Genomic DNA, 55,080 nt, shown 5'->3' with positions numbered 1-55,080 from the left:
CCGATTACGACAAGCCGCCCTACAACCGCTACACCATCATCCGCGCCCAGTTCGACAAGTGGTTCAGCGCCAAGGTGCGCGAAGCCGGCGCCCTGCTGATCTGCGAAACCACGGTCAACCACCTGATCATGGACGGCGACCAGGTGGTGGGCGTGCAGTGCGACCGCGAGCAGGGCGACGTCTATGCCGACGTGGTGGTGCTGGCCGATGGCGTCAACTCCACCCTGGCGCGCAAAGCCGGCTTTCACGGCGAGATCAAGGCACAGAACGTGGCCCTGGCGGTGAAGGAAATCCTGTTTCTGCCCGAAGACACCATCCGCCAGCGCTTCAACGTCGGCGAAGAGTCGGGCGTGGTGATAGAGATGGTGGGGCGCATCACCGACGGCATGATGGGCACGGGCTTTCTCTACACCAACAAGGAGTCGCTGACCATAGGCGTGGGCTGCATGCTGTCCGACTTCAAGAGCAATCCCAACCGCACCAGCCCCTACGTGCTGCTCGAAAACATGAAGCGCCACCCGGCCATCGCGCCGCTGATCGAGGGCGGCGAAATGAAGGAATACTGCGCCCACCTGATCCCCGAAGGCGGCTTCAACGCCATCCCGCAGGTGTACGGCAACGGCTGGCTGATCGTGGGCGACTCGGGCGGCTTCGTCAACGCGGCGCACCGCGAGGGCTCCAACCTGGCCATGACCACGGGGCGGCTTGCGGCCGAGACGGTGATCGCCGCCAAAGCATCCGGCAAGGGCTTTCACGCCAATGCGCTCAAGCCCTACAAGGCCGCGCTCGACGACAGCTTCGTCATGAAGGACTTGCGCAAATACCGCGACCTGCCCACCGTGATGCACAAGAACCCGCAGTTCTTCACCACCTACCCCGACCTGGTCGCGCAGGCGGCGCGCACCATGATCACGGTCGATGGCGTGGACAAGAAGAGCAAGGAGCGCGAAGTCTTCGCGCATTTCCGCAAAACCCGCAAACTCACCGGGCTCGTGGGCGATGCGTACAAACTCTGGAAGGCCATACGATGAACACGCTCACCGTCAATGTGGAAGAAAAGCTCTTCCAGAACCGCTACCGCGTCGATGCAGGGCGGCCGCACATCAAGATCAAGGATGCCGACGTGTGCACCAACGTCTGCGAAGCCAAGAGCTGCACCTTCATCTGCCCGGCCTCCTGCTACAAAAGCGAGGGCAACGGCAACGTCACGCTGATCACCGACGGCTGCCTCGAATGCGGCAGCTGCCGCATCATCTGCAGCGAACACCTGAACGTCGAATGGGAGTACCCGCGCGGCGGGCACGGCATCCTGTTCAAGTTCGGCTGACCACAGGGAGCGCCGCATGCCCAAACCCGAACGCCACGTCTTCGTCTGCACGCAAAACCGCCCGCCGCAGCACCCGCGCGGCTCCTGCGCCAGCAAGGGCAGCATGGCCGTGCTGCAGGCCTTCTGGGCCGAACAGCAAAAGCGCCAGGCCTACGAAAAATGCGCGGTCACCTATTCAGGCTGCCTCGGGCCCTGCGACCAGGGCGTGAACGTGCTGGTCTATCCCGAGGCCGTGCTCTACCGCGGCGTGACCGAAGCCGACGTGGCCGAAATCTTCACGAGCCACCTCGAGGGCGGCGTGCCCGTCGCACGGCTGGTCGCGCCCGGGGCCGTCTGGTGAACATTCTCACCGGCGTCGAATCGACGGAGCTGTTCGGCGGCGCGGTGGCGCCCGCCGTGGCGCACTGGGTCGAGCAGGCGCGCAAAGTACCGCGCGAGCATGCCGCGGCCATGCTCTGGGCCGCCTCGCTGAGCTCGCCGCAGAGCCTGCCCATTCATTACCTGCTCTACAAACTGCACGCCGGCCTGGGCGAGCTCGACCAGGCGCAGCAAGCCGCGCGCCGCGGCCTCGAGGCCGCCGCCCAAGCCGCCGGACTGCCCGCCGACTGGCGCAGCGTGACACCAGGCGCCGCCGACTTCGCCGCGCCGGGCGCGGCGCGCTTTTGGCTCTTCACCCTCAAGGCCCTGGCCTTCATCCACCTGCGCCGCGGCGAACGCGCACTCGCGCAGGCGCTGGTGGCGCAGCTCGACCGCCTGGACCCCACCGACCAGATCGGCGCCGGCGTGGTGCGGGCACTTTTGCGCCAGTCCGAAGGCGCGCCGTAGCGTGGCAGCTACCGAAGCAAAAGAGATCGTCTGGACACCACTGCCTTTCAACTTCGGGCGAGATCGGTCTGGTGTATGGATATGGGAATTTGTGCCGCAACCTTCTTTGGTAGAAATCTACGACGCGATGGATTTAATGGCCGTTGATGCGTTCGATGAATAAACGCGGGCACGCTTGCGAATCGAGGCTGTTGAGTTTGGCAGAGCCTGTCAGGCGATTGATGGCGGTAAACAGAAAACTCGTCCTTCACCCAAAGGCGCTCTTTCCGGCTCAGCAAGAACAACGAGTATTGAGAAAAAACCGTTCACTGCTTCCACGCAAGGGCATCGCCAGCCTCATCTGAAACCGAACTGCGATCAACTGCACTCGGCATCGGCCACACACGGCTATCGACAAGCGTCGGCGTGCGCTCCAGGGCCCCAAGCGGCTCGATGCCCATTGCATGTAGCCGTGCCTTGAGTTCGGTTAGCACCTCGTCCTTACGCAGCGACCACGTCGATGCGAAGCACCGCCAGAAGACCCAACCGGCGCGCTCGAGTATGCGCTGGCGCTGCATGTCTGCCGGCCAGCGGTCCGGGCCATGAAACTCGTCGCCGTCACATTCGATAGCAAGGCGAGTGTCGTTCGCGCCCTCTACGACAAAGTCGATACGGTAGGCGCCCACCTTGACTTGGGGCGTGACTCGGTAACCAAGATCGACGAGTGACGAATAGACATCGCGCTCGAACCCAGACTCACACATGTCGATGAGGCTTCTTTCCTCCTCACCGCCATCCAGCGGCATACTGAAGTGTTCGACGAGCGTGCGTCGAACGTCTGTCATCGACAACTCACCGAGCTTGACTGAGCGCACGAGGTACATACGGTCGCGGGCACGGCTGGCGGCGACGTTGAATCGCTGCTCGAAGAGCTGACCAGAGAGTGCATGGTGGCGGGTGGCGTCGGCCACCATGCTCAGGAACATGATGTCGCGCTCGCTGCCTTGGAACACGTAGGCGTCGCCGCAGGCGAACTTGCGCCGCTCGAGTTCGGTCAGGTCCAATCGGCTGACCACCAAGTTGTGGATGAACTTGGCCTGCTCGGGCCCCAAGAGGGACACAGCCCCGATCGTGCGATTGCGCAGCTTGGGGTTGCGCAGGATCGCCTCGATTTCGGCCGCGATGAACTCGGCCTCCATCCGGTTGACGTCCCGGCGGTCTCGTACACCCTGTTCAATGAACACGTCCACGAGCGGCGGGTCGATGCGTTCAGAGGCCTTGGGTACGCGAAGGGGTCGAATCTGGTTTTTATAGAAGGTCTTGTTACTGTAGGCGATGATGGGCTGCACACATCGGAAGTGCTCCGCGAGCATTACGCGCTCGGCCGCAAACACAGCAGACGCTATGTCGTACAAAGACTTTTCAGGAGTCAAGTCCCGCCCATAGGGTTGGTCAGAGAGGAAGCGCTCACGGAGCGCCGCGATCTTGGCCGCCGAGATGAAGCCACCGCTGGGTGAGACCTGCTTGTCGTCGCCCACGACCAGAATCTTTTTGCCCCGTAGCACCGCTGGCAATGCCCAGAGGTCCGACTGGCTGGCCTCGTCCACTATGACCAAGTCGAAGACGCCGAGCTGGGCTGGCATGCTCTCGGAGACCTTGGCGTGACTCATGATCCAGCAGGGAATCGCACCCTGGGCATCGAGCATTGCCGTTTGCGCGTCGCGGCGGTAACGGGTGGCGTTGGGCCCGGTGCCTTGGCCAATCCTCCGGATGGCCACGCGGTAGCTCTCCAGGGCCGAGAGCACCTTGGCCGACGCCTGATCCTTTGTCTTGAGCCACGCCGACTTGGCCACCAGTTGCTCATACTGCTGTGCGAGCACCCTCTCGAGGTCGTGGCGGCGTTGTGCGAGCTCCAGAAGCTCCTCGCGGGCTTCGATGGCTGCGAGGTGGTTCTTGATGCGCGCCCAGTTCCAAGCGCCGCGCCATAACACAGGCATCACCTCGTCGTCGCCGGTCGACGGAAGTACTTGAGAACGCAGGCGCGCTGCCCACTTCACTGCCCCGGCACGCGCGATGCGTGCACATAGGTCGTGGACAGTTGCCAGGCTCGACGACAGCGATTCGATGCGCTTGAGCTCACCGATGAGCTCCGCGTACTGGGTCACGATGCGCTCGGTGGCGACTTCGGGGCTGCCGAGCTGCGTGTCGATAAACGCACGCATCCGCTCAACCACCGCCCCCGAAGTGCCGGCGAGCTTCTCCTGGATGAGGGCGAGATGCGCTGCGGCAGTCGCGAGCTCGGCGCGCGTGAGGTGCCGGCGCAGCTGTTCGCGCACCGTCTGCAGTTGCGCCGAACCACACCGAAGCTCGTCTTTCGGCGGATCGCGAAACACCCGCTCTGCCATACGGGACAGGTTGACGTCGTGCAAGGTTGCAAGCTCGTGCGCCCACTTGGCGGCGAGTGCAATCTGCTCGGTCGAGCGCAACGCCTCCACGTCAGACTTCACCTCAGGCACCGCGAGTTCCCGCGCGAACTGGTTCCATCGCACGGAGAATGAAAGTACCCTCTCATGCAGCTGCACGTAGCGATGCACATGTGCCCAGTCCTCGATTGCTTGCGGCGGAAGTCCGGACACGCGGATGGCACCAACGTGCTCCTTCGCGTCACCGTTGCCAAAGCTCATCAAGCCGAAGGGCTTGCCCGTCTCGCACGCCCTCCCGATAGCTTGGACTACCTTCGGATTGCTCAATGCATCGGCGGGCAACGCCACAGGCCGCTGCAGGAATGCCGCGCGAGCCTTCACCAGCTCGTCGACCTCGGCCAGCAATGCCTTCAATGCCTCCTGTTCGCTGGCGAAGTCCGGCCGAAGGCACTTGGCCCGCAGCTCGAAGACCCAGGGGCTCTGCATTTCTTCCAGGTGCTGCACAATCTTGAGCATGTGCTCCACGGCCGTGAGCATGCGGCGGGCTTCATCGAGCACCTCGGGCGTCAAGGCGCGCAGCGCCAACAATTCGCCATCAGCTTCAGCGCTATCGATTTCGCGGATACCCACGAGCGCGTCATGCAGCTTGGCCATCTCCTCGGTAGGCAAGAGATCGAAGCTCGAGGGCAGCCGTGAAGATGCGTAGACGAGGTCAGCACCCAGTCGCCGGCGGGCATCCTTGAGCCTCTGCGCCTCGGTGTCGCTCAGGGGCGGAGCGTGCTCCGGCAATAGCGTCAGCTCGTCGTCAAACCAGCCGTGCTGTTCCTGGCCGGAGACGACCAGCTCGGCCATCTTCTGCGCGCGCATCTGAACGCCATCGACCTCGATGCCCGCCAACTGCTGCGCGGCAATCTGATCAACACGTTTGTCGATGCTGGCGACCTCGGAGTGTGCAGTGTCGATCAGCTGCTTGCAGCGCTCAATCTCGTCTTGCGTGGCGCGAGTGTTGAACTGCGACAGATTATGGGTGATGGCCTCAATGGAGGCCTGAAACTGCCGCATCCCCTCCTTGTCGCCTGACAGCAGCGCCACAGTCAGCGGTCGCACGTTCTCCGGGATTTTCTCCTGCAGTACGGACAACGCATGCTCCCCCTTGGAGGTCACCAGTACCTTGCGCCCGGTGGCAAGGTAATGACAGATGATGTTGGCAATCGTGTGCGTTTTACCAGTGCCCGGCGGCCCTTGGACACAGACGCCAGGTGCGCGCTCGAGCATTTCGACGATGGTCTCCTGCTCCTGGTTATAGGGCAACGGGAAGTAGAGTTCTCGTGGCTCACCCTTGGCCCTGCTGCCACTGCACAGACCTCGAAACGAGATGGCCTCGTACTTGACGACCTCATCAGAGGGCGGCGTCACCAGACAAACGGGGCCGGCAGGAATCGCATCGCCTGCTTGCAGACGTGCCTTCAGCCGACGAATGTCCTCGACCAGGAAGTTGGCCGAGCGCGGACGAACGAACAACACCCAGCCTGCAGTAGCGAGAAATTGTTCGGAGGGAGTGGGCAGCCCCTGATAGGCTGGGTCGTAGCGCCCCTCCTTGTTCAGGCTTCCCGCGGCGAGCTTCAAGATGGGCTCGAAGCTTCCAATGTCGAACGGCGTGAGCGCGCGCTCCGAGTCGCTCTCCAGGAGCGCCTTAGCCTGCTTCTCGACTTCCGCAGCTCCCATGACTTGCCAAGCGCCAAAGACGTCGAACTCCAAGCGCGGGGCCACGGCCCTGGGGCGCACCGATATCGTGTGCGTCTGAGGGTCGAGGTCGATTTCGACGGCTTGTGTCAGCAGCGGGTACTGGTAGTCGACGCTGACGCCCTTGCCGTTTCCGTCCTCCGTGCGCATGCCAGTGAATTTCCAGGCCGCCACGCCCATGCCCCAAACCAGCTCCGATGGGTTTGCAGTCTCCTCGGCTTCGAGCAGACCCTTGAACATGAAGAGATCGCCATAGAGTGCGATGGTGCGGCGCCGGAGTTTCTCCCCTTCGGCCCAGGCCTGCCAAAGCGGTATGTAGTCCGTCAAGGCGCTGGCAACGCGCTCGCGGAGATGCTCGTCACGAGTGGCTGCGTCCTCCTCACCGATCGAGCGTCGGTCAGCAACGAATCGATGTTGCAGCGCCTGCTCGTTGAGAGCCGGCACGGGCCCGCTCGGGTCGTCGGAAAAGGTGATGTAGGGCCGCGCCTCCTCGCAAAGAACAGGCGGTAACGTGGACGCAAGGCGCGCGACCTGCAGCCAGATGTGGTCTCCTTCGACCTTGCGGTCGAGTTCGACGCCAGGTAGCCCGACCATGTCCTTCGGGAAGCGCATAAAGCCAGAGCGGCCTGTAAGCACGTAGGCCCTGGGGTCGATTTCCTTACATTGCTCAACAACATAATCGAGCAAACGTGCGAGCAATCCATGTTGCGGGGTCGTTGACATCAGTCTTCCACGGGAAATTTTGCTTTGTCGGCAGCAGGCACGGTTATCTGGTGACGCTTTACAGCCTTGAGGATGGCGACCACGAACACACTGTCCAACGCGCGGTGCTCAGCCTCAACCCTGACCGCCCATGGACGCCTGACTTCAAGCATCGGTTTGAGGGTCGCGACTTCGGTATCGCGTCTGATTCGCAGCATCGCTTCAGCCTGTTGTTGTCTCGGCAGCTGCGAACTTATTGCTCCCGCCCTCTGAAATTTGAACGTTTTCCCTAACCGCCCAAATGAGGGTGAAGTGGAAAAATTGCAACTTCAAACGGCCGAATTTATAAAAAGCACCGCTCGAGCAATGGCAATCGAACCTCTTCTGCAAGCTCGCGATAAACAAGTCGAGTTAATTCCAGATTATTCATGAGGACGGGGGATGCTACCGAGGCAGAATGGATGCTGTAGGGAGTCCCCTGTGGTGCCACTGGCGATAAACAGGCAGCCAAAAGTCCGCCAGCCCCCTGCCAGCACCCGCGTAGATGCAAAGCACCGCTTCATGGACAATTTGGGTAGATTGTGGCCGAACCAATAAAAGCAAATATTGTAAGGATATTGACGTAAACCTACCCGGAAGCCGACGGTCTCAAATCCCCTTCTTGCCCTGCAGCAGCTTGGCCTTATCGGATGGGCTGTAGTGGTCAAAAAGCCCTTGCGCTGCGGCGGCGCGGCGGTTGGACATGCGCATGGCTTCGATCCTGCCCGCGGGGGCGATCGCCGACACGCACTTTTCCAGGGCACTGCTGCCGCAGTTTGGACAGACGGGTGTGCTGCCGGCGCGCACCAGGGCTTCGAAGCCGTGGCCGCAGGCCTGGCAGCGGTAGTCATACATGGGCATGTCGATCTCCTGTAGCAGACAAAGCAGAGCAAGGCTGACCCGCGGCGGCAGCGCAGCCTTCGAGGGGTTTGTCTGAAGCAGCGGGTGCAGCGTCGCCCAGCCCCACCCAGACATGCACGCGCGCCGCATCAAAGCCCACCATGCGCTGCACTCCATGCTCGTTCCTCACCTCCATCAAGGGGCGGCGGATGAGCAAGGGATCGTCCAGCAGCAGGGCCAGGGCGGCGGCGCCGTCGAGCGCCTCGGGCTGCACTTCGCCCGACTTGATGCGCGGCGCAGCGCGGTTGAACCATTGGGCCACGGGCAGCGGCGCCAGAAAGGCCAGCAGCGCCTCGGCCGTCCACGGCCAGCGCAGCAGGTCGCGCAGCTCCAGGCTGTGGCCGGCGGCGCGCAGCAAGGCTTTTTGGCGCGCGTTGCCGCCGCAGCCGGGCTTTTCATAAAAGACGATGTGGGCCATGGAAGCCTCGCGGGGGTGGTGCGGCATTGGCGCGCAGGGCGGTGGTGTCAATGGGGGTCGGTCGGTATCCACGGGGTGCGCAGCGGTGATGCGGGCTCCAAGCGGGCCGCGGCCCAGGCGGCATGGCCGCCGATCAGGTCCCAGACCTCGGTGAAGCCGAAGTCGGCAAACATCTGCGCCCACTCCTGGCTCGCGATCCCGTGGTAGCAGTAAATCAGGAGGGGGCGGCGGCGCTCGGTCTGCAGCAGCAGCGCGTCCTGGTTGTGCCGCGCGAGGAGTACCGCGCCCGGCCAGCCGTCGCGGGCATGACTGGCCGCGTCGCGCGCGTCGAGCACGAGGGCGCCGGGGCGCGCCTGCAGCCAGGCCCCGAGCTCGGGCGCGGTGAGGCGGCGGAACGTGCGTTGGCCAGACATGGGACTGTGGTGTCTCAGACCGGGCGGTTCTCGTTCGGGTTGCGCACCGGCCCCATCAACTCCAGCCCTTCGCTGTAGGTGATGGTGTCGAAGGTGACGTCGAACTTGAGCGCGGCGTCGGCAATGGCGTCGAGCTTGCCCGCGGTGTCTTTTTTCTTGAGATCGCCTTTGTCGATGTAGAAAAGCTCGAGCAACTCGTTATAGACCGTGGCCTCGTCTATGGGCAGCACGTAAAACATGGCGCCCTTGTAGGGCACCTGGTACTTTTTCGACAGGTCGATGTTGTTGCAATACAAGAAATACTTGCCCCCGGCGCTGAGCGCATCGCCCAGCACTTCGGCCACGTCCTTGAGGTGCTCGAAGCTCAGCAGGTAGCCAGCAAAAAACGGCAGATGCTTTTCGCCCACGTTGGCAATGGCCAGCACCTGGGTGCACATCAATTCAGGCGGGCGGGCCTCGTCGGCCAGCTTGGGCGCAAAGCGCAGCGCCAGCTCGCCGCGAAAGCCGACGCGGCCGAACTTGTTGGTCGGCCCCTTGAGCAGGGGGTTGAGCAGGCGCCCCTCGGCTTCGAGCCGGGCAAATGCGGTGTCGTCGAGTTCCGGGCGGGCAAGCGTGGCGGTCATGGGTGTTCCTTGGGTGGGGTGTGAGAGGGGCATGCAAGCCGGGCGCGGGCACTGCCATGCACTGCAAGCCGCGCCACAAAGATTGCATGGGCATTGATCCAGCAATCGCCGTACCAGGCACGCCTGCCTTGGCGCCCCCCGAGGCCGCCGCGTGCAAATGCGACACAAAGCCGGGGGCGGAGCGCCCTCCCCCCGTTTTTTGCGACGCGATTCGCAGTTTTGTCGGGAAGCGGACAAACGCCCTCCCGCCTGGAAAACCGGCCCCGCACCCCGGCGCAAACGCCCTTTTCCCTAGGAAACACGCCACGGCGCGCCACTGCGTGCAGGCGGCACGAAGGGCTTGGCACGGAAGCTGCAGAGCAAGGCTGCGCGAACACCAGTTCCGCCAAACGTGAACCTACAGAAGAAGAGCAGCAGGCACGAAAGGCTGACCTCCTCGCGGCTTTGGAACCTTTGGCTTTTTCACTTTTTCTCAACGGAGTACTGACATGGCTTCCCTTCGACAAATCGCCTTCTACGGCAAAGGTGGCATCGGCAAGTCCACCACTTCGCAAAACACCCTGGCCTCCCTCGCCGAGATGGGCCAGAAAATCCTCATCGTCGGCTGCGACCCCAAGGCCGACTCCACGCGCCTGATCCTGCACGCCAAGGCCCAGGACACCATCCTGTCGCTCGCGGCCGAAGCCGGCTCGGTGGAGGACCTCGAACTCGAGGACGTGATGAAGATCGGCTACCGCGACATCCGCTGCGTGGAGTCCGGCGGCCCCGAGCCCGGCGTGGGCTGCGCCGGCCGCGGTGTGATCACCTCGATCAACTTCCTCGAAGAAAACGGCGCTTACGACGGCGTGGACTATGTGTCCTACGACGTGCTCGGTGACGTGGTGTGCGGCGGCTTTGCCATGCCCATCCGCGAGAACAAGGCGCAGGAGATCTACATCGTGATGTCGGGCGAGATGATGGCCATGTACGCGGCCAACAACATCTCCAAGGGCATTCTGAAGTACGCCAACTCGGGCGGCGTGCGCCTGGGCGGCCTGGTGTGCAACGAGCGCCAGACCGACAAGGAGCTGGAGCTGGCCGAGTCGCTGGCCAAAATGCTGGGCAGCAGACTGATCCACTTCGTGCCGCGCGACAACATCGTGCAGCACGCCGAACTGCGCCGCATGACCGTGCTCGAGTACGCGCCCGACAGCAAGCAGGCCGGCGAGTACCGCACCCTGGCGCAGAAGGTTCACGCCAACGCCGGCAACGGCACCATCCCCACCCCCATCACCATGGACCAGCTGGAAGACCTGCTGATGGAGCACGGGATCATGAAGACCATCGACGAGTCGCAAGTCGGCAAGACCGCCGCCGAGCTGGCCGTCGCCTGAAGAAGCGCGCAGCCCGGATCGTCGCTGCGCAAGAGCGCGATCCGGGCGGCCGCCCGACCACAACCCCCACTGACTGGAGTCCCCCATGACCGCCACCGTTGAAGAGCGCAAGGCCGCCAACAAGGCCTTGATCGATGAAGTGCTGAAGGCCTATCCCGAAAAAATGGCCAAGCGGCGCGCCAAACACCTGGGCACGTTCGAAGACGGCAAGCCCGATTGCGGCGTGAAGTCCAACATCAAGTCCCTGCCCGGCGTGATGACCATCCGCGGCTGTGCGTATGCAGGCTCCAAGGGGGTCGTGTGGGGCCCGATCAAGGACATGATCCACATCAGCCACGGCCCCGTGGGCTGCGGCCAGTATTCGTGGGCCGCGCGCCGCAACTACTACATCGGCACGACCGGCGTGGACACCTTCGTGACCATGCAGTTCACCTCCGATTTCCAGGAAAAGGACATCGTCTTCGGCGGCGACAAGAAGCTCGACAAGATCATCGACGAGATCCAGGACCTGTTCCCGCTGAACAAGGGCATCTCGATCCAGAGCGAGTGCCCGATCGGCCTGATCGGCGACGACATCGAGGCCGTCTCGAAGAAGAAAAGCAAGGAATACGAGGGCAAGACCATCGTGCCGGTGCGCTGCGAGGGCTTTCGCGGCGTGAGCCAGTCGCTGGGCCACCACATTGCCAACGACGCCATCCGCGACTGGGTGTTCGACAAGACCGACCCGAACAAGCGCCCCGAATTTGTCAGCACGCCCTACGACGTGGCCATCATCGGCGACTACAACATCGGCGGCGACGCCTGGTCCAGCCGCATCCTGCTCGAAGAGATGGGCCTGCGCGTGATCGCCCAATGGTCGGGCGACGGCACGATCGCCGAGCTCGAAAACACGCCCAAGGCCAAGCTCAATGTGCTGCACTGCTACCGCTCGATGAACTACATCAGCCGGCACATGGAAGAAAAGTACGGCATTCCCTGGGTCGAATACAACTTCTTCGGCCCGACCATGATCGAAAAGAGCCTGCGCGAGATCGCCAGCCACTTCGACGACACCATCAAGGCCAACGCCGAAAAGGTCATCGCCAAGTACCGCCCGCTGATGGACGCGGTGATTGCCAAATACAAGCCGCGCCTGCAGGGCAAGAAGGTGATGCTGTTCGTCGGCGGCCTGCGCCCGCGCCACGTCATCGGCGCCTATGAAGACCTGGGCATGGACGTGGTCGGCACGGGCTACGAGTTCGGCCACAACGACGACTACCAGCGCACCACGCACTACATCAAGGACGGCACGCTGATCTACGACGACGTGACCGGCTACGAGTTCGAGAAGTTTGTCGAACAGGTCCAGCCCGATCTGGTCGGCTCGGGCATCAAGGAAAAGTACGTGTTCCAGAAGATGGGTGTGCCCTTCCGCCAGATGCACAGCTGGGACTACTCCGGCCCCTACCACGGCTACGACGGCTTTGCCATCTTCGCCCGTGACATGGACATGGCGATCTCCAGCCCGATCTGGGGCCTGACCAAGGCCCCCTGGAAGAAAGCCGCCTGAACGCCGCCTGAACGCCGCTGTACCGCCGCCTGAACAGCGCGCAGGGAGTCTGGCACCGCGCCGCCCTCCCTGCTGCGTTCAGGCCCGGCACCGCACCGGCCCCACGCCCACCCGTTACCTTTTTGGAGTCCCACCATGCCGCAATCCGCCGACAAAATCCTGGACCACGAACTGCTGTTCCGTGAACCCGAATACCAGGAGATCTTTCGCAGCAAGAAAGAGAACTTCGAGTTCAACCATTCAGACGAGAGCATCAAGCAGATCGTCGAATGGACCAAGACCGAAGACTACAAGCAGAAGAATTTCGCCCGCGAGGCCCTTACGGTGAACCCCGCCAAGGCCTGCCAGCCGCTGGGCGCCGTTTATGTGGCCAACGGCTTTGCCAAGACGCTGAGCTTCGTGCACGGCAGCCAGGGCTGCGTGGCCTACTACCGCTCGCACTTCTCGCGCCACTTCAAGGAGCCGACCTCGTGCGTCAGCTCCTCGATGACCGAAGACGCGGCCGTGTTCGGCGGCCTCAACAACATGATCGACGGCCTGGCCAACGCCTACAACCTCTACAAGCCCGAGATGATCGCCGTCTCCACCACCTGCATGGCCGAGGTGATCGGCGACGACCTCGACGCCTTCATCAAAAACGCCAAGCAAAAGGGCTCGGTGCCGGACGCATTCGACGTGCCGTTCGCGCACACGCCGGCCTTCGTGGGCAGCCACATCACGGGCTATGACAACGCGCTCTTGGGCGTGCTCAAGCACTTCTGGGACGGCAAGTCGAAAACGGCCGAACCGCTGGTGCGCGTGCCCAACGACAGCATCAACTTCATCGGTGGCTTCGACGGCTTCGTGGTCGGCAACATGAAGGAAATCCGCCGCATCTTCGACCTCTTCGGCGTCAAGGTGAACATCCTTTGCGACCCCTCGGGCAACTGGGACACGCCCACCGACGGCGAATTCCGCATGTACGACGGCGGCACCACCAAGGAAGAAGTCGAGGCCGCGCTGCACGCCAAGGCGACCATCGTCTTCCAGGAATACTGCTGCGAGAAAACCACCAAGTTCATCGCCGAGCACGGCCAGGAAGTCGTGGTGCTCAATGCCCCCGTGGGCGTGGCCGGCACCGACCGCTTCCTGATGGCCATTGCGCGCCTGACGGGCAAGCCGATTCCGGCAGAGCTCGAAAAAGAGCGCGGCCAGCTGATCGACGCCATGGCCGACAGCCAGGCCCACCTGCACGGCAAGCGCTACGCGCTGTACGGCGACCCCGACCAGCTGCTGGGCTACACCGAGTTTCTGCTGGAGCTGGGCGCCGAGCCGGCGCACGTGCTGGCCACCAACGGCAACGAAACCTGGGCGGGCAAGGTGCGCGCACTGTTCGAGTCTTCGCCGTATGGCGCGGGCTGCAAGGTGTACCCGACGCGCGACCTCTGGCACATGCGCTCGCTGCTGTTCACCGAGCCCGTGGACTTCCTGATCGGCAACACCTACGGCAAATACCTGGAGCGCGACACCGGCACACCGCTGATCCGCCTGGTGTTCCCGATCTTCGACCGCCACCACTACCACCGCTTCCCCACCTGGGGCTACGCCGGCGGCCTGCGCCTGCTCGTGACCTTGCTCGACGAGTTCTTCGAAACCCTGGATGCCAACACCATCATCCCGGGCAAGACCGACTACAGCTACGACATCATCCGCTGACAACCCCGGCAGGCCCGACCATGGAAACCACCTACATCAAGACCACGCAAGACGGTCGCGCAGTAGAAGTCATCGATGGCTGGGTCTGCCTGGCGGGGGTGCGCGAAGCGAGCAGCCTGGTGCCGCTCGACGAGCACCCGAACCGGCAGGCGATCGCGCGCGCCGTGCCCGGCGCCACCCATGTCGCAGGCCGCCTGCCCCTCACGCTGGAGCAGGCCGCCATCGCGCAAGGGGCGCTGAGCGCGGCGCAGCGCATTTTCGATGCCAGCCCCGCCGGCATCACCCAGCGCATCCGCAAGGCCGTGTGGGACAAGACGGCGGCCGAAGGCGTCGAATGAGACGGCGCGGCGCAGCGCGCAGATAAGAACAAGAACCGGGGAGTCTGGCCATGATTTACGTGCTGGAAGTGCCCACGCAAGGGCTGCCCAAAGCCTGGTTTGCCTACGACGACGCGGACTTCTCGCGCAAGGTGGCTGCCAGCGACCCGCTGCAGCCCTGGGAAATTTACGACGAAGTCACGCCCCGCGGCCTGCTCGACGCCCTGGGCCACGACGACGCCACGAGCGCTCAGGCGCGCGCGCACTACCCCGCCCTCTGTGCCTTGGGCGATGAACACGGCTTTGACACGCCGCTGTACCGTGCCGACCACCTGCTCGGGCGCGGCGTCCTGCGCGCCGAGCCCGTCAGCGCGCGCGCCGCCCTGGCCGCGGCCCTGAACGCGCGCACGGGGCTGCATTGCATCTACTGGGACGAGCGTGCGGCAGTCGGCGCCTTCGAAGGTGCCGACCCGCGCATTGCCGGGCCGGCCCACTGGCACGCGCGCCGGGCGCTGTACGAGCAACTTGTCGCGCTCGAAGTGCTGGCGGACGACAACTAAAAGGCTGAGCCTGCAAGCCCCCCCCGCCCAGCATGTGCCCTGCGGCGGGCCGGCGCTTTGTCCACCCGCCCGGCTGCAAGGCCCGGCATCCTCCGAGGCCCACACCATGCTGCCCCGCATCCAATACGAAATTCTGCAAAGCCGCGGCCAGGCGCTGCGTGCGCTGCTCGCGCCCATGGAAAGCGAGCAAGAGCTGTTCGCGAGCGCCAACACCCTGGCGCGCGTCGAAGCCCATCTGCTGGAAATGGCCCAGACCCTCGCGCACCTGCCCGAGCCGCTGCGTCTGCGCCTGACCAAGCTGGACTGGCACGGCTGGGCGCGGCTGCAGCAGTTGCTGGAACAAAACGCGCAGCCCCGGCAGGAAGAAGTCTGGTACGGCCTGCGCGCCCTGGTGCCCGCCACGCTGGAACTCATGGCCCAGCTGCGCCGGCAGGAGCCCGTGTGGTTCGAGCCGGGTTTCTGACCCTGCTTCGTCGCGTGTCGCAGGCAGCTTGTCGCAATTGCTTCAAAACGGCCAGAACGCCGGCCCACTGCGCAGCAGCAACCCGACAAAACGGCGCAAAAAACCCCTTTTGAAAGGGGCCGCGCCCTGGCACCAAAAATGCGTTGAGGTGTGCAAGCTGTCTCAGGAGTACCTTCCATGTCCGCCTCGCTCAAAGCCAAAATCGCGCAAGTTTTCGATGAACCTGGCTGCGAAAAAAACCAGGGCAAAAGCGAAAAAGAGCGCAAAAAGGGCTGCACCAAGCAGCTCTCGCCCGGCGCCGCGGCCGGCGGCTGCGCCTTTGACGGCGCCAAGATCGCGCTGCAGCCTGTGGTCGACGTGGCTCACCTCGTGCACGGGCCCATCGCCTGCGAGGGCAACTCGTGGGACAACCGGCACAGCGCCTCTTCGGGCTCGCAGCTCTACCGCACCGCCTTCACCACCGACATCAACGAGCTCGACGTGATCTACGGCGGCGAAAAGCGCCTGTTCAAGTCCATCCGTGAAGTCATCGAAAAGTACGATCCGCCCGCGGTCTTCGTCTACCAGACCTGCGTCACGGCCCTGATCGGCGACGACCTCGAGGCCGTGTGCCAGCGCGCCAGCGAAAAGTTCGGCAAGCCCGTGATCCCGGTCAACTCGCCCGGCTTCGCCGGCCCCAAGAACCTGGGCAACAAGCTCGGTGGCGAGGCGCTGCTCGACTACGTGATCGGCACGCGCGAGCCCGCGTTCACCACGCCCTGCGACATCAACATCATCGGCGAATACAACCTGGTCGGCGAGCTGTGGCAGGTCAAGCCGCTGCTCGATGCGCTCGGCGTGCGCGTGCTCTCGTGCATATCGGGCGACGGGCGCTACCAGGAGGTGGCCAGCGCGCACCGCGCCAAGGTGAACATGATGGTCTGCTCCAAGTCCATGATCAACATCGCCACGAAGATGGAGCAGCGCTGGGGCATCCCGTACTTCGAAGGCTCGTTTTACGGCATTGGCGACATGAGCGACACCTTGCGCCAGATCGCGCAGTTGCTGGTGCGCCAGGGGGCGCCCGCCGACCTGCTGGAGCGCACCGAGCGCCTCATCGAGGTCGAAGAGGCACGCGCCTACCAGCGCATCGAGCAATACCGCGCGCGCCTGGCCGGCAAGCGCGTGCTGCTCATCACGGGCGGCGTCAAGTCCTGGTCGGTGGTGGCCGCGCTGCAGGAGGCCGGCCTCGAGATCGTCGGCACCAGCATCAAGAAAAGCACGCGCGAAGACAAGGAAAAAATCAAGGAAATCATGGGCGACGACGCGCACATGATCGACGACATGACGCCGCGCCAGATGTACCAGCTGCTCAAGGACGCCAAGGCCGACATCATGCTCTCGGGCGGGCGCTCGCAGTTCGTGGCGCTGAAGGCACGCATGCCCTGGCTGGACATCAACCAGGAGCGCCACCACCCCTACGCGGGCTACGAAGGCATGGTCGAACTCGTGCATGAAATCGACCGCGCGCTCGCCAACCCCGTGTGGCAGCAGGTGCGCATTGCGGCGCCCTGGGGCGACGACGGCGAGACGCTGGGCGCCGTCAACGCCACCGCTGCGCCCAGCGCCCTTGCCCCGTCGCCCGCAGCAATTCCTGCCTGAACCGCCCCACCCCAGGAGCCCGCCATGGCCCGCGTCGTCGAATCGAAAAAAGCCTGCGCCGTCAACCCGCTCAAGATGAGCCAGCCGCTCGGGGCCTGCCTGGCCTTCATGGGGCTGGACGCCTGCATGCCGGTGATGCACGGCTCGCAGGGCTGCACCTCGTTCGGCCTGGTGCTGCTGGTGCGCCACTTCAAGGAAGCCATCCCCTTGCAGACCACGGCAATGAACGAGGTCACCTCCATCCTGGGCGGCTACGACAACATCGAGGCGGCGCTGCTCAACATCCGCCAGCGCGCCGCGCCCAAGATCGTCGCCATCTGCTCCACCGGCCTGACCGAAACCAAGGGCGACGACGTGGCCGGCTACATCGCCACCGTGCGCAAGCGCAAGCCCGAGCTCGACGACACCGAAATCATCTACGTCTCCACGCCCGACTACGTGGGCGGCTTCGAGGACGGCTACAAGCACGCGCTCACGGCCATCGTGCAGGCGCTGGTGCAGCCGCTGCCGCCACGCGCGAACCAGGTCACGCTGCTGCCGGGCAGCCACCTGTCGCCGGCGGACATCGACGAGCTGCGCGAAATCATCGAATCCTTTGGCCTCACGGCCGTCGTGCTGCCGGACCTCTCGGGCTCGCTCGACGGCCACATCGCGCCCGACTGGCGTGGCACCACGCTGGGCGGCAGCACGCTGGATGACATCCGCGCTGCCGGCGCCTCGGCCCTGACCCTGGGCGTGGGCGAGCAGACGCGCGAGGCCGCGCAGGCGCTGCAGGCGCGCACGGGCGCACCGTTCGAAATCTTCGCGCGCCTCACGGGGCTGGAAGACAACGACCGCCTGCTGCTGCGCCTGGCGCAGCTCTCGGGCCGGCCAGTGCCGGCCAAGTACCGGCGCCAGCGCAGCCAGCTGCTCGACGCCATGCTCGACGGCCATTTCTACACCGGCGGCATCAAGGTGGCCATAGCCGCAGAGCCCGACCTGCTGCTGGCCGTGGGCGGCCTGCTGCACGACATGGGCGCCGAGCTGCGCTGCTGCGTGAGCACCACCCCGTCGCCCGCGCACGCGCTCTTGCCTGCCGAGCAGGTGCTGCTGGGCGACCTCGAAGACTTCGAAGCCGGCGCCGCCGACTGCGACCTGCTGCTCACGCACGCCCATGGCCGCCAGGCCGCCGCGCGCCTGCAAAAGCCGCTGCTGCGCATCGGCTTTCCGGTGTTCGACCGCATCGGCAATGCGCACCGCGTGCAAGTGGGCTACCGCGGCAGCATGGCGCTGATCTTTGAAATTGCCAACCTCATGATCGAACAGATTCCGCACCACCAGCCCGGCGACTGGCCCCTGAGCCCCACCGCGCAGCGCGCCGCACAGACGGCCACGGGCTGCGAGGCCACCGGCGCCAGCGCAGGATGTGCCTCCTGCAGCGACACCCCGGCCAGCGCCGGCCTGGAACAAAGCGCCTTGACCGAGGCCAGCGCCTGACGACAGCGCAATCACCCTGAAAGGAAAAACCATGAAAGTCGCCTTTGCCACCCAGGACAAACAGCATGTGGACGCGCACTTTGGCTGGGCCAAGAGCATCGTCGTGTACGAGGTCGGCCCGCAGGGCCACCACTTCGTCGAGAGCTTCGACTTCGGCGGCAAGCTCGAGGAAGACGGCGACGAAGACAAGCTCGCGCCCAAGCTCGCGGCCATCCACGATGCAGCCATCCTGTACGTGGCCGCCATCGGCGGCTCCGGCGCCGCGCGCGTCGTGGCCATGAAGATCCACCCCATCAAAGTGCCCCAGCCCGAGCCCATTGCCGAGATTTTGGACAAGCTGCAGGCCGTGCTGCAGGGCACACCGCCGCCCTGGCTGCGCAAGGCCATGGCCAAAAGCGGCGAGAGAACTTTCGATTTTGAAGACGACGAGGTCACCCCATGAACGCCACCGACACCCTGTCCCCCCCTGCAGCGGCAGACACGGACCAAGCCCTGCTGGCCACGCCCTTCGTGCAGCAGCTCATCAAACAACTGCGCGCGCAAGACACCCACGGCGCCTGGGAGGGCAAGAGCGACCTGCAACTGCTCAAGCCCTACCTTCTCAGCGCCGAAGAGCGCCGCGCCCTGCCCATCATGGGCGACCCGGACCCGGAAACGCTGTGGCGCCTGGAAATTTTTTACAGCGCCATCGCCGTGGCCATCGAACGCGCCACCGGGCAGATGGTGTCGCCGATGATGAAGATGAGCCACGAGGGCTTTGGCCGCATGGTGCTGATCGCCGGGCGGCTCGTGGTGGTCAACAAGCAGCTGCGCGACGTGCACCGTTTCGGCTTCCCCTCGCTGGCCAAGCTGGCCGAAGCAGGCAACAAGTTTCTCGACGAAGCCATCGCCATGATCCGCGACTACCCTGCCGTGGCGCAGTACGGAGCCTGAACATGAGCACCGACACCGAAGACCGCAAAGCCCAGCTGAAAAAGCTGAACGCCCGCGCCACCCAGGCCAAGATGGACCTGCACGACCTGTCCGAAGAGCTGCCCCAGAACTGGGAAAGCATCCTCGCCGTGGCCCAGCGCTGCCACGACGCGCACGCCGAACTCATGCAGGCCCGCCAGGAACAGGCCGCCGCAGGCGGATAAGCCCACGCCAGCACGCCACCCTGCCACCCCACACCGGAGCCCCTCATGAGCACCACCTTCAGCGTCACCCTGCCCAGCGGCGCCACCTGGACCCCGACCTTCGTGGCTGCGCTCAACGAAGAAAAATGCATAGGCTGCGGCCGCTGCTTCAAGGTCTGCCCGCGCGGCGTGCTGGAACTCGTCGGCCTCACCGAGGATGGCGAACGCATCCACGTGGACCTCGACGATGACGATGACGAGGACGCCGAATACGAAAAAAAGGTCATGACCATCGCGCACCAGGAGCTGTGCATAGGCTGCACCGCCTGCGCCAAGATCTGCCCGAAAAAGTGCTACACCCACGCCCCCGCAGCCGTCTGATTTTGAGAAACCCACCATGGCTGCGCTCGCACCTGCCCCTTGCGTCATTCCCGCCCCCGACTGGGCGGCGCTGGCCACACGCATGGCCAGCCGCCACGACGAGGTGACGGACCTGCTGAACCTGCTGCGCGAGCATGCCGACCCCAGCGCCGGCTCCGCCGCCGACATGGAGGCCGTGGCCTGGGCGCTGGCCTGCGCGAGCCTGGGCGACCAGCACCTGTGGCAAGACCTGCGCCTGCCCTCGCGCGCCGAGCTCACGCAGCTGATCGCGCACTGGTTCCCGCTGCTGGCCGCACGCAACACCGGCAACATGAAGTGGAAGAAGTTCTTCTACAAGCAGCTGTGCCTGCGCGAAGGCCTGACCCTGTGCAAGGCGCCGACCTGCGGCGTCTGCTCGGATTACGCGCTGTGTTTCGGGACGGAAGAACTCTGAACCCCCAGGCGGACGCTGGATACCCGCTGACGAAGCCAACGACCCGAAACCAACTCTCAAGTGGCAGCAAAAAGGCAGCGCAAAAAGCACTTAGCCCGCCAAAAGGCGGGCTAAGTGCTTGACTTGTATGGCTCCTCGACCTGGGCTCGAACCAGGGACCTACGGATTAACAGTCCGGCGCTCTACCGACTGAGCTATCGAGGAATAAGCCCACGATTATATACGTAAAAAATCGGCGACCTCAACGGTTTCGACATTTTTTGCCATGGAACGCGCTGCTGCGCCTTGATTGTGCTGCCTCGTCAGGGGCTCCCGGCTCACGGCAGCAGCTCGAGCGCTTCGAGGTAGGCGCCGTGGAACATCAGTTCGTCCCAGGGCAAAGGCGCCGTCTGCGGCAGCAGGGCCAGGCGGCGGGCTTCGCTCGCGCTGCTGGCTTGCCAGCGGCCGGCGGCCAGCGCCGACTCCAGCCCTTCCAGCAAGGCATCCACGGGGTGGCCGTCGCCCAGGCTCTGGTTGCACAGCAGCACCAAATCGCAGCCGGCCTGCAAAGCGGCCACGGCGGCGTCGGTGTAGCTGACGATCTGCCCGTCGAGCCGGCGTGCGCCCTCCATGCTGAGATCGTCGCTGAACACCGCGCCCTGAAAGCGCAGCTGGTTGCGCAGGATCTCTTGCAGCCAGCGCGCCGAAAAGCCCGCGGGGCGGCGATCGACCTTGGGGTAGATCACGTGCGCGGGCATGACGCTGCTGAGCGTGCTGCTGAGCCAGCCGTAGGGTGCGGCGTCGTCGGCGAGGATGGCGCGCAGGCTGCGTTCATCGACGGGCACGTCGGTGTGCGAATCGGCCGAGGCCCAGCCGTGGCCCGGAAAATGTTTGCCGCAGTTCGCCATGCCGGCTTGCAACAGGCCGTGCATCAGGCTTTTGGCGAGCAAGGTGACCACGCGCGCGTCGCTGTGAAAGGCGCGGTCGCCGATCACGCCGCTGCGGCTCCAGTCCAGGTCCAGCACGGGCGTGAAGCTGAAATCGACGCCGCAGGCGCGCAGCTCGGCGCCGAGCACGTAGCCGGCCGCGGTTGCGGCGTTGGTGGCGCGCAGCGCGCCGCTGCCGGGGCGGGCCGCGGCGCCGCGGCCGTCGTCCATCCACATGCGGCCAAACGCGGCCATGGCCGGCAGCTGCGTGAAACCGTCGCTGCGAAAGCGCTGCACGCGCCCGCCCTCGTGATCGACGCAGATCAGCAGATCGTCGCGCTGGGCCTTGATGGCGCTCGTGAGTTCGAGCAGCTGCGCGCGGTTTTGCCAGTTGCGCGTGAACAGGATCACTCCGCCCGTGAGCGGGTGCGCGAGGCGGCGGCGGTCGGCAGCGCTGAGCGTGGTGCCGGCGATGTCGAGGATCAAAGGGGCGTGTTGCATGGCGGGTTTACTCTGATAAAAATAGCTGCTTGCGCTGGATATACCTGCATTGAAAGGCGATTTGGCTCTTATTTTTCGACGACGCAAAAGCTCGCTGCATAGTCGCTCTCGTCGGTCACGCTCAGGTGTGCGCGCAGGCCGCGGGACTCGAACCATTCTTTGAGCGCGCCGTGCAGCACGATCACCGGCTGCCCCGTGGGGAGCTTGGCGACTTCGCAAAGGCGCCAGGTCATGGGCATGCGCATGCCCAGACCTATGGCCTTGCTGAAGGCCTCCTTGGCGGAAAAGCGCGTGGCCAGGTAGCGCACGCCGCGCTCGGGCCAACGCTCGGTGCGTGCGCGCCAGGTGGCGAGTTCGCCTTCGGCCAGCACTTTGTACGCGAACCGATCGCCGTGGCGTTCGAGGCTCGCGCGGATGCGGCGGATGTCGCAGATGTCGGTGCCTATGCCGTAGATCATGGGTGGGTACCTGTTGGACTGGGCACGCCGCGCGCAGTGCTGCAGGGCGTGGTGCGCTTTGCGCCAAGAAAAAAGAATCCAGCGGCAGGCCAGGGGCAATCCACTGCGATTTTCAGCTTTCGCGGCGCACGCGCGGATCGTACTGCCAGCGCCGCAGCTTGCGCGCACGCAGCGCGCCGGCCTGCGGGTGCAGCGGGTTGATGAGCAGGTTGCTTTCTTCGGGCACGATGGCCGACGGCACCTGCGCGAGCAGGCTCGTGCCCGCGTGCGCCCAGGCGCTGCCCCAGGCCAGGCTCACGCGCCCTGCGGGTATGGCGTCCCAGCCCACGTTTTGCGCCGCGTCGAACACCGTGCGCGCGGCCCAGAGCGCGGGTGGGATGTCTATGCGCACCAAATAGCGGTTCAGCGGCAGGTGCAGCCCGCCCGAGAGATGTACCACCGTCTCGAGGCAGGCCAGCGCGCACGAGCTGCTCGCATACACCAGCGGCGTGCCGCGCTCGTTCCAGCGCCCGCCACTGCGCTCTGCGCCCTGCCCGCTCAGGTCATCGGCCGTGTAGTGCGGCGTGTCGGTGGCGATGCACCAGACGCTCACTGCGCGATCGGCGGCTGCCGTGCTTGCTTCGTTCACTATTATTTACGTAGCTTGTCTATCAAGCGTAAGCGCCCGATTGGATCTGCAAAAGCAAGGTGCTCACCGCCTCGCGGCCGTCGGCCGTGTCGAGCAAGTCTTGCGGCGCCATGCCGCCGAGCGCCGCGACGGGCTCGGCCATCCAGCGCGCAAACCAGCGCGCGGCGTCGAAGTCCGCAGCACCATTGGCCGCATCATCGGCCGCGCTTTCGCGCACCATGGCATCGACCTGGCCGATCAGGCGCTCCAGGCCGATGAGCCTTTCGCCCTCGGGCTGCGAGAGCGTGCCGCGCTGGGCGATCTTGCGCTCCACCGTGGAGCGCGCAAGCCCCAGCGCGCGCATGAGCTGCTCGCGCGGCAGGCCCATGGCCTGGCTCATGGCGACCAGCTCGCGCGCCGGCACGCCCTGCTTGACGCGCTGCGCACGCTCCACCGGCGACAGCAGGTAGGTCTGCGCGCCGAGCGCACGCGGCGACAGCAGGTCGCTCGCCGTGCGGTCTTGCGCCACCGACGCCGTGGCAGGCGGCACCTGGGCGTACACGAAATCGGCTGCCATGGCGCACCTCCAAAAAGTCTTTAATGAGACTTTATCCTATCTCAAAAAAGATGTAGAAGCAAATTTCAGCGGAACTGCTGGTTCAGCTTTTCGAGCGCTGCGGCGCCGGGGCACAGGTCGGCCTTGCCCAGGCTGTTGAGCGGGCGGCGGCTCGTGTGCTGGGCCATGTGCAGGTCGTCCGCGCCGGATTCGACGTAGAGCAGGCCGGTCACGAGCTCGCCCTCGGCGGCGCGCTCGTGCATGTAGCTCATAGCGGCGACGCGGTCGGTCGGGTCGTAGTCGGTGTGCAGCTTGCGCAGGCGCAGGATGCTGCCGTCGTGCTGCGGCACATCGACCACCTCGCCCGGCGCGATGCTTGCGGTGATCGGGTCGCGCGGAGTGATGAAGTCGATGCGGTTCACGGCCTCGTTGTGCTCGCGCACCCAGTCGTAGCTGCGTGTGGAGCCGGCGTGGTTGTTGAAGGTCACGCAGGGGCTGATGATGTCGATGAAGGCCGCGCCGCCGTGCTCCATCGCGGCCTTGATGAGCGGCACCATCTGCGCCTTGTCGCCCGAAAAGCTGCGCGCGACGAAGCTCGCACCCAGCTGCATGGCCAGCCCCACCAGGTCCACCGGGCTGTCGGCGTTCACCACGCCCTTCTTGCTCTTGCTGCCCTTGTCGGCCGTGGCCGAGAACTGGCCTTTGGTGAGGCCATAGACGCCGTTGTTTTCGACGATGTAGACCATGTCGACGTTGCGCCGCATGGCGTGCGCGAACTGCCCCAGGCCGATCGAGGCCGAGTCGCCGTCGCCCGACACGCCCAGGTACAGCAGGTCGCGGTTGGCGAGGTTGGCGCCCGTGAGCACGCTGGGCATGCGCCCGTGCACGGTATTGAAGCCGTGGCTCGCACCAAGGAAGTAGTCGGGCGTCTTGGACGAGCAGCCTATGCCCGAGAGCTTGGCCACGCGGTGCGGCTCGATGTTCATCTCCCAGCAGGCTTCGATGATGGCCGCCGAGATCGAGTCGTGGCCGCAGCCCGCGCACAGCGTGGAGACTTTGCCTTCATAGTCGCGCCGCGTGTAGCCGACCTTGTTGCGCGCGAGCGCGGGATGGTGCAGTGGCGGTTTGGCGATGTAGGTCATGGCGTGCTGGTCTCCTGGATGGCGGCTTGGGCGGCGGCCTGGGCGTCCCCTTGCGCAATGGCGGGTGTCGCAGCCGCAGCGGCGCCGTGCGGCGCATGTGCGGCCAGACTTGCGGCGAGACTTGCGGCGAGTTGGGTGATGGCTTGCGTGATGAAGCGCGCGGTGATCGGCGTGCCGTCGTAGTGCAGCACGGGGCGCAGGCGCGCCGGGTCGATCTCGAGCTCGTTGACGAGCAGCGAGCGCATTTGCGCGTCGCGGTTTTGCTCGACCACGAAGACCTGGTCGTGCGCGGCGATGAAGTCGCGCACGCTCGCGGGGAACGGGAACGCGCGCAGGCGCAGCGCATCGACGTGGATGCCCGCCGCCGCAAGCGCATCGAGCGCCTCGGCCATGGCGCAGCTCGTGGAGCCGAAATAGATCACCCCCAGCTGCGTGGGCGTGGCCGCGGGCTGCAGCACGGGCTGCGGCACCAGCGTCGCCGCGGTGGCGAACTTGCGCTGCAGGCGCTCCATGTTGTAGAGGTAATCAGGCCCGCGCTCGGAATAGCGCGCGTAGGGGTCGCGCGTGGTGCCGCGCGTGAAATAGCTGCCCAGCTTGGGGTGCGTGCCCGGCAGCGTGCGCCAGGGGATGCCGTCGCCATCGACATCCTTGTAGCGGCCAAATTCGCGCTGCTCCAGGTCTTGCGCGCCCATGACCTTGCCGCGGTCGTAGTCGCGGCGGTCGTCCCAGGCCAGCGGCGCGCACAGGCGCTGGTTCATGCCGATGTCGAGGTCGCTCATCACGAACACCGGCGTTTGCAGGCGGTCGGCCAGGTCGAGCGCGGTGGCTGTGAATTCGAAGCATTCGCGCGGGTCTTCGGGCAGCAGCAGCACGTGCTTGGTGTCGCCGTGCGAGGCGTAGGCGCAGGCCAGCAGGTCGGCCTGCTGCGTGCGCGTGGGCATGCCGGTGGAGGGGCCGCCGCGCTGCACGTTGATGAGCGTCGCGGGAATCTCGGCAAAGTAGGCCAGGCCGAGAAATTCGGTCATGAGCGAAATGCCCGGCCCCGAGGTGGCCGTGAACGCGCGCGCGCCGTTCCAGCCGGCGCCCACAACCATGCCGATCGAGGCAAGCTCGTCTTCGGCCTGCACGATGGCGTAGTTGTGACGCCCTTCGGCGTCCTTGCGAAACGCCGCGCAATACTGCATGAAGGCTTCGGCCACCGAGGTCGAGGGCGTGATCGGGTACCACGCGCACACCGTGGCGCCGCCATAGACCGCCCCCAGCCCCGCGGCCGTGTTGCCGTCGATGAAGATGCGCTGGCCCACGCGGTCGGCGCGCCGCACGCGGATCGGCAGCGGGTGCGCAAGGTGCTCGCGCGCAAAGTCGCGCCCCAGCTGCAGCGCCTGCACGTTCGAGGCGAGCAGCTTTTCCTTGCCCTTGTACTGCTCGCCGAGCAGGGTTTCGATGGCCACGGCGTCCATGTCCAGCAGCACCGAGAGCGCGCCCAGATAGACGATGTTCTTGAACAGCTGGCGCTGGCGCGGGTCGGCGAACACGGCGTTGCAGATTTCGGTCAGCGGCATGCCGATGACGATGATGTCTGCGCGCAGCTCCTCGGGCGCGCGCGGGCGCGTGCTGTCGTAAAACAGGTAGCCGCCGGGCTCGATCTCGGCCAGGTCGGCGGCCCAGGTCTGCGGATTCAGCGCCACCATCATGTCGGTGCCGCCGCGCCGGCCCAGGTAGCCCTGTTCGCTCACGCGCACCTCGTACCAGGTCGGCAGACCCTGGATGTTGCTCGGGAAGATGTTGCGCGGGCTCACGGGCACACCCATGCGCAAAATGGCCTTGGCAAAGAGCTCGTTCGCGCTGGCCGAGCCCGAGCCGTTCACGTTGGCAAACTTGATGACAAAGTCGTTGATGGCTTCAATCGGCTTCATACGCCCGTCCTTTCTGCGCTCATAGCTATGTCTTTGAAAGCATCGCCGGCCTTGGCGGTGAGCAGCAGGAACTTCTGCATGTCCCACGCACCGGTCGGGCAGCGCTCGGCGCACAGGCCGCAGTGCAGGCACACGTCCTCGTCCTTGACGAGCACGCGGCCGGTCTTGAGCGCGGGCGAGACGAACAGCGGCTCCTCGGGGTGCAGTGCGGGCGCGTGCAGGCGCTGGCGCAGCTCGGCCTCCTCGCCGTTGGTGGTGAAGGTGATGCAATCGGTGGGGCAGATGTCCACGCAACTGTCGCATTCGATGCACAGATTGGGCGTGAACACGGTCTGCACGTCGCAGTTCAGGCAGCGGTGCGCTTCCTTGGCGGCGGTGGCCGGGTCAAAGCCCAGCTCGACCTCGACGGCGATGCTCGCAAGCGCTTTTTCGGCCTGCGCCCAGGGCACCTTGTAGCGCGGGTCGTTGCTCGGGTCGTTGTCGTAGCTCCACTCGTGGATGCCCATTTTTTGCGACACCAGGTTCACGTGCGGCGGCGGGCGCTGCGCCACGTCCTGCCCGCGCAGGAACAGGTCGATCGACACGGCGGCCTCGTGCCCGTGCGCCACCGCGGTGATGATGTTCTTGGGGCCGTAGGCCGCGTCGCCGCCGAAGAACACCTGCGGCAGGCTGGACTGGAAGGTGCCCTTGCCCAGCTCTGGCAGGCCCCAGCGGTCGAACGCGATGCCAACGTCGCGCTCTATCCACGGAAAGGCGTTTTCCTGCCCGACCGCGATCAGCACCTCGTCGCAGGCAAAGAACGCCTCGGGCTCGCCCGTGGGCACGAGCTGGCGCCGGCCCTGCGCGTCGTACTCGGCGCGCACGACCTCAAACAGCATCCCCGTGAGCTTGCCGCCCTCGTGCACGAACGCCTTGGGCACGTGCATGTTGATGATGGGGATGCCCTCGTGCTGCGCGTCCTCTTTCTCCCACGGCGAGGCTTTCATCTCGTCGTAGCCCGAACGCACGATGACCTTCACGTCCTCGCCGCCCAGGCGCCGCGCCGAGCGGCAGCAGTCCATGGCCGTGTTGCCGCCGCCAAGCACGATCACGCGCCTGGCGACCGACGTCACGTGCCCAAACGACACCGAGGCCAGCCAGTCGATGCCGATGTGGATGTGCGCGGCCGCCTCCTTGCGCCCGGGCAGGTCGAGGTCGCGCCCGCGCGGCGCACCGCTGCCGACGAAGACGGCGTCGTAGCCCTGGCCAAGCAGCGCGCGCATGGAATCGATGCGCGTGCCGGGGCGGAATTGGGCGCCGAGCGCGAAAACGTAACCCGTCTCCTCGTCGATCACGTGCTCTGGCAGGCGAAAGCGCGGAATCTGCTGGTGCATGAAGCCGCCCGCGCGCGCCTCGGCGTCGAACACCGTGACCTCGTAGCCCAGCGGCGCAAGATCGCGCGCCACCGTGAGCGAAGCCGGCCCCGCGCCCACGCAGGCCACGCGCTTGCCGTTGGGCGGCAGCGGGCGCGGCATGCGCGCGCGCACGTCGGTCTTGAAGTCGGCGGCCACGCGCTTCAGGCGGCAGATGGCCACGGGCTCGGGCTTGGGCAGGTTGTGGTCTTCGACGCGGCCACGCCGGCACGCGGGCTCGCACGGCCGGTCGCAGGTGCGCCCGAGGATGCCCGGAAAGACGTTGGACACCCAGTTGACCATGTACGCATCGTCGTAGCGGCGCTGCGCGATCAGGCGGATGTATTCGGGAACGGGCGTGTGTGCGGGACACGCCCACTGACAATCGACGACCTGGTGGAAGTAGGCCGGGTCTTGCGTGTTGGTTGGCTGCAAGCTTTGTCTCCTGGTGCTCGAGGGGGCTCTACGCTGGCCGCCTGCTGCGTTGTTGTCTGTCTTGGCGCTCAGCGTCGCACAGTGTACGACGTTCACTGCGGCTGCACCACGCTGGTGCAGCTGCCTTCTCAACAGTCCACGCGCCCGGCCACGCCCGCGGCTTCGAAGCTCGCCATGTCGCACAAGATGGTGCAGGCCGAGGCAAGCAGCGGCCACGCCAGCGCCGCGCCCGAGCCCTCGCCCAGGCGCAGCCCCCAGTCGAGCAGCGGCTCGGCCTGCATCTGCGCGAGCATCAGCGCGTGGCCGGGTTCGCCCGAGCGGTGCGCGAACACGCAGCGCTGCAGCACGGCGGGCTGCAGGCGGCTGGCCACGAACACGGCGGCGCTGCTGATGAAGCCATCGACGACGATCACGCGGCGCTCCGCCGCAGCCTGCAGCACGGCGCCCGTGAGCGTGGCGACCTCAAAGCCGCCGAGCGCCGCCAGGGCCTGCAGCGGGCTCGTGGCCTGCGCGTTGGCCTGCAGCGCCTGCTGCAGCACGGCGCGCTTGCGCGCGATGCCCTCCGCATCCAACCCCGTGCCCGCACCGGTGCACGCCGCCAGATCGACCCCGCCCAGGCGCGCGAGCAGCAGCGAAGCCACCGAGGTGTTGCCTATGCCCATCTCGCCCAGCAGCAGCACATTGCCAGGCAGGCCGCGCACGATCTCCTGCCCGTTGGCGAGCGCCTGCGCGCATTGCTCGGGCGTCATCGCCGGGCCGCAAGAAGCGTCTTGCGTGCCCGCGGCCACGCGGCGCTGCAGCAGGCGCGGCGGGCTCGCAGTCCCGTTTTGAGCCGCTGCTGTCGAAGCTGCCGTGGGCGGCTCGACCGCGCGCGCCACGCCGCAATCGACCACCGTGAGCGCCAGGCCATGCTGGCGCGCAAGCACGCTCACAGCCGCGCCGCCGGCGAGAAAGTTGTGCACCATCTGCCAGGTGACGTCCGCCGGAAAGGCCGACACCCCGCGCGCAGCCAGACCATGGTCGCCCGCGCACACCAGCATTTGCGGCTGCTGCAGCGCCGGCGCCGTGCTGCCCAGAATGTGCCCCAGGCGCAAGGCCAGCGCCTCGAGCCGGCCGAGCGAGCCCAGCGGCTTGGTTTTCTGGTCGAGCGTGTGCTGCAGCCGTGCTGTGAGGGCGGGGTCGGTGATGTCTGGGATTTGGGGGGTGGTGAAGTGGGCGATGGATTGCATGGGGGAGCTTGGATGGAGGGGAAATTCGGGTCAGAAATTGGGGGCAGATTCCAATTATTTGCGGGGTGATGAAGCAAAGGCGGAAATGGGGTTCAGATTTCGATTATCGAGCGCAGGTGCTGGAGCACGGGACGGGTGCCGGGAGTTGCGCCCGGCGGCGCACCTTCTTTTCTTGTCTCGCCAAGAAAAGAAGGCAAAAGAAGGCGACCCTGCTGCCTGCGTCCCTGCCCGCCTCACGGCGGTCAGGGCAAGCTGCGGTGCTCACGCCCGGCGGGGTCGCGCGAAACTCGCTGCGCTCGAACAATCGCGCGCCTTTCTCCCGCCGGGCGCTGCGCTCCTCGGCGCAGGCAGAAGGGCGGGGATACCGCACGGGCCTTTGCTGCGCTCGGCCTTTGTGGTGTGGCCTTGGCAGAGAATTGAAATCGGACCCTAATCTATCCCCCTGCACGGCCATGCCAGCGAATGAAAAACGCACCCAGTACAGGTACGCCTTCTCGGTCTGTGGGCTATAGTGCAGATACCGGATGCGCTCCCGAAGTTGGTCGAGCAAGCGGATGGAGCGAAGAACGGATGTGGGTGTGCCGGGTTTCATGCTTGATGTATGCCTGTAAATACGCACAGCATCAAGTGCGTAACCCGTTGATGTAGAACCATTTTTAGGACGACTCTGTGCCAAGAATATCCCGCACCGCCCAGCTTATCCGGCAGAATCTGCCGGATATATTATGTTAGGCCCCTATGGATACGTTGCTGCAAGTGTTGGCAAAAGCTCCTTCCGAGGCGTGGGTCGGACTGCTTGGCGTTGTGTTCGGCTCGCTGCTCACCACCCTTGGCGTGTGGCTTACTAACAGAGCGAATGCCAAGCAGCTAAAGGTGCAGTTGGTACACGAAGAACGCGTCCAGAATCAAAGGGTTTCGAAAGAGCGACTGGAAGAGCTTTATGTTCTCGTATGCCGTTGGCTCAACGGCATGTTCTCCAACTACCTGCACCTAACGCTTGTTATGAAGGGGGAATGCGACTACAACGCATATCTCGACGCCGTAATAAAGGCCAGCGCCGATCGTCCTGTGGACTTCAGCCGAATCGAGATGATCATCGGTATTTATGGCGCGGAGATCCGGCAGGCCTATGATCAAGTGATTGAGGCTCGAACAAGAGTCAACTCACTGATTAGCGACCACAAGCAAGCGTATTTGCAGGGCAAGCCCGGCACTCCTTTTCTAGGGCCTTTTACATCCGTTCAGGTCGTGCTCGAGCAGGATTGCGAGGCACTGAAAGAGGCAATCGCACGAGCTGCGCGCGGGGCCTAACAATTCGTCCAAGCCGACGCCGCTTCGCCGCGCGGCTTAGCTCAGGTGTTGGGATCAGATTCCGATCACTCCCTCGCTTGGCAGAGCCCCCAGAAAACGGGATCTGACGCCAATTTCAGCTCGCTCCCATGGCCAAGGCAGTGGCGTCCACCCAGCGCGCGAAGGCAATGTCGAGTTCGGTGAGGCCGCCGACATCGTGTGTGGAAAATAATATTTCCACTTGGTGATAGACATTGAACCACTCCGGATGGTGGTTTTGGCGTTCGGCTTCCAAGGCGGTGCGCGTCATGAATCCGAAGGCCGCGTTGAAGTCCGCAAAGCGCAGCGTGCGCCGGATGGCGTGACGTTCGGCATCGAAATTCCAGGCGGGTACCTGGGCCAAGGCGGATTGCAGGGCAGATCCTTCAAGTTTGGTCATGGATTCCCCTTTCAGAAAAGAAAATTGGGGTCAGATTCCAATTTCTGGCGCCGCGGGCAGGCGGGGAAATAATTGGAATCTGACCCCAATTTCCGACCCCAATTTCCCTCACGGCCCGATAAGCGCCTGCAGCACTCCCGGCGCAAAGGCGCGCTCGATCTCATCCGCGAGGCGCTCGAATGCCGCGTCCAGCGTCGGCGCCTGCGCGCCGAACAGGGCTTGCAGCACGCCCGCGTCTTCAAAAAGGCCGTGCAGGTACACGCCGAGCACGTTACCCGCGGCGTTTTGCCAGGCGATGTGGGGGATCAGTTCGTGCGCTACGTCGCCTTTGGCGGCCATGGCGGGGTGTTGCGCGGTGTGGCCGCTGTGGATTTCGTAGCCGGCGACGGGCACGCCGGCCAGCGGCGCCCAGGCGCCTGTGGCGGGGCCGAAGCGCGCTTGCGTGCGGCGCACGGTTTTGTGCGGGGCAAAACTGGTGACCAGGGGCAGCAGGCCGAGGCCCGGGGCGTTGCCATCGACATTGCCGTCAGCCTTGCCTTGGCTTTCGACGCCGTGCTGGTCTATCAGCGCTTCGCCCAGCATTTGCAGGCCGCCGCAAATGCCCAGCACCGCCCCGCCCTGCCCTGCGTGCGCGGCGATGGCGGCGTCCAGGCGCTGCGCGCGCAGCCAGGCCAGGTCGGCCGCGGTGGCTTTGCTGCCGGGCAGCACGATCCAGTCGGCCCCTGCCAGCTGCGCCGGCGTGCGCGCCCAGACCAGTTGCACGCCGGGCAGGTTTTTGAGCGGCTGGAATTCGTCAAGGTTGCTGATGCGCGGATAGGCGACGATCGCGATGCGGCGCGGTGCGCGATCCAAGGAGCTATCTTTTGAATAGCTACTTGTCAAGACAACACCTTCACCAGAGGCCATTTTGGCTTGTAAACCTGCGAGCGGCGGCGCGGCAGCCACGGGCCGGTCGTCGAACACGCCATCCTCCTCCGGCAGACCGTGGCCAAAGCGCATGGGCAGCACGGCCACGGTGGGCACGCCGGTCAGGCGTTCGAGCTGTTCGGGCGCGGGGGCCAGCAGGGCTGCGTCGCCGCGGAACTTGTTGAGCACGAAGCCGCGAATGCGCGCGCGGTCCGCCTCGGGCAGCAGCGCCCAGGTGCCGTACAGGTGCGCGAACGCGCCGCCGCGGTCGATGTCGGTCACGAGCAGGCAGCGCGCGTCGGCATGGCGTGCCACGCGCAGGTTGACGATGTCGCTGTCCATCAGGTTGATCTCGGCGGGCGAGCCTGCGCCCTCGATCACCACCACGTCGTTGTCGGCGCGCAGCGCGTCGAGCGCGGCGGCAATCTGCGGCCAGACCTGCGCACTGCGCGCGCGCCAGGGCAGCGCGGTGAGTGCGGCGCTGACCTGCCCGAGCAGCACCACCTGGCTGTGCGTGTCGGCCTCGGGCTTGAGCAGCAGCGGGTTCATGCGCACCTCGGGTGCGGCGCGCGCGGCCAGCGCCTGAAAGTATTGCGCCGCGCCGATCTCGCCCATGCCGCCGGCCAGGTCGGGCACCACGCGCGCGTTGTTGCTCATGTTCTGCGCCTTGAACGGCGCCACCTTCAGTCCCTGCCGGGCGTAGTGGCGGCACAGCGCCGTGGCGAGCCAGCTCTTGCCCGCGCCGCTCGAAGTGCCCAGCACCATGATGCAGCGTGCGCTCATGCGCACTCCTCCAGCCCGCACGGGCAGCGGGCGGCGCCATCGCCCCCACGGCAGTCCAGCGGCCAATGCAGGCGATGATTTGCAAAGCGGTGCCGGGCCCGCATACCGGCATGGACAGCGGCTTCAGCCATGGCGCGCAAAGTCTTCCATGAACTGCGCCAGGCGCTGCACGGCTTCGAGCGTGAGGCCGTTGTAGAGCGAGGCGCGTATGCCGCCCAGCGCGCGGTGCCCGGCCAGGCCCGAAAAGCCCGCGGCCTGCGCCTGGGCCAGAAAGCGCTGCGTCGCCGAGGCATCGGGCAGCTCGAACACCACGTTCATGCGCGAGCGGTCGGCCACTGCCGCGCGGCCGCGGTACACGCCGGGGTGCGCATCAATCAGCCCATAAAGCGTCTGCGCCTTGCGCTGATTGATTTCGGCCATGCGCGCGAGGCCGCCGACTTCGTGCAGCAGCCAGCGCGTCACGAGCAGCACCACGTAGATCGCGAACACCGGCGGCGTGTTGAAGTTGGAATGCGCAGCAGCGTGCGTGCGGTAGTCGAGAAAGTCGGGCAAGCCCTCGGGCGCACGTGCCAGCAGCGCGTCGCGCACCAGCACCACGGTGACGCCCGCGGGGCCGATGTTTTTTTGCGCATGCGCGTAAATCAGCGCAAAACGCTCGGCCGCGCAGGGCGCCGAGAGGAAGTCCGAGGACATGTCACACACGCGCGGCACCTCGTCGAGGCCCAGCACGCGGTGGAACTGCAGCCCTTCCACGGTCTCGTTCGAGACGTAATGCAGGTACGGCGCCGTGGGCGAAAACGGCAATTCCTCATCACGCGGCAGGCGCCGCCACTGCGCCGGCTCACCGCTCCACAGCACGCGCACCGGCCCGTGCCCCTGCGCCGCGCGCACGGCCTTGCCGCTCCAGTAGCCCGTGTGCAGGTATTCGGCGGGCTGCGTTGCGCCGTGCAGCAGCAGCATGGGCACCATGGAAAACTGCTGCGTCGCGCCGCCTTGCAGCAGCAGCACGTAGTAGTCGTCGGGCAGCGCGAGCAGCGTGCGCATGTTGCGCTCGAGCTCGGCGATGACCGCGGCAAACCAGTCCGAGCGGTGGCTGATGCCCAGAATCGACAGGCCCACCTCGGGCACTTCGAGCACGGCTTGCTGCACTTGTTGCAGCACGCTCGCGGGCAGCGCGCCGGGGCCACCGGAAAAATTGAGGCTGTTGCGATTCATGGCTGGGATGGTGGAACGGAAGAATCAGGTGAGGCCGAAAGCACCGCACCAGGCTGCGCGCCCGAGCGGCGCAGCAGCAAGTCGCGCACCGCCGCGCGCAGCCTGGCCATGTGGCGCTGCTTGAACGGAAACAGCGCCTCGGAATCCATCGCGTGCACCACCATGATGTGGTCGATCTCGAAGATCAGCAGGCGCCCGTCGGCCGCCTGCGCCGCGTCCATGCAGTAATAGTCGAGCGCCAGGCGCTGCTGGATCGCCGCGAACGCCGCCTGGTGGCGCGCGCAAAAGGCGTCGAAGTCGTCCATGAAGCGGGCCTCCTCGGCACGCTTGGCCGCGTCTTGGTACATGCCCGCGTTCACGTAGTGCACCATCCAGTGCGCCGACGCGGCCATGTGGCTCACGCAGGGGCGGCCATCGACCATGGCGATGCGGAACTTGCGGTACAGGCCATCGGCGCTGCGGTAGTCGATGAAGGGCGCGACGAAAAACGCCGGCTCCGGCACGCGCGCGAGGTACTCGGCAAGCTCCTGCGGCTGCGTGATGCGCGCAAGGTCGCGCCCGGCCTGCGAGCCCACGGGGCGCACGATCAGCGGAAACGCACCATCTGCAAAAAGTGTAGCTGCCAGCGCACGCTGCGCGGCCACTTCAGCGAGTTTTGACCTTTGCACCTGCACGATGGCCGGCATGCTGACGCCGGGCGCGCCCTGCAGCAGCGCGCTGAGCCGGTCGCGCCGCGTGGCCGGGATCAGCGCGGGCGCGTTGAGCACCGGCCGGCCCCAGTGCGCCAGCGCCTGTTCGAGCACGGCGAGCAGCGGCGCGTTCGCGTCCGAGTCGCCCAGCGCCACGAGCACCGCGTCGTGCGCGGGGATTGGCGCAACGAACGGCTGGTCGGCGCTGCCCAGGTAGTAAAAAATCAGTTCGATGTCGCTCTCTTCGAGCAGGCAGTCCAGCGGCGTGTTCGCGGCCAGGTCGCCCGGCACCATGAGCATCAGCAGGCGCCGCGTGGGCGGCTCGCACGTGGCGGCGATGCGATAGACGCGCTGCAGCTGCAGCGCCTGCGCCTGCATCGCCAGGCCCAGCTCGGCCTGTTCCAGACACTGCATGACGAGCGACAGATTCAGCCACAGCGTGGCGTCGTCGGGCGATCGATCCACCTGCGCGAGCAGCGCCTGCGCCAGCGGCCGCAGGTCCTCGCCCGCGATGCTCATGCGCAAAAACGGCGCAAGCCCGCGAAAGCGGCGCCAGGGTGCGGGCAGCTCGGGCGCGGGCGCCGTGGGAGGCGCGACAGGGGGCGCGGAATCAGAGGCGGATGAATGTGGCATGGAACCCAGATTGTCCATGAGGCGGCGCTGCGCGCCTGCGCGGGCGCTGGTGGATGGCTGGTGGAGAGCTGGGGCAGCGTAGGTAAGTAGGTTGTAACCCAGCCTGCCTGCTGCGTCGTGCAGGTTTCGAGCAGGTTTTCTGTTGAAGCTACACTTTCCCGTAGCAGGCTTTGCAGCCTTGAATAGCGCACCATGCCAACCATCCTTCGCATTGGGCCGTACCGTTTTTTCTTCTATTCGAACGAGAACGGCGAGCCTGCCCATATTCACGTGCAGCGCGAGCGCGCCTTGGCAAAATTTTGGCTCAGCCCCGTCATGTTGGCATCGAGCACCGGCTTTTCGGCGCAGGAGTTGGGCAAACTTTCCACTGTCGTGCGCGAGCACGCCATGCTGTTTTCGGAGGCTTGGAATGAATTCTTTGGCCCTGCAAATTGATCCGCGCGCGGCGCATGTGCATTGCACGGAGGATGAACTGGTCGTGACGCTCGCCGACGCCCGCACCTTGTCGGTACCTTTGGCATGGTTTCCGCGTCTGGCCAGCGCGCGGCCCGAAGACCGCGCGCAGTTTGAGTTGCTCGGCGACGGTCAGGGCATTCACTGGCCCACGCTCGATGAAGACATCAGCGTGTTGGGGCTGCTGGCGGGCAATCCCTCCTTCGAGCGTCCGGCGCGCGAGCGGCGGTAGCGGAGTGCTCCACGGGGCGGGCGGCCTCTTGCCGCACGCCCACCTCACCCCACGCCCGCAGCAACGCATCCTGCGACGCCGGCGCGCGCACGCCCAGGCGCACCAGGCCGGGCAGGCCGAACGAACTGCAGTCGCGCAAGCGCACACCGTGGCGGCGCAGCTGCGCGCACAGCGCGGGCACGTCGGCCGCGTCGGCCACCGGGGGGCGGGCGCAGAAAAACGGCGCTTCGCTCTCCAGCATCTGCCAGCCTTGCGCCTGCAGGAGCGCAGTCTGGCGCGCCTTCCAGCCGCGCAGCGTGTGCAGGCTCTCTTGCAGCCAGGCGTGCACTGCGGGCTGCGTCCAGGCGGCCAGCAGCGCCACACCGTGCGCGCCTAGCGGCCACGACGGGGCCAGCGCCTCGAGCTGCGCGACCACTTGCGCGACCATTTGCGCGACCCTCTGCTGCCCACCCGCCGGGGCGATCGCATAGGCCGCGCGCACGCCCGTCAGGCCCAGCGCCTTGTTGGGCGAATACAGCCGCCACACGGCGTCCAGCGCCGCTGCGTCCAGACTGGGCTGGCCCGACAGGCGCAGCGGCGCGTAGGCGCAGTCGAGCACGCGCACCGTGGCAGGCGCGCCGGCGGGTTCGTCGTTGCTTGGCTCGTCGCAAGGCTCATCGCGCAGCCGCTCGCGTACCCCTTCGCGCGCGCCGTCCATGGCGCCGTCCACAAGCCCGTCCACAGACTTATCCCCAGCGCCATCGACAGGCTTGTCCACAGCCGCCTGGTCCGCGCGCACGCCGCCGCCAGGCACCTGCGCGCGCCAGGCCGCGAGCGCTGCGTCGGCCTGCCCCAGCGGGCTGCCGGGTTCGCAGGCCCAGTGCAGGCCGGGCACGGGTGCATCGCCTCCAACACCCGCATCGCCCACTTCGTGCACGGGGTGCACCACGCGCAGCCCCCAGGCCTGCGCGGCATGCGCGTAGTCGCCATAGCCATGCGGGGGCAGCGCCACGCTGCGCGCGCCGGGGGGCAGCGCGTGCGCAGCCCAGGCCGTGATGCGGTAGATGAACTCGCTCGCGCTGCCCGCGATCACGATGCGCGCGGGCGCCACGCCGTGCAGGGCCGCGAGCTGTGCGCGCAGCGCGGTGTAGGCCGGGTCGGGGTAATGCGCGGCGTCGGCCTGCTGCACGGCAGCCAGCGCCAGCGGGCACGGGCCGCAGGCGTTCGCGTTGGTGGAAAAGTCGTGCGCGGCCACGCCCTGCACGTCGGGCCCGCCGTGCACGCGCGCCCCGTTGCTTGCATTGCCCGAATTGCTTGCGACGTTCAAAGCCAAAATGCGCCTCCAGAAACTATCAAAACAGAAGCTGCCAGCGCAAGCAGACTAAGCACAAGCGGCACTTTTCGTGCCAAACGCAGCGCCGCCGGCACGTCGCCCCCCTGCACCGCCCGGCCCGCGCCGTGCAGCTGATAGACGCCGGGCTTGCCCAGCCGCACGCCCAGCGCGAGCGCCATCGCGGCCATGGGCCAGCCGCTGTTGGGCGAAGGCGTGCGCGCCGCCTCGCGCCACAGCGCGCGCAAGGGCACGCGCTGCGCAGCGCGCGGCGGCCAGCACGCAAGCGCCGCCAGCAGCAAAGCCGTAAGGCGCGCCGGCAGCCACGAGAGCACATCGTCCGCCCGCGCCGCCCACTTGCCGGCCCACTGCCAATAGCGCCCGCCGTGCATGCCGGGGTAGCCCCACATCGCATCGGCCGTGTTGGCAAAGCGGTACAGCGCCGCGCCGGGCAGCCCCGCCACGGCAAACCAGAAGAGCGGTGCCACCACCGAATCGTTCAAATTCTCGGCCAGGCTCTCGATGGCGCTCTCGCGCACCTGCGCCGCATCAAGCGCCGCCACGTCGCGGCTCACGAGCCAGGCCAGGCGCGCGCGCCCCGCAGCGAGCGACTGCGCCAGCGCCGCCTCCACGGCCCCCACCTCGGCCGCAAGCATGCGCCAGGCCAGCAGCGGCTTGAACAGCAAGGCCAGCAGCAGCGTTGCAGGCAGCGCCGGCAATTGCAGCACCGCCCATTGCAAGCCCCAAGAAGCTCCCACGACGATAGCTGCCAGCGCACACCAGACAAGGGCTGAGAGCCAAAAAGACCCCAAACTCCGCGGCGTGGGCGCGCGTGGCGCGATGCGCGCACCCGCCCAACCCAGGCCGCGCCCCATCCACACAACCGGATGCCAGCGCGCGGGCGGCTCGCCCAGCAGCCGGTCGATCAGCAGCGCAAGCGCAGCGGCGGCCGCGAGCAGCGCGTGGGGTGCAAAAGGCATGTGGTACGTGTCCTGCACGCTGGAAAAAAACTCCACCAGTTCGGAAAAGGCCGGCAAAGTCACCGCCCCTGCGCCGCCTTGCGCAAAGTCGCCAACGGCAGGTAGAGGCACAAGGGATCGTCCAGGGTGGCACGAAAACCCAGCCGCTCGCAAAACTGCCGCGCCGCTTCGTTCTTCGCATCCACGAGCACCGCATACAGCCCCACGTAGCGCGAAAAATCCAGCGCCAGTTGCAAGGCATACGCCGTCAAGTGCTGGCCTATGCCCTGCCCCTGCTGTCGGCGATCGACGGCCAGGCGCCCCATGCGCAGCACCGGCGCCGGGTGGCGCGGCAGTTGCGCCGCGGCCTGCAACTGCGCGCACGCCACCTGCCCGGCGCTCAAGGTAACGAAGCCCAGCACCGTCACGCCATCGTCCGCCACGGCAACATACGTGGTGCCGAAGTCCTTGCGTGCGAGCTGGCCCGCCTGCTGCAGCAAAAAACGGTTGAGCGCCACGTCGCCGCAGTCGAAACCCTTGCGCTCGTGCTGCACCGCAAGGCGTTCGATGCGCACGCTCATGCCGCGGGGCGATCGGCGCGCAAGGCCATCAGCGCGCGCAGCGCCGCGGTGGGCTCGGCCGGGTTGTCGCAGGCATCGACAAAAGCGGCGAAAGCCTCTTGCGTGAGCAGCAAGCTGTCCTTGTCCGCGACGATGCGCTGCGCCGCTTCGTAGGCGTGCTGCAGCATAAAGCTCGACACCGTAGAGCCCATGATCGCCGCCGCCCGCTCGATCAGGCTTTTGGCCTCGGGGCTGGTGCGCAGGTTGATGCGGGCCGAGCCGCTGGCCGTGCTGGCCGTGTTGACAGTGGGCGGCATGGCGGGCCTCCGTTCATCTCATGGGTGTCAAAGGTCGCGGATTGTACGTCATATTGACACACAACGCGAGCCGGCGACAGGGGGAGGCTTGGTTGATGGGGGCACAGTGACCGGCCACGCCGCCCGGTTACCTCTCGCGCATGGCCCGATGTATATACTGGATCAGTACCTTTTCCACACCCATGAACGCCCATGCCCAAAGAAGCCGTTTTCACGATGAAGCTGGAGCCTGAGCTGCGCGACGCCTTCATGGCCGAAGCGGCGGGCGAACACCGGCCTGCCTCGCAAGTCATGCGCGAACTCATGCGTGGCTACATCGCCCAGCGCCGGCAGGCGCGGGAATACGACGACTACCTGCGCCACAAGGTCGAGGCCGGGCGTGCCTCCATGCGCGCAGGCCGTGGCCGCTCGAATGAAGAGGTGGAAGCCACGTTCGCCGCCCGGCGCAAAGAGGCAGCGGCCGCCCCCGAGTGATCGTCTTCTGGACGCCCGAGGCGGAACGAGCCCGCGCCGACATTTGGGACTACATCGCGGCCGACAACCCCGGCGCGGCTGCACGCATGGACGTACTTTTCAGCACGGCTGCAGCACGGCTGGCGGCGCACCACAAAATGGGCAAAGTCGGCACGGTTCCCGGCACCCGCAAATGGATCGCCCACGCAAGCTATCGCCTTGTGTACGAGGTGGACGAGGACCATGGCGCCGTGTGGATCTTGGCGCTGGTGCACACCGCGCGGCAGTGGCCGCCCGCGCAGGATTGAAGCGGGCGCGCATCCAAGCGATCACACCGCATCCACGCCCGCACCCCCTGCCGCTAAGCCCGCACCACGCCGGCGTGGTTTTTTGGGCGGGGTGGTCTGCACGGGCAGCAGACTGGTGATGCGCTGGTAGAGGGTGAACAAAAAAGCCACGCGCTCGGCGTCGCCGCTGTAGCTTTTGGGGCCGCCGGCGAGCTGGTAGGCGCGGTCCACGGCGGCGTCTAGCTTTTGGTGCGCGCGCAGCAGCGCGGGCGGCATGGTGAGCGGGTCGTACAGGTCGGCCAGGGTGCTGCCGGGGAACGCGGCGCGCGCGTCGAGCACTGCTTGCGCTGCGGCTTCGATAGCTGCTTGCGCTTTCTGTACCTGCGCTGGAGGCACTTTTTGCTTGGAATCTAGGGTGCAGAAGGGCCAGGGGAAGTTGTTGTAAACCGACGGCGAGTAGCTATAGCGACTCTCAAGTCGGCCAGCGACGACCCGCATCCAGGCGTTATGCATCGTGCTCGACAAAACGCCAAAGTGAAAACGTGTTGCGCCAACGGCAATTTGGAGTTTGTTGCTGGCGATGACATCTGGGCCGAGAAAGCCGATGGGAATGAAATGGCGCGTTTCTGAGGACACTTCAGGAATGGCAAGGTACGGCGCATCCGGCTGTCTGTCTTGTGTAAACAGCGTGGGTTGCGCCGCGAACTCCCTCACACTTTTGGTCGGACTCCTACGCCGAGCTTCAGCAACAGCTTGCACGCGCTGCAATACCAACGGCATGGCGCGCAATTGCGCAGGTGGAATGCCCTTGAGCCAAAGGCACCAGCGCCCGTTTCCGTTGATTAGTTCCTCCCCACCAATATAGGGCCGCATCCACTGCGCGGCCAGCGGCTCACGAGCCAAAAAATCATCTTTTTCTGCCGTCGTGAAGATGAGATGACCGCCATCAGTCGGCTGACTGCCTTTCTTGAGTTGGGGCAACCCGGGCGGCGTGTCAGTACGCGATGGCAGCAGCACGTTGGGCGCATCCACCAGATACGGATTGATGTTGGCCGCAGGCACGGCGTGCGCCGGGCCTTTGATGTCGTCGTATTCGTAGATGACTTTGCCCGGCAGGTCTTGCAAGCCAAAGCCGATGATGACGCAGTGCACGGCAGCCTTTCCGCGCGCCTCGTTGCTCCAGGCGAAGGTGCGGTGCGCGAAGTGGATGTGCGTACCGTTGGCAAGCATCCAACCCCAAAGCGTAGCTACTTGCTCGCCCTGACAAATGCTGTTGGTAGACACCAGAGCGGCGGACGCAGCAAGGTTGCCTTGTAAGTATTCCACGGTACGACGGTACCAACACGCCACGTAATCCAGCCGGCCGAAGCGCCCTTCTCCACCCCAAATGCGCGCCATATCGTCCATCTGTTGCCTACTGCGCCACTGATGCCCCACAAACGGCGGATTGCCCAGCACATGGCTGCAGCGCGCGGGCGGCAGCACGGCGGCCCAGTCGAGCGTGAGGGCGTTGCCGTGCACGATGTGCGGGCTCGTGACGAGCGGGATGCGCGCAAAGTATTGGCCAAACTCCTCGCCCACGCGCAGGTTCATCTGGTGGTCCACCAGCCACAGGGCCACCTGGGCGATCTGCGCGGGGAATTCTTCGATCTCGATGCCGTGGAACTGATCGACGTTCACGCCGATGAGGCTGTGCACGTCGATGCTGCGCTGGCCGCTCTGGCCTTGCAGTTCGGCGGCGGCGCGCAGCACGTCCAATTCGAGCAGACGCAGCTCGCGGTAGCTGATGACCAAAAAGTTGCCACAGCCGCAGGCCGGGTCGAGAAAGCTCAGGGTGCGCAGCTTTTTGTGAAAGTCGAACAGCCGGTTGCGCTGGTGCCGCACGCGCTCGAACTCGGCGCGCAGGCCGTCGAGGAACAGCGGCTTGATGAGCTTGAGGATGTTTTCTTCGGACGTGTAGTGCGCGCCCAGGTTGCGCCGCGCCTGCGCGTCCATGATGCTCTGAAAGAGGCTGCCGAAGATGGCAGGGCTGATGCCGGCCCAGTCGAGCGCGCAGGCGTCGAGCAGCGCCTCGCGCGTGGCGGCGTCGAAGTCGGCAATGGGCAGCGGCTCTTCGAACAGCCGGCCGTTGATGTAGGGGAAGGCGGCCAGCTGCTCGTCGAGGAGTGCGGAGCGCCGCTCGGGCGGGGTGTTGAGCACCTGGAACAGCTGCGCGAGCAGCGGGCCGGTGTCGTGCCCGTCGGGTGCGGTGCGCTCTTCGATGAAGGCGCGAAAGCCCTGCGCAGGGAAGATGGCGGTGTCGTCGGCAAACAGGCAGAACAGCAGGCGCACGAGCAGCACTTCGAGCGCATGGCCGGCGCGCTCGGGCGCGCTGCCAAACTGCCCGTAGCCGCTGGCCTTGAGCGCATCGTGCAGGCGCCCCATGCGCTCAGCGGCCTTGATGTTGACGGGGTCTTGCGGGCGGATTTCCTGCGTCTTGTAGCCGGCAATGAAGCCGAACCAGCGCACGTGTTTGTGCAAATCGGCCAGCGCAAAAGTGATTTCGCGACGCGTGTCAAGGTCGATCACGCGAAAGCGCGCAAAGTCGCACACCACCAGCGTGTGCGGCAGGTCGCGCTCGGCAATGCCGGGAAAGTAGCCCATGGCCTGGTCGAATGCGGGCTCCAGCGGCTTGCCGCGCGACTTTTGCTCCACCAGCATCTGCCCCGGCCAGAACAGATCGACGTAGCCCTGCCCGCCGCCGTGCTTTTTCACGGCGTGCTCGAAGCTGGCCACGCGCCGATTGGTGATGCCGAAGACCTCGAAAAAGTCGATCCAGAACGGGATGGACTGCTGCTTTTCATCGGCCGCGTCGGCCCACTGGCGGCTGAACGCCATGGCGCGCGATTTGATTTCGTTCCAGGACAGGGGCATGGGGGGTGGGCAAACAGGAAGGGAAAGGCAGCGGTGCAACAACGTAGGCTGGGTTAGCGTAGCGTAACCCGGCATTCCCGGTGCATAGCCGGATGCTGGGTTTGGCTGCGCAAACCCGGCCTACGAGCTACGGGCTGAGGCCGCAGCGGTGTGGGTGTTCTCAGATCGGCTGCGCTTGTAGCCGTTTTGAGAACACCTCACCCCCTGCCCACCCCCTGCGGTGATGCGGGCGGCGCGGCTTGTTGCCCCTGCTCCAGCCCCAGCAGCCACGCCTTGCGCGGCAGGCCGCCGCCGTAGCCGGTGAGCTGGCCCTTGCTGCCGATCACGCGGTGGCAGGGCACGACGATGCTGATCTTGTTTTGCCCATTGGCCGCGGCCACGGCGCGCGTGGCGCTGGGCTGGCCGATGTGCTGCGCCTGCTGCGCATAGCTCCAGGTCTGGCCATAGGGGATGGACAGCAGCGCCTGCCACACGCGCTGCTGAAACGGCGTGCCCACCAGGTCCAGCGGCAGCGCGAAATGGCGCCGCCGGCCCGCAAAGTATTCGGAAAGTTCGTGGCCGAGCTGCGCCGTCCAGGCGTGCAAGGTGTCTGGCGCAGGTGCCGCATCGCCACGTGCGGCCTGCAGCTGCGCCAGTTCACGCGCCACGCGCGGCTGGCCCGCAAATTCGAGCAGCCCGAGCCCACGTGCGGTAAACACGGCGAGCAAATCGCCGAGCGGGCTGGGGTAGGTGTGGGTGGCGAGGGGCATGGGGGGCATCGTTTGGGTAGAGGTTGCGTCGGGCGGGAGAGGCTCGGACACAAGGGCGTCGCGGTTGAACCCAGATTGTTCATTAGGACGCGGGATGATTTTGCCCCGTCATTGCGGGGGCCGAAGGCCCGCGGCAATCCATGGAGCCGCCGCAACAGCGCCTGCGTGCGCAGCAAAGGACGGAACTGGATTGCCGCGCCCCTGCAGGGCTCGCAATGACGGGTTTCTTTGCAGCGGACCCAATGACCGTCAGCAGCCCGCCGCGCTCGCGTGCCAAGTCGCCTTCATCATCAAGTGGAACCCGTGTAGCACGCCGGTGGAGACACTGGTCAAAGAACGGCTGGCCGATGCACACACCATGTGGGGTGTTGCGCGAGGGCAAGCGCGAGTGCGTGTGGCAGGAAGCCGAGCAATGGAATTTTCCGGCTGTCACCTTCCCATGCATCTGCACAGGCGCCAGAGACGAGAATGCGCAGGACATGTCTGCGTCTTCGGCATTAGGGAAATTACTTTTTAGCCTCGTCGATGGACTGGCGGATGGACGCATAGGTCTCGGAGAAAAGCCGTTGGGCTTCCCCATAGCTCTTTTTCGTGGTCTCCCATGCCTCGGCCGAGGCTTTTGAGACCCGGGCCTTGGTCTCCTCCACGTCTGCATTCAGTGCAGCAATACGCCCTTCAATGGCTGCACGCTGATCTGCCGCGAGCTTGGCCGCGTCGGCACGCAATCCAGCAAGCGCTTTCTGCTGCGCCTCAAGTTCCGCCTCCAGTACGGCGCGCCGCGTAGCGATGCTGGCCTTGCTTTCTTCAAGATACTTGTCTCGGGCGGCCTGGAAGGCGGCCCAATCGTTGTCGAGCGCCTGACGTGCTTCGGCGACCTGAGCATCGCTCCAGTTCTTTGCGTTGGCTGCGGCATCTTGAGCCCGGCGGCGATAGGCATCCCGCTGCTTGCGCAGGTCCGCCAACGCCGCATCGGCCTTGGTACGCGCCTCGCCCTGGAGCCTGTTGGCGTCTTTTTCCAGGGCAGCAATGTTGGCATCAAGCTGGGCCAGCCGATCCTGCGACCACGCCAGTGCTTGGTGAACCCTTGAGGGCTCCTTCTGTGGAGCGGCTGAATCGGCCTGTGCTTCTGCATTCTGTGCCAGGGCGGGAGGAGCCGACAGCAACGCTGTCTGAGCAAGCAGCGCCAAGGCGATCGTGGAAAAGCGAAGTTTCATGGTGATTTCTCCTGATGAGCCAAAACAAAAGCAACGTAGCGCCTAGGAGCCTGTCGGACTTTGGGATCGTCGGCTGCGAATGCGCCGCAGCGGCCCATTTTTTACTGTCTTCTTGCCCCATAGTCTCGCTATGGGGCGGCGAATCCGGCAAAAACTGGTCTCGCTGGGGCGCATTCTCGCTATCGACGCCCAAAGTCCGACAGGCTCCTAGTGTGCTGTCCCGCAAATAGCTGCACGAAATGAAATCGATGAATTCGCGTTCAGGGCAAGGCGCAAACCGCAGCGATAGCTGCAGCTATCGCGAGGATTTGCAACGCCGCCCTGAGTGCGAAGGCGCGATTTCATGTGTAGTTATTTGCGGGACAGCACACTAGGTTCAGAGAACCTTGGAAAAGGCATCCTTGATCTTCTGGACCGTGATGGCATGAGCGGCCTTGGCATCGGCAAACCCCTGCTTGACGGCACGCCAGGATGCATCGCCAGCGTCCTTGACCTCACCGATACGCGCCTGGAACTTCTCGGCCTCGATGGAGAGGCGATCGAACGCGGCATCGAGTTCGCCGCGGGCCTTCTCGACGGCATCGGCCGCCTGGTCACCCAAATCCTTCAGGGAGTTTTGCCACGCTTGCCGCTGTGCGCGCGCACGGACGATGACGATGCTGCGCACGGCTTTCACCTCGTCGCCGGTCGTGGCGACAAATTGCTGGAGGGCAGACTCGACCTCGACCCATTCGGCTTCGAGCTTGTCCTGAATCTCGCCCGCTTCCTGCTTCGCGGTATCCGCCTGGGCGCGCAGATCATCGTAGTACTGCTGCAGCTTCGCGCGGGATGCCGCGAGGCGTGCGCGAGCTGCATCGGCTTGCTTGCGGGCATCTTCCTTGATACTGGCGGCCGATTTCTCGACCTCGGAGAGAATGGCATCGGTCTCATCGAGACGCTGCTTCGCCCATGCGATGGTCTGGTGTACGTAGGATTGGAGAGTCATGGTGCATTTCCTTTCAGTTGAGAGGGATTGACGGAATCAAGCGGAGACTGTTTTCCGGTCCGCGCCGTCATCAGCCGGCCAAACAGCAAGAAAGTCGCTTCGGCAGAGATCGTGGACCATGTCCGTGATCTGCCTGACGGCTTCGTTCTGAATGCTTTGCCAGTCCATGCCACGGAGCATCACGCCGCGCAGAAACCTGAAACTGAAAATTGCCGTCAGAATTGCGATAACGCGCATCCGCAGCGCCTCGTCATCGGAAGATCGGCCGCTAAACTGGCTGGCGGCATGTACTAGACGCTTCTGCAGCGGAGCGATCGCGCGTTCATGAATCAGGGCGAAGGCGTCGTCGTTGTCGTAAGCGCAGCGGGCCACGAATGCCGTCCAGGCATGCGGCTCGGCCTCGTCCAGCATGGTGTGGAGCACTTGGATCAGTGCGCGTTCGAAGCGAACGGAAAGCTCGATGTCCGGCGTATCGTCGAGCAAGGCTGCGGCTTCCGCGAAGCGATTGGCCGCATATTCGGCGATCATCTCCGCTGCGGCCAGATAGAGTTCCTTCTTGCTGCCGAAATGGTAGGGAATGGCCGACAGCGTGGTTTTGGCCGCCTGGGCCAAGGCGCGTGTGGTTGCCCCCTCGTAGCCAACGGCAGCGACAACGTCAATCGTTGCTTCGATCAACTGCGATCGGGTCTTGGCGCTGCGCGCCTCGTGGCCGCTGGTTGTTTCGGCATGATTGGACATACATCCTCCGACTGTTCCAATAAAAGCATAGTTCATACGAACGATCTTTTCAATGGTAATGGGACTGCGAAAAATCGGGTACCTCATGATCAGTGGCAACGGTCACGGGGGTCTCAAGCCGATGAGGGACGTCGCCTGGCTGATCCGAAACTCCTTCGATGGCATCGCCGCCTGGACCCAGACCCACCGGGCTGACAGCCTCCTGGAAGCCCTGAATGGGCTTTTCCAGGCCACCAAGCGTCAAGCGCGTGGCCGGATCGGCTTCAAGAGGATGCGCACCGTGCTCTTTCGCATCGCCGTTGGGCTCGACTTCGCCCGAATCAATCCGCATGCCGCTGACCCCCTTCGCCCCCCTGCTGCGAGGGTGCGACCGCGCACCGGTGCGAGCGAGTGCCGTCATCCTGTGCCACCAGGCGGGCAGGAGCGCCCACGAAGTACCGGCGGGCACGAGTTCACGTCCCAGCGCCAACTCGAACGCTCGAAGCCGCGCAAGGTATGACCGCACGTGGCGAGACTTTAAGCGCTGCGGGTCAATCCGCCCGTAGCCCTCCACGAGCTGGGTGAACAGCGCACGCAGGCGGTAGGTGCGAGGGCGCGGATCGTCCTCGGCATGCTCGGTGGCGAGTCGGGCAAGTTCGAGCCCGCGATCGACGAGGCGGTAGAACGCCGCTGCGGCGGGGAGGCTCCCCAGGCGTTCGATCCGCGTGAGCGGCAGTTTCACGTAGGCCGCGAGCAGGCGCCGCAGATCGGCGAGGATGGCCCGTTCCAGCGCCAAGTGGGGACGGCCCGCAGCTGGCGAAGCGGGCCAGCATGCCCGCAGGTCCTCCACGTAGAGTTGCCGGTCGCCGAAGTAACTGGTGACCTGCCGGGCCACCGCCTGTTCGAGCGCGTCTGGCTGCGCATCGCCCAGGACGCGCGCCACCGAGCGCAGCGGCTGCCCCATCGACAGCGGGAAACGGGAGAAGCGGTAGCTTGCCTGCGTTCCTGGCAGCAATCGGTAGGCCACCAGTTCTTCCCGCAAGGAAGTATCGGACTCGAAGTGCGCCCGCATCCGCTCGAACAAATCCAGCGGCATGCTCGGCAGGCCCGCCCGGTCGTACAGGGAGCGGTCGTCGTAACCACCGGCAGCGAGAATGCGCGCCACCACGTCGGCGCAATTGAATTCGCTGCGGCTCCAGCGCAGGCTTGCGTCCCGGAAGCCGGTTTCGATGCGGTGCGCCTCGACCACCATCGCCGCACGGCGCTCGGCGGGAATGCCCTGGACCCGCAGCCCGAGCGTCTCACGGCCATAGGCCATGCCGTAGGTGTTGGTATGGACTTGCGAACGGGACGGACGATGGATGCCGTACAAGTAGTCCGCCAGGCTCACGTGCTGCAGGAAGTTCGGATCGACGGACGGGTCCGCGATGTAGTTCGCGCTGTAGACGGTGTCGCCGACGCGGATGGCCAGATGCCCGAACGGGTTTTCGAGCACGACCCGTTGCGGCGTTTTGGACGTGGCGTAAGACAACAGCAGCTCGACCTCTGCCGGTGCTTCGGAATCCAATTGCGCCAGCGCTTGATCGATGCCCTGGACGGGCACGCCGTTCTCGACGCCATAGTCGGGCAGTGGGTAAGTCGGCCTGAAACCATCGTCCAGCGCAAACCGCACGATGCTTGCGATGTCGATGCTCTGCCGGAACTCCCTCTGCGCACGCAGCATCGCTTCCCGCTGGGCGGGGTCGCACAACAGTTCCATCGCGTACTTCCCCGCATCGTCGACGCTGGCCGCAAACCTGGCCAGGCCCTGGCGCTGGAACAGGGCTGCGTTCTCGCGCTCGTGGCCGCTGATCACGTCGAGCAGCACGGTCGGTACCCCGAGGGCGAAAGCCTCTGCCGGCGTCATTCCGCCGGCCTTGGTGACCAGAATGTCGGCGGCCGCCATGCAGGACACCATGTCGCTGCGCGGCAGCAACCCCAGCGGCTTCAGCGCCACCCTCTCCGGCAGTCTTTCCCGCAGCTCGGCGAGCGCCCCGTACCGCCTCGAATTCGCACCGCACACCGCGATGATCTGCAAGCGCCCCGGGCAGTGGCGAACGACGCTGCCGATGACCCCGGCATAGTCGCCCGCACCTTCCTTGCCACCGGTCAGCAGCAGGGTCGGCACGTCCGCCGACAGCCCAAGGCCCTGGAGCGTGGCGCGGCGGGCGTCGGCGGATCTCTCTGGAATCCGCACCGGCATGCCGCTGGTAACAACCTTGTCGGTCGGCACGCCCGCTGCGCGCCAGCGCGTTTCCAGTTCCGGGTGGGCAAGAAAAGTACGGTCGATCCGCTTGGAGATGCGCGGGAAATAGCCCTCGAAGAAATCCGTGTGCAGCCAGCCCATTCTCGTGTCGGACAGCAGCCCTTTCTCGCGCAAGGTTCCCAGCACTTGGGCTGCCCCGTAGTGGGTGGCGAGAACGGCATCCGGCCGCTGTGCGGTCAGGTAGGCCAATACACTTTCTTCCGGATAGTCGTTGGGCAGCCTCGACAGCGAGGGCACACGGTTGCCGCGCGTCTGCATCGCACGGAACAGACTCTCGAAGCACTCCGGCAGATGGTTGGCGACGAACCAGTACAGGCGCTCGTCAACCCGTCGCCACACCGGGTGCATGAACGCGCGGATGTCCTGCAGCAGCACCGGGGTCGTCGGAGATTGCCGCCGTATCTCGTCCCGAATGGATTGCGCGGCACTGATGTGTCCGTATCCGATGGAGGAATAGAAGATGACGATCTTTCCGGTGGTGCTCATCGTCCTCTCCCGCTATGCAGAATGGAAAACAGAATCCATAGGCCGCCGACTGTCGCGCCAAGGAATCCGAGAAGGCCGAAGACCGGCAATCCCAGGAGCGTCGGTCCTCCCGGCACGGTCATGACGATGGACGAACCGACGATGAGCGCGGCGACGACGATCCCGATCACCAGACGGTTGGCAGCATGGTCGAGCTGGTCATTGGGCAGGACGAGGTGATGTTGGCGCGGTATCACCACGAGGTCGGACAGCATTTCGCTCAACTGCAGTTGCTTCGGCGGTCCACTCGGGTTCGAGTAGATCGGCCCGGGTAGCGCGCACCTGACCGAGCTTGACAAAGTCGGCCCCATCTCCTCCAGCGCCCGCCGCACTCGTTCAGGGGGCGTCATGTGGGCGAAGTCTGCCGCTTCGCTCCAGTGCAGCGCCGTCCCCGCCCGCTCCAGGGCGTTGGACAGCCCCATCCGGCGCACCATGTCGCCAAAGCCGTAGCGGACCAGGATCGAGGCGATTTCGTGCAAACGCCGTAGATCACGCATCGCGCTCAGTGCCTGCCAGAACATGGCGCCTCCTCATCTTTTCGGGGGTTGCTTGGTGCCGCCGCCCAGCGCCGCGTACAGCCCGATTTGGCTTGACAAGGCCGCCTTGCGGACCTGCACCAGCTGCTGCGCGACGGCAAGCAGGTCGCGCTCGGCGTCCAGTACCTCCAGGTGCGCCGCCGAACCGGCATCGAACAGCATCCGCGCCAGTTTCAAACGCTCGGTCTGCGCGGCGTGGGCCTGGCGCGCCACGGCGAGTTGCTCGGCGAGCTTCTGCCTTGCGGCCAGGGCGTCGGAAACGTCGCGAAACGCTGCCTGGATGGCGCGCTCGTATTCGGCAATGGCGATGTCGCGCCGCACGACGCTGACGTCGAGATTGGCCTGTCGCATGCCGGCATCGAAGATCGGCAGTTCGATCGTCGGCTGGAACAACCATGCCCGGGTGCCCGACGAGAACAGGTCGCTCAGGCTGGTGCTGACCGAGCCGGCGCCGCCGGTCAGTGCGATGCGCGGGAAGAACGCGGCGCGCGCCGCACCGATGTTGGCCTGGCGCGCCCGCAGCGCATGCTCGGCGGCCAGGATGTCCGGGCGGTTCGCCAGCAGGTCCGACGGCAGCCCGGGTCTCAGTTCGGGCATGACCAGGGCTTCATCCATCGGGGCCGATGGCGGCGGCAATTGGGGTTCGCTGCCGAGCAGCAGCGCCAGGGCATTGCGCTGCTGTTCGCGCGCAAGCTCCAGTTGCACCTGCAGGGCTTTGCCCTGGCTCAGCAGGGTGCGCACCTGGGTCAGCTCAAGCCGCGAGCCGTGGCCCAGCTCCAAGCGTTTCTGGAAGATTTGCTCCAGCGCTTGCTGGTTTTCCACCGTGCGCCTTGCCAGCGAAATGCGCTCGTCGAGTTCGCGCAGGCCCAGGTAGGCATCGGCGACCTGGGCGACCAGTGCCAATTCCACGGCACGGTGGCCCTGCTCGGTGGCCAGCCATTGCTCCAATGCGGCGGTCTTCATGCTGCGTACGCGGCCCCACAGGTCCAGCTCCCAGCTGCTGATACCCACGGAGGCTACGTTGACCTCCAGGACCGAGCGGCCCGCCAGCGGCTGTAGCCCATCGGGCAGGCCGGTGCGGATGTGCTGCGCCCCCACGCCGACCATTGGCGCCTGCTGCGCACGCTGGATGCGGAAGGCGGCGCGCGCCTCCTCGGTGCGCAGCAGCGCCACGCGCAGATCGCGGTTGTTTTCCAGCGCGGTCTCGATCAGCGCCTGCAAGGCCGGGTCGGTGAAGTACTCGCGCCACGCCAGGTCAGCCGCGGCCGCAACGCCCGGCGTGTCGGGCTGCGTCCGCCAGTTCGATGCGACGGGGAGCGCGATGGGATCGAGCGCGGGTGCCAGCGAGGCGCAACCGCTCAGCATCGCCAGCACCGCCACGGCCAGCGTGCCGACGAGCCGATGGCGGGCCGATGGGCCGGTCTCATGGCCTGCGCGGGCCAGGCGACGGCGAGCCGATGATGTGCCGTTGTGGTTCTCATACATGGTCTGCTCCTGTGGCCGCCGGGGCCGCATGGCGCTTCGCATGCAGCTCGTAGAGCAGCGGCACGACGAACACGGTCAGCGCGGTCGAGACCAGCGTGCCGAAGATCAGCGAGACGGCCAGCCCCCCGAAGACCGGGTCGGTCACCATGACGGCCGAGCCGAAGATGATCGCCAGCATGGTCAGCAGGATGGGCCGCAGACGCACCGCGCCGGCCTCGCGCACGGCCTCTTTCAGCGGCATGCCGTGGCGGATGTTGTCCTGGATGAAGTCGATGATCAGCAGCGAGTTGCGGATCACCACCCCCGCCAGCGCGATGATGCCGACCATGGATGTGGCGGAGAAATCCATGCCGACCAGCCAATGCCCCGGAAAAATGCCGATGATGCCGAGCGGCACGGCCGACATGGCCACCAGCGGAACGATGAACGAGCGGTAGTAGGCGACCAGCGCGAAATAGATGATGAGCAAGGCGCCGCTGAGGGAGAGGGAGAGATCCCGGTACACGTCCAGCGTCATGCGCATCTCGCCGCCCCACAGCAACTGGTAGCCGTCGATGGTGTCGGGCACGTCTTCCTTGAAGCGCAGGTTGCCGGTGCGCAGCGGGCGTCCGTCCGGCGCGGTGATGCCATGCAGGCGCCGCTGCAGGTCGAGCACGGCGTACAGCGGCACCGAGTCCGAAAGTTCTGCGCCGACGAAGGTGACCTTCTCGTTGTCGCGGTGCAGGATGGGGCGATCGACCGATGCGGGAACCACTTTGACCAACTCCGCCAGCGGCACGGGTCGGCCGGCGGCGTTGTCCACGAACACCCGGTCGAGCCGGGCGGGATCGACCTCGAAGCGGCGTGGCACGAAGGCCCTGACCACTACCGGCAGTTTCTCGTCCGGTACGTGGGCGCGGCCGAGCGTGGTGCCTCCATAGACCAGCGCCAGCGCCTCGGCAATCTGCGCAGTCGAGACGCCGGAGAGCGCGGCCTTGTCCTTGTCCGGCACGATGCGGTGCTCCCGCACATCTTCCGGTTCGGTGTCGGTGATGTCGACGGTGTCGTAGGTTTGTGCGAAGGCCCTGCGCACCTGAGCCGACAGCGTGCGCAGCCCCTCGGCGTCGGGGCCGTAGATTTCCGCCAAAACGGTCGAGCGCAGCGGCGGACCCGGCGGCTGCTCCACCAGCGCGACCTCGGCACCGGGCCAAGCAGCGCGGACCGCTTCCACTCGAGGGCGCAGTTCGCGCACGATGTCGATGGAGCTTTCCTTGCGGTGACGCTTGTCGGTGAGGTTGACGCGGATTTCCGCGACGTGGCTGCCGGCACGCGCGGCGGTACCCTTGAACAGACCGCTGAAGTCGGCCACACCTGCCTGGCCGACCCAAGTCTGGTAGTTGAGCACGTGTGGCTCCCGCGCCAGCACCGCGGTCACCTGGCGTACCAGGCGATCGGTGTCTTCCACCGGTGTGGTTTCCGGCATCGAAACCACCACGTTGAAGGTGTTCTGGTCATCCTTGGGCAGAAAGCCGATCGGCACGCCCAGCGCGGACACGGCCCCGCCCACGCCCGCCGGACGGACGAACTGCCAGGCGCCTTGCATCAGCGAAACCGCCATCAGCAGCAGCACCGCCAGAGCGAAGCCAATGCGCACGTTTCTGCGCTGCTGCAGAGGGCCGAACAGGCGCAGGTAGAGGCGCTCGATCCGTCCCGGTGCGCCGTGACCATGGACAAGCTGTCCGTGTTCGGTTTCCGGCCATGATGATTCTTCCCGCTGGACTTCGTGGCGATGAAGCCAGCGATTGGACGCCCATGGCACGACGATGTAGGCCACCACGATGGAGGCGACCATGGCGACCGGCACGGTGACCGCTATCGGGAAAAAATACTGGCGCGGCATGCCGGTCAGGGCCAGCAGCAGGGTGATGAAGACCAGCATCACCGCAAAGGTGGCCAGATTGGTGGCGTTGCCGATCTCGTTGGTCGCCAGCACGGTTTCCGCCTGCTTGTCTGCCTTCGGTTTGCGGCTGGCGTAGTGGCGGTGGATGTTCTCGATGACCACGATGGCGGCGTCCACCAGCAGCCCCAGTGCCAGGATCAGGGCGAACAGCGTGACGCGGTTGATGGTGACGCCGCCGAGCAGGTTGGCCGTCAGCGTGATGCCCATGATCAACGGCACCGTGATCATCACGATCAACGCCTCGCGCCAGCCCAGGAAGAGGATCAGCACCAGGCCCACGGTGACGAGGGCGATCGCCAGGTGTTCCAGCAGCAGGTTGACCGCGTCGTCGGCCTTCTGGCCGTCGTTGCGCGTCACCACGACCTGGATGTCCTGGGGCACGAAGCTGGCCTGCATGCGCTGCATGCGGTCGATCACTGCATTGGCGACCACCACGGCATTGGCGCCCTTCTTTTTGGCCACAGCGATGGTGACGGCGGGCAGGTCTGTGGCATAGGCCGTGCCAAAGCGTGGATCGCCGGGGCCGAAGGAGAGGCGGCTGGCCGTGGCCGGCTCCGGCGGCGGGCCGTCGGTGACGGTGGCCACGTCGCGCACGTAAACCGGCCGCTTGTCGCGCACGGCGATGAGCTGGTTGCGGACATCCTCGGCCGAGGTATAGGCCGCATCCAGCTTGATGGCTTGTACCTGACCGTCACGTACGGTGGGCTGCAGTGGCAAGGTCAGGTTGCTGGCTGGGAAGGCCGCTCGGGCTTGGCCGAGGGTCACGCCGTAAGCCTGCAGGCGATCGGGGTCCAATTCGATGGTGATTTCGCGGTGCTGCCCGCCGCGCAAGGAAACCACCGAGACGTTTTCGGTACTGCGCAGGCGCTCGGCCATGCGTTCGGCCATGCGGTTGAGCGCGTAGTCATCGTATTTCGACGAAGCCAGCGTGAAGGTGACGATCGGCACGTCGTCCGCGTCGATGCTTTGCACCAGTGGCGTCGTGGCGTCGGCAGGCAGCCAGGCGCGGCTGGCCATCACGCGGTCATAAAGCTTGACCAGTGACTGCTCCTTCGATTCGCCGACCTTGAATTGCACCTGAACGATTCCCTGCGAGTTGCGGGAAGTGCTCTCGATGTGATCGACGCCGGGCAGTTCGCTCAGAATGCCTTCGAGGGGCGTGACCACCAGCGCTTCGACCTCACTGGCAGAGGCGCCCGGCAGGCCGACCATCACGGCGGCAGCGGGCACGATGATCTGCGGGTTTTCCTCGCGCGGGGTCTGCAGCACCGCCACGACGCCCATCAACGCCACGGCGATGATGAAGACCAGCGTGAGCTTGGAGGTGATGAAGTGCTTCGCGAGAAAACCCGCGAAGTTCAGGCGCTGCTGCGTCATCGCGCGCCCCCGGCGGCCTGGACCGGCATGCCGTCATGGACGGTGTCGGCGACGCTGGCGAGAATGGTTTCTCCGTCCGACAGGCCGGCGCTCACCTCCACCCCATCGCCCAGGCGCTGGCCGGTGCGCAGCCAGCGAAAACGCGCCACACCGTCCTGCAGCACGAACACACCGTCCAAGCCACCGCGCCGAACGAGGGCCGCACGCGGCACCGTGACGGCCCGCTTCTCGTCCAGCAGGATTTCGAGGCGGCCGAACATTCCCGGCAGCAGGCG

The 55,080-nt window shown here is 65.7% G+C and carries 54 protein-coding genes, 1 tRNA gene and 2 pseudogenes (2 of these 57 only partly in view); 24 read left to right on the top strand and 33 right to left on the bottom strand.

Annotation, left to right across the window (positions count from 1 at the left end; translation table 11 throughout):
• The 5 genes in view from PYV55_RS15845 to PYV55_RS15825 are tightly spaced (at most 16 nt apart) and all read left to right on the top strand, a layout consistent with a single transcriptional unit that may run on beyond the window.
• On the top strand, positions 1 to 1,031 hold the 3' portion of the coding sequence (locus tag PYV55_RS15845; protein WP_275853156.1) for an FAD-dependent monooxygenase. Its footprint begins 280 nt before the window's first position; the window shows 1,031 of its 1,311 coding nt (coding positions 281–1,311); its start codon lies beyond the left edge, outside the window; its stop codon occupies positions 1,029 to 1,031.
• Entirely contained in the window at positions 1,028 to 1,327 is a 300-nt protein-coding gene (locus PYV55_RS15840; protein ID WP_144734347.1) for a ferredoxin family protein, read from the top strand. Before PYV55_RS15845 ends, PYV55_RS15840 begins: the two co-directional genes overlap by 4 nt.
• A gap of 16 nt (positions 1,328 to 1,343) precedes the next feature.
• A complete protein-coding gene (locus PYV55_RS15835; protein ID WP_275853153.1) occupies positions 1,344 to 1,667 on the top strand; it encodes a (2Fe-2S) ferredoxin domain-containing protein in 324 nt (107 codons plus the stop codon).
• Positions 1,664 to 2,152 carry a hypothetical protein gene (locus PYV55_RS15830; protein ID WP_275853151.1) on the top strand — a complete coding sequence of 163 codons (489 nt, stop codon included), beginning with the start codon at positions 1,664 to 1,666 and terminating at the stop codon, positions 2,150 to 2,152. Before PYV55_RS15835 ends, PYV55_RS15830 begins: the two co-directional genes overlap by 4 nt.
• 1 nt (position 2,153) lies before the next feature.
• A complete protein-coding gene (locus tag PYV55_RS15825) occupies positions 2,154 to 2,315 on the top strand; it encodes a hypothetical protein (RefSeq protein WP_275853150.1) in 162 nt (53 codons plus the stop codon).
• Between the two features lie 142 nt (positions 2,316 to 2,457).
• Here the strand turns inward: PYV55_RS15825 and PYV55_RS15820 are convergent, their stop codons facing one another.
• From PYV55_RS15820 to PYV55_RS15795, 6 genes are all read right to left on the bottom strand, one after another.
• Positions 2,458 to 7,020: an AAA domain-containing protein gene (locus PYV55_RS15820; protein ID WP_275853148.1), complete on the bottom strand. Its 4,563-nt coding sequence runs from the start codon at positions 7,018 to 7,020 to the stop codon at positions 2,458 to 2,460.
• Positions 7,020 to 7,217 (bottom strand): hypothetical protein, encoded by a 198-nt coding sequence (locus tag PYV55_RS15815; RefSeq protein ID WP_275853146.1) that lies wholly within the window; start codon positions 7,215 to 7,217, stop codon positions 7,020 to 7,022. Before PYV55_RS15815 ends, PYV55_RS15820 begins: the two co-directional genes overlap by 1 nt.
• A gap of 430 nt (positions 7,218 to 7,647) precedes the next feature.
• A complete protein-coding gene (locus tag PYV55_RS15810) occupies positions 7,648 to 7,899 on the bottom strand; it encodes an FmdB family zinc ribbon protein (protein ID WP_275853144.1) in 252 nt (83 codons plus the stop codon).
• Positions 7,886 to 8,356, bottom strand: coding sequence for a thioredoxin domain-containing protein (locus PYV55_RS15805; protein ID WP_275853142.1), 471 nt, complete (start codon positions 8,354 to 8,356; stop codon positions 7,886 to 7,888). The genes PYV55_RS15810 and PYV55_RS15805 overlap by 14 nt, the downstream gene beginning before the upstream one ends.
• Before the next feature lie 47 nt (positions 8,357 to 8,403).
• On the bottom strand, positions 8,404 to 8,769 hold the full coding sequence (locus PYV55_RS15800) for a thiosulfate sulfurtransferase GlpE (protein WP_275853141.1): 366 nt from the start codon (positions 8,767 to 8,769) through the stop codon (positions 8,404 to 8,406).
• A gap of 14 nt (positions 8,770 to 8,783) precedes the next feature.
• The gene (locus PYV55_RS15795) at positions 8,784 to 9,392 is read right to left on the bottom strand and encodes a hypothetical protein (RefSeq protein WP_275853139.1); all 609 of its coding nucleotides are present in this window, start codon (positions 9,390 to 9,392) and stop codon (positions 8,784 to 8,786) included.
• 488 nt (positions 9,393 to 9,880) lie between these two features.
• Between PYV55_RS15795 and nifH the strand changes: the two genes are divergently transcribed.
• The 13 genes from nifH (at position 9,881) to PYV55_RS15730 (ending at position 20,395) form a co-directional block, all read left to right on the top strand.
• Positions 9,881 to 10,765, top strand: a complete 885-nt coding sequence (nifH, locus tag PYV55_RS15790) for a nitrogenase iron protein (protein WP_275853137.1) — start codon at positions 9,881 to 9,883, stop codon at positions 10,763 to 10,765.
• Between the two features lie 85 nt (positions 10,766 to 10,850).
• Complete coding sequence (nifD, locus tag PYV55_RS15785) at positions 10,851 to 12,314, top strand: nitrogenase molybdenum-iron protein alpha chain (RefSeq protein WP_275853134.1); 1,464 nt, start codon at positions 10,851 to 10,853, stop codon at positions 12,312 to 12,314.
• 135 nt (positions 12,315 to 12,449) lie between these two features.
• Entirely contained in the window at positions 12,450 to 14,009 is a 1,560-nt protein-coding gene (nifK, locus tag PYV55_RS15780; RefSeq protein WP_275853132.1) for a nitrogenase molybdenum-iron protein subunit beta, read from the top strand.
• A 20-nt stretch (positions 14,010 to 14,029) separates the two neighbouring features.
• Positions 14,030 to 14,347 (top strand): hypothetical protein, encoded by a 318-nt coding sequence (locus tag PYV55_RS15775; protein WP_275853131.1) that lies wholly within the window; start codon positions 14,030 to 14,032, stop codon positions 14,345 to 14,347.
• Between the two features lie 50 nt (positions 14,348 to 14,397).
• A complete protein-coding gene (locus PYV55_RS15770; RefSeq protein ID WP_275853129.1) occupies positions 14,398 to 14,886 on the top strand; it encodes a hypothetical protein in 489 nt (162 codons plus the stop codon).
• A gap of 106 nt (positions 14,887 to 14,992) precedes the next feature.
• A complete protein-coding gene (locus tag PYV55_RS15765) occupies positions 14,993 to 15,349 on the top strand; it encodes a hypothetical protein (RefSeq protein ID WP_275853127.1) in 357 nt (118 codons plus the stop codon).
• Positions 15,350 to 15,526: 177 nt separating this feature from the next.
• Positions 15,527 to 16,990, top strand: coding sequence for a nitrogenase iron-molybdenum cofactor biosynthesis protein NifE (nifE, locus tag PYV55_RS15760; RefSeq protein ID WP_275853124.1), 1,464 nt, complete (start codon positions 15,527 to 15,529; stop codon positions 16,988 to 16,990).
• A gap of 24 nt (positions 16,991 to 17,014) precedes the next feature.
• Positions 17,015 to 18,466, top strand: a complete 1,452-nt coding sequence (nifN, locus tag PYV55_RS15755) for a nitrogenase iron-molybdenum cofactor biosynthesis protein NifN (RefSeq protein ID WP_275853121.1) — start codon at positions 17,015 to 17,017, stop codon at positions 18,464 to 18,466.
• Between the two features lie 31 nt (positions 18,467 to 18,497).
• Positions 18,498 to 18,908 (top strand): nitrogen fixation protein NifX, encoded by a 411-nt coding sequence (gene nifX / locus PYV55_RS15750; protein WP_275853118.1) that lies wholly within the window; start codon positions 18,498 to 18,500, stop codon positions 18,906 to 18,908.
• Positions 18,905 to 19,399 (top strand): NifX-associated nitrogen fixation protein, encoded by a 495-nt coding sequence (locus PYV55_RS15745; RefSeq protein WP_275853116.1) that lies wholly within the window; start codon positions 18,905 to 18,907, stop codon positions 19,397 to 19,399. The genes nifX and PYV55_RS15745 overlap by 4 nt, the downstream gene beginning before the upstream one ends.
• Positions 19,400 to 19,401: 2 nt before the next feature.
• On the top strand, positions 19,402 to 19,602 hold the full coding sequence (locus PYV55_RS15740; RefSeq protein WP_275853115.1) for a CCE_0567 family metalloprotein: 201 nt from the start codon (positions 19,402 to 19,404) through the stop codon (positions 19,600 to 19,602).
• Between the two features lie 45 nt (positions 19,603 to 19,647).
• Positions 19,648 to 19,962 (top strand): ferredoxin III, nif-specific, encoded by a 315-nt coding sequence (fdxB, locus tag PYV55_RS15735; RefSeq protein ID WP_275853113.1) that lies wholly within the window; start codon positions 19,648 to 19,650, stop codon positions 19,960 to 19,962.
• A 16-nt stretch (positions 19,963 to 19,978) separates the two neighbouring features.
• Positions 19,979 to 20,395 carry a nitrogen fixation protein NifQ gene (locus tag PYV55_RS15730; RefSeq protein ID WP_345803598.1) on the top strand — a complete coding sequence of 139 codons (417 nt, stop codon included), beginning with the start codon at positions 19,979 to 19,981 and terminating at the stop codon, positions 20,393 to 20,395.
• A gap of 128 nt (positions 20,396 to 20,523) precedes the next feature.
• Here the strand turns inward: PYV55_RS15730 and PYV55_RS15725 are convergent.
• The 9 genes from PYV55_RS15725 to cobT form a co-directional block, all read right to left on the bottom strand.
• Positions 20,524 to 20,599: transfer RNA gene (locus PYV55_RS15725), tRNA-Asn, on the bottom strand.
• A gap of 113 nt (positions 20,600 to 20,712) precedes the next feature.
• Positions 20,713 to 21,801 (bottom strand): beta-N-acetylhexosaminidase, encoded by a 1,089-nt coding sequence (gene nagZ, locus PYV55_RS15720; RefSeq protein ID WP_275853111.1) that lies wholly within the window; start codon positions 21,799 to 21,801, stop codon positions 20,713 to 20,715.
• A gap of 68 nt (positions 21,802 to 21,869) precedes the next feature.
• Positions 21,870 to 22,259, bottom strand: a complete 390-nt coding sequence (gene acpS / locus PYV55_RS15715; protein WP_275853109.1) for a holo-ACP synthase — start codon at positions 22,257 to 22,259, stop codon at positions 21,870 to 21,872.
• Positions 22,260 to 22,371: 112 nt separating this feature from the next.
• Entirely contained in the window at positions 22,372 to 22,887 is a 516-nt protein-coding gene (locus PYV55_RS15710) for an RES family NAD+ phosphorylase (RefSeq protein ID WP_275853107.1), read from the bottom strand.
• Between the two features lie 22 nt (positions 22,888 to 22,909).
• Positions 22,910 to 23,443, bottom strand: a complete 534-nt coding sequence (parS, locus tag PYV55_RS15705) for a type II RES/Xre toxin-antitoxin system antitoxin (RefSeq protein ID WP_275853105.1) — start codon at positions 23,441 to 23,443, stop codon at positions 22,910 to 22,912.
• Between the two features lie 65 nt (positions 23,444 to 23,508).
• Positions 23,509 to 24,564 carry a 2-oxoacid:ferredoxin oxidoreductase subunit beta gene (locus PYV55_RS15700; RefSeq protein WP_275853103.1) on the bottom strand — a complete coding sequence of 352 codons (1,056 nt, stop codon included), beginning with the start codon at positions 24,562 to 24,564 and terminating at the stop codon, positions 23,509 to 23,511.
• Complete coding sequence (locus tag PYV55_RS15695) at positions 24,561 to 26,480, bottom strand: 2-oxoacid:acceptor oxidoreductase subunit alpha (protein ID WP_275853101.1); 1,920 nt, start codon at positions 26,478 to 26,480, stop codon at positions 24,561 to 24,563. Before PYV55_RS15695 ends, PYV55_RS15700 begins: the two co-directional genes overlap by 4 nt.
• The gene (locus PYV55_RS15690; RefSeq protein ID WP_275853099.1) at positions 26,477 to 28,306 is read right to left on the bottom strand and encodes an FAD-dependent oxidoreductase; all 1,830 of its coding nucleotides are present in this window, start codon (positions 28,304 to 28,306) and stop codon (positions 26,477 to 26,479) included. The genes PYV55_RS15695 and PYV55_RS15690 overlap by 4 nt, the downstream gene beginning before the upstream one ends.
• A 128-nt stretch (positions 28,307 to 28,434) precedes the next feature.
• Positions 28,435 to 29,535, bottom strand: a complete 1,101-nt coding sequence (cobT, locus tag PYV55_RS15685) for a nicotinate-nucleotide--dimethylbenzimidazole phosphoribosyltransferase (RefSeq protein ID WP_275853097.1) — start codon at positions 29,533 to 29,535, stop codon at positions 28,435 to 28,437.
• Positions 29,536 to 30,273: 738 nt separating this feature from the next.
• On the opposite strand from cobT, the gene PYV55_RS15675 reads away from it, so the two are divergent.
• Entirely contained in the window at positions 30,274 to 30,846 is a 573-nt protein-coding gene (locus PYV55_RS15675) for a hypothetical protein (protein WP_275853095.1), read from the top strand.
• A 115-nt stretch (positions 30,847 to 30,961) separates the two neighbouring features.
• Here PYV55_RS15675 and PYV55_RS15670 read toward each other — a convergent pair whose 3' ends face one another.
• The 4 genes from PYV55_RS15670 to PYV55_RS15655 form a co-directional block, all read right to left on the bottom strand.
• Positions 30,962 to 31,264: a 4a-hydroxytetrahydrobiopterin dehydratase gene (locus tag PYV55_RS15670; RefSeq protein ID WP_275853094.1), complete on the bottom strand. Its 303-nt coding sequence runs from the start codon at positions 31,262 to 31,264 to the stop codon at positions 30,962 to 30,964.
• A gap of 108 nt (positions 31,265 to 31,372) precedes the next feature.
• On the bottom strand, positions 31,373 to 32,953 hold the full coding sequence (locus tag PYV55_RS15665) for a cobyric acid synthase (RefSeq protein WP_275853092.1): 1,581 nt from the start codon (positions 32,951 to 32,953) through the stop codon (positions 31,373 to 31,375).
• A 123-nt stretch (positions 32,954 to 33,076) separates the two neighbouring features.
• Positions 33,077 to 34,168, bottom strand: coding sequence for a phosphoserine transaminase (locus PYV55_RS15660; protein ID WP_275853090.1), 1,092 nt, complete (start codon positions 34,166 to 34,168; stop codon positions 33,077 to 33,079).
• Entirely contained in the window at positions 34,165 to 35,490 is a 1,326-nt protein-coding gene (locus PYV55_RS15655) for an ATP-grasp domain-containing protein (RefSeq protein WP_275853089.1), read from the bottom strand. The genes PYV55_RS15660 and PYV55_RS15655 overlap by 4 nt, the downstream gene beginning before the upstream one ends.
• Positions 35,491 to 35,682: 192 nt before the next feature.
• On the opposite strand from PYV55_RS15655, the gene PYV55_RS15650 reads away from it, so the two are divergent.
• On the top strand, positions 35,683 to 35,925 hold the full coding sequence (locus PYV55_RS15650; RefSeq protein WP_275853087.1) for a DUF4160 domain-containing protein: 243 nt from the start codon (positions 35,683 to 35,685) through the stop codon (positions 35,923 to 35,925).
• Positions 35,900 to 36,175, top strand: coding sequence for a DUF2442 domain-containing protein (locus PYV55_RS15645; protein WP_275853085.1), 276 nt, complete (start codon positions 35,900 to 35,902; stop codon positions 36,173 to 36,175). The genes PYV55_RS15650 and PYV55_RS15645 overlap by 26 nt, the downstream gene beginning before the upstream one ends.
• Here PYV55_RS15645 and PYV55_RS15640 read toward each other — a convergent pair.
• Genes PYV55_RS15640 through PYV55_RS15625 form a run of 4 tightly spaced genes read right to left on the bottom strand, consistent with a single transcriptional unit; the run spans position 36,111 to position 39,320 of the window.
• A complete protein-coding gene (locus PYV55_RS15640) occupies positions 36,111 to 37,481 on the bottom strand; it encodes an aminotransferase class I/II-fold pyridoxal phosphate-dependent enzyme (protein WP_407066817.1) in 1,371 nt (456 codons plus the stop codon). The genes PYV55_RS15645 and PYV55_RS15640 overlap by 65 nt on opposite strands.
• A complete protein-coding gene (cbiB, locus tag PYV55_RS15635) occupies positions 37,478 to 38,464 on the bottom strand; it encodes an adenosylcobinamide-phosphate synthase CbiB (RefSeq protein ID WP_275853220.1) in 987 nt (328 codons plus the stop codon). Before cbiB ends, PYV55_RS15640 begins: the two co-directional genes overlap by 4 nt.
• Before the next feature lie 59 nt (positions 38,465 to 38,523).
• On the bottom strand, positions 38,524 to 39,024 hold the full coding sequence (locus tag PYV55_RS15630) for a GNAT family N-acetyltransferase (RefSeq protein ID WP_275853081.1): 501 nt from the start codon (positions 39,022 to 39,024) through the stop codon (positions 38,524 to 38,526).
• On the bottom strand, positions 39,021 to 39,320 hold the full coding sequence (locus PYV55_RS15625) for a type II toxin-antitoxin system TacA family antitoxin (protein ID WP_275853079.1): 300 nt from the start codon (positions 39,318 to 39,320) through the stop codon (positions 39,021 to 39,023). The genes PYV55_RS15630 and PYV55_RS15625 overlap by 4 nt, the downstream gene beginning before the upstream one ends.
• Before the next feature lie 192 nt (positions 39,321 to 39,512).
• Here PYV55_RS15625 and PYV55_RS15620 point away from each other — a divergent pair, with 192 nt between their 5' ends.
• The gene (locus PYV55_RS15620; protein WP_275853077.1) at positions 39,513 to 39,794 is read left to right on the top strand and encodes a CopG family ribbon-helix-helix protein; all 282 of its coding nucleotides are present in this window, start codon (positions 39,513 to 39,515) and stop codon (positions 39,792 to 39,794) included.
• Positions 39,791 to 40,081 carry a type II toxin-antitoxin system RelE/ParE family toxin gene (locus PYV55_RS15615; RefSeq protein WP_275853075.1) on the top strand — a complete coding sequence of 97 codons (291 nt, stop codon included), beginning with the start codon at positions 39,791 to 39,793 and terminating at the stop codon, positions 40,079 to 40,081. The genes PYV55_RS15620 and PYV55_RS15615 overlap by 4 nt, the downstream gene beginning before the upstream one ends.
• Before the next feature lie 21 nt (positions 40,082 to 40,102).
• Here PYV55_RS15615 and PYV55_RS15610 read toward each other — a convergent pair whose 3' ends face one another.
• From PYV55_RS15610 to PYV55_RS15590, 5 genes are all read right to left on the bottom strand, one after another.
• Positions 40,103 to 42,973 carry a class I SAM-dependent DNA methyltransferase gene (locus tag PYV55_RS15610; RefSeq protein WP_275853073.1) on the bottom strand — a complete coding sequence of 957 codons (2,871 nt, stop codon included), beginning with the start codon at positions 42,971 to 42,973 and terminating at the stop codon, positions 40,103 to 40,105.
• Positions 42,974 to 43,170: 197 nt separating this feature from the next.
• Positions 43,171 to 43,722: a methylated-DNA--[protein]-cysteine S-methyltransferase gene (locus PYV55_RS15605; protein WP_144733868.1), complete on the bottom strand. Its 552-nt coding sequence runs from the start codon at positions 43,720 to 43,722 to the stop codon at positions 43,171 to 43,173.
• Between the two features lie 506 nt (positions 43,723 to 44,228).
• Entirely contained in the window at positions 44,229 to 44,936 is a 708-nt protein-coding gene (locus PYV55_RS15600) for a hypothetical protein (protein ID WP_144733865.1), read from the bottom strand.
• 376 nt (positions 44,937 to 45,312) lie between these two features.
• Entirely contained in the window at positions 45,313 to 45,921 is a 609-nt protein-coding gene (locus PYV55_RS15595) for a hypothetical protein (RefSeq protein WP_275853070.1), read from the bottom strand.
• A 36-nt stretch (positions 45,922 to 45,957) separates the two neighbouring features.
• A complete protein-coding gene (locus tag PYV55_RS15590; protein WP_275853068.1) occupies positions 45,958 to 46,659 on the bottom strand; it encodes a CerR family C-terminal domain-containing protein in 702 nt (233 codons plus the stop codon).
• 112 nt (positions 46,660 to 46,771) lie between these two features.
• Here PYV55_RS15590 and PYV55_RS15585 point away from each other — a divergent pair.
• Positions 46,772 to 46,996: pseudogene (locus tag PYV55_RS15585) on the top strand (transposase); the annotation flags it as partial.
• Positions 46,997 to 48,445: 1,449 nt separating this feature from the next.
• Here PYV55_RS15585 and PYV55_RS15580 read toward each other — a convergent pair.
• From PYV55_RS15580 to PYV55_RS15560, 5 genes and pseudogenes are all read right to left on the bottom strand, one after another.
• A pseudogene (locus PYV55_RS15580) lies at positions 48,446 to 49,429 on the bottom strand (MGDG synthase family glycosyltransferase); the annotation flags it as partial.
• On the bottom strand, positions 49,426 to 49,989 hold the full coding sequence (locus tag PYV55_RS15575; RefSeq protein WP_275853066.1) for a hypothetical protein: 564 nt from the start codon (positions 49,987 to 49,989) through the stop codon (positions 49,426 to 49,428). The pseudogene PYV55_RS15580 and the gene PYV55_RS15575, both read right to left, overlap by 4 nt.
• A gap of 9 nt (positions 49,990 to 49,998) precedes the next feature.
• Complete coding sequence (locus PYV55_RS15570; protein WP_275853063.1) at positions 49,999 to 51,489, bottom strand: efflux transporter outer membrane subunit; 1,491 nt, start codon at positions 51,487 to 51,489, stop codon at positions 49,999 to 50,001.
• Positions 51,482 to 54,805 (bottom strand): efflux RND transporter permease subunit, encoded by a 3,324-nt coding sequence (locus PYV55_RS15565; protein ID WP_144733847.1) that lies wholly within the window; start codon positions 54,803 to 54,805, stop codon positions 51,482 to 51,484. Before PYV55_RS15565 ends, PYV55_RS15570 begins: the two co-directional genes overlap by 8 nt.
• Positions 54,802 to 55,080, bottom strand: the 3' end of a protein-coding gene (locus PYV55_RS15560; protein ID WP_222116149.1) for an efflux RND transporter periplasmic adaptor subunit. It continues 882 nt past the right edge of the window; the window shows 279 of its 1,161 coding nt (coding positions 883–1,161); its start codon lies beyond the right edge, outside the window; it ends in the stop codon at positions 54,802 to 54,804. The genes PYV55_RS15565 and PYV55_RS15560 overlap by 4 nt, the downstream gene beginning before the upstream one ends.

The organism is Extensimonas soli (assembly GCF_029211265.1).
In the GTDB taxonomy this organism is placed as follows: Bacteria; Pseudomonadota; Gammaproteobacteria; order Burkholderiales; family Burkholderiaceae_C; genus Extensimonas; species Extensimonas soli.
The sequence above is the reverse complement of the archived record's forward strand: the minus strand, read 5'-3'. Positions and strand labels throughout refer to the sequence as shown.

Bases quoted from the DNA above. Each gene is read 5' to 3' on its own strand.
- PYV55_RS15840 (WP_144734347.1), top strand. From the start codon at position 1,028: ATGAACACGCTCACCGTCAATGTGGAAGAAAAGCTCTTCCAGAACCGC.
- PYV55_RS15835 (WP_275853153.1), top strand. From the start codon at position 1,344: ATGCCCAAACCCGAACGCCACGTCTTCGTCTGCACGCAAAACCGCCCG.
- PYV55_RS15820 (WP_275853148.1), bottom strand. From the start codon at position 7,020: ATGTCAACGACCCCGCAACATGGATTGCTCGCACGTTTGCTCGATTAT.
- PYV55_RS15815 (WP_275853146.1), bottom strand. From the start codon at position 7,217: ATGCTGCGAATCAGACGCGATACCGAAGTCGCGACCCTCAAACCGATG.
- PYV55_RS15810 (WP_275853144.1), bottom strand. From the start codon at position 7,899: ATGCCCATGTATGACTACCGCTGCCAGGCCTGCGGCCACGGCTTCGAA.
- PYV55_RS15805 (WP_275853142.1), bottom strand. From the start codon at position 8,356: ATGGCCCACATCGTCTTTTATGAAAAGCCCGGCTGCGGCGGCAACGCG.
- PYV55_RS15800 (WP_275853141.1), bottom strand. From the start codon at position 8,769: ATGTCTGGCCAACGCACGTTCCGCCGCCTCACCGCGCCCGAGCTCGGG.
- PYV55_RS15795 (WP_275853139.1), bottom strand. From the start codon at position 9,392: ATGACCGCCACGCTTGCCCGCCCGGAACTCGACGACACCGCATTTGCC.
- nifH (WP_275853137.1), top strand. From the start codon at position 9,881: ATGGCTTCCCTTCGACAAATCGCCTTCTACGGCAAAGGTGGCATCGGC.
- nifD (WP_275853134.1), top strand. From the start codon at position 10,851: ATGACCGCCACCGTTGAAGAGCGCAAGGCCGCCAACAAGGCCTTGATC.
- nifK (WP_275853132.1), top strand. From the start codon at position 12,450: ATGCCGCAATCCGCCGACAAAATCCTGGACCACGAACTGCTGTTCCGT.
- PYV55_RS15775 (WP_275853131.1), top strand. From the start codon at position 14,030: ATGGAAACCACCTACATCAAGACCACGCAAGACGGTCGCGCAGTAGAA.
- PYV55_RS15770 (WP_275853129.1), top strand. From the start codon at position 14,398: ATGATTTACGTGCTGGAAGTGCCCACGCAAGGGCTGCCCAAAGCCTGG.
- PYV55_RS15765 (WP_275853127.1), top strand. From the start codon at position 14,993: ATGCTGCCCCGCATCCAATACGAAATTCTGCAAAGCCGCGGCCAGGCG.
- nifE (WP_275853124.1), top strand. From the start codon at position 15,527: ATGTCCGCCTCGCTCAAAGCCAAAATCGCGCAAGTTTTCGATGAACCT.
- nifN (WP_275853121.1), top strand. From the start codon at position 17,015: ATGGCCCGCGTCGTCGAATCGAAAAAAGCCTGCGCCGTCAACCCGCTC.
- nifX (WP_275853118.1), top strand. From the start codon at position 18,498: ATGAAAGTCGCCTTTGCCACCCAGGACAAACAGCATGTGGACGCGCAC.
- PYV55_RS15745 (WP_275853116.1), top strand. From the start codon at position 18,905: ATGAACGCCACCGACACCCTGTCCCCCCCTGCAGCGGCAGACACGGAC.
- PYV55_RS15740 (WP_275853115.1), top strand. From the start codon at position 19,402: ATGAGCACCGACACCGAAGACCGCAAAGCCCAGCTGAAAAAGCTGAAC.
- fdxB (WP_275853113.1), top strand. From the start codon at position 19,648: ATGAGCACCACCTTCAGCGTCACCCTGCCCAGCGGCGCCACCTGGACC.
- PYV55_RS15730 (WP_345803598.1), top strand. From the start codon at position 19,979: ATGGCTGCGCTCGCACCTGCCCCTTGCGTCATTCCCGCCCCCGACTGG.
- nagZ (WP_275853111.1), bottom strand. From the start codon at position 21,801: ATGCAACACGCCCCTTTGATCCTCGACATCGCCGGCACCACGCTCAGC.
- acpS (WP_275853109.1), bottom strand. From the start codon at position 22,259: ATGATCTACGGCATAGGCACCGACATCTGCGACATCCGCCGCATCCGC.
- parS (WP_275853105.1), bottom strand. From the start codon at position 23,443: ATGGCAGCCGATTTCGTGTACGCCCAGGTGCCGCCTGCCACGGCGTCG.
- PYV55_RS15700 (WP_275853103.1), bottom strand. From the start codon at position 24,564: ATGACCTACATCGCCAAACCGCCACTGCACCATCCCGCGCTCGCGCGC.
- PYV55_RS15695 (WP_275853101.1), bottom strand. From the start codon at position 26,480: ATGAAGCCGATTGAAGCCATCAACGACTTTGTCATCAAGTTTGCCAAC.
- cobT (WP_275853097.1), bottom strand. From the start codon at position 29,535: ATGCAATCCATCGCCCACTTCACCACCCCCCAAATCCCAGACATCACC.
- PYV55_RS15675 (WP_275853095.1), top strand. From the start codon at position 30,274: ATGGATACGTTGCTGCAAGTGTTGGCAAAAGCTCCTTCCGAGGCGTGG.
- PYV55_RS15670 (WP_275853094.1), bottom strand. From the start codon at position 31,264: ATGACCAAACTTGAAGGATCTGCCCTGCAATCCGCCTTGGCCCAGGTA.
- PYV55_RS15665 (WP_275853092.1), bottom strand. From the start codon at position 32,953: ATGAGCGCACGCTGCATCATGGTGCTGGGCACTTCGAGCGGCGCGGGC.
- PYV55_RS15660 (WP_275853090.1), bottom strand. From the start codon at position 34,168: ATGAATCGCAACAGCCTCAATTTTTCCGGTGGCCCCGGCGCGCTGCCC.
- PYV55_RS15655 (WP_275853089.1), bottom strand. From the start codon at position 35,490: ATGCCACATTCATCCGCCTCTGATTCCGCGCCCCCTGTCGCGCCTCCC.
- PYV55_RS15650 (WP_275853087.1), top strand. From the start codon at position 35,683: ATGCCAACCATCCTTCGCATTGGGCCGTACCGTTTTTTCTTCTATTCG.
- PYV55_RS15645 (WP_275853085.1), top strand. From the start codon at position 35,900: ATGAATTCTTTGGCCCTGCAAATTGATCCGCGCGCGGCGCATGTGCAT.
- cbiB (WP_275853220.1), bottom strand. From the start codon at position 38,464: ATGCCTTTTGCACCCCACGCGCTGCTCGCGGCCGCCGCTGCGCTTGCG.
- PYV55_RS15630 (WP_275853081.1), bottom strand. From the start codon at position 39,024: ATGAGCGTGCGCATCGAACGCCTTGCGGTGCAGCACGAGCGCAAGGGT.
- PYV55_RS15625 (WP_275853079.1), bottom strand. From the start codon at position 39,320: ATGCCGCCCACTGTCAACACGGCCAGCACGGCCAGCGGCTCGGCCCGC.
- PYV55_RS15620 (WP_275853077.1), top strand. From the start codon at position 39,513: ATGCCCAAAGAAGCCGTTTTCACGATGAAGCTGGAGCCTGAGCTGCGC.
- PYV55_RS15610 (WP_275853073.1), bottom strand. From the start codon at position 42,973: ATGCCCCTGTCCTGGAACGAAATCAAATCGCGCGCCATGGCGTTCAGC.
- PYV55_RS15605 (WP_144733868.1), bottom strand. From the start codon at position 43,722: ATGCCCCTCGCCACCCACACCTACCCCAGCCCGCTCGGCGATTTGCTC.
- PYV55_RS15600 (WP_144733865.1), bottom strand. From the start codon at position 44,936: ATGAAACTTCGCTTTTCCACGATCGCCTTGGCGCTGCTTGCTCAGACA.
- PYV55_RS15595 (WP_275853070.1), bottom strand. From the start codon at position 45,921: ATGACTCTCCAATCCTACGTACACCAGACCATCGCATGGGCGAAGCAG.
- PYV55_RS15590 (WP_275853068.1), bottom strand. From the start codon at position 46,659: ATGTCCAATCATGCCGAAACAACCAGCGGCCACGAGGCGCGCAGCGCC.
- PYV55_RS15575 (WP_275853066.1), bottom strand. From the start codon at position 49,989: ATGTTCTGGCAGGCACTGAGCGCGATGCGTGATCTACGGCGTTTGCAC.
- PYV55_RS15570 (WP_275853063.1), bottom strand. From the start codon at position 51,489: ATGTATGAGAACCACAACGGCACATCATCGGCTCGCCGTCGCCTGGCC.
- PYV55_RS15565 (WP_144733847.1), bottom strand. From the start codon at position 54,805: ATGACGCAGCAGCGCCTGAACTTCGCGGGTTTTCTCGCGAAGCACTTC.